Genomic DNA, 52,771 nt, shown 5'->3' on the forward strand with positions numbered 1-52,771 from the left:
CTTGTGCTAGCTGATCTTCAGCCAGTCAATCTGGATTGGCTTCGGTGATTACCCGGTGATTGCTATCACGGTTTCAGGCATCGGCGAATCGTATAAAACCTCAATTATAACAAATGGATAATTGCAATGCGTCACGAAGTCTGGTATTTCCGTTATCGACGGATTTAGCGCGCAAACGCTCCACCTGAATCGTCATCCCGGCGCAGGCCGGGATCTCATCGTTGCGGCCTGATGCACCGGCGAGATTCCGGCCTTTGCCGGAATGACGATTGGAGACGATCGCGATCTGGTATTTCCGCTATCGGCGGCGCTGATCGCTCCGGCCGCGCACAGATAAATGGGGCGGCCTCTTGTCGAGTGCCGCCCCAGTTTGTGGACCCGTCGGGGGAGAGGGAGAGGACGGTCCGGAGATTGGTCTCGGCCTCGCTTAGCGCGCGGCCAGCTGGCTGTCGGTTTCGACTTCGGCGACGCCGGCGATCTTCAGCGCGGCGCGGAACTGCTTGGCGGCGGCGCGTTCGTTGCCCGCTTCACACAGCTTCTTGCCGGTCGAAACAAAGCGCTTTGCGCTCGATTGCTTGGCGCCTTCGAGGCCGTTTGCCGCGACATGCGCCTGTTCGGCGAGGCCGGCGCAGCGATAATCGCCGCCCGACTGGGCATAGGCGGGGGTGGCCGACGCCATCAGGCCGGTAAAGGCGAGCGCCGACGCGGCGACAATGGCAAAGGCGGAGGGGAAATGACGGAAAGAGGAGAGCTGGTAGGACATGGGAGAGGTTCCTTTCGTTTCGTTGTGCAACCTTTATAGGCGCGCTTGCGCACTTAGATAATCCTCTATAATCTGCAAGTGCCTTGAAGCAGGATTTAACAATCCCCCATGGGGCGCTCGACGGGATCGAAGCTTTCCTGCGCGTCGCGGAAAGGCGGAGCTTTTCCGCCGCGGCCGCCGATCTCGGCGTCTCGCCCTCCGCGATCAGCCAGACGATCAAGGCGCTCGAGGCGCGCGTCGGCGCGCCGCTGTTCATGCGCACGACGCGCAGCGTGGGGCTCACCCAGGCGGGCGAAATGTTCTTCGAGCGCGCGGCGCCCGCCTATTCGGGGCTTGCCGATGCCTATGAGGCGGCGCGCAACCTCGGCAACCGGCCCGCGGGGCGATTGCGCATCAACCTGATGCGCGGGGCGGTGCAGCCCCTGTTCGAGCCGATCATCGCGGGCTTTTGCGAAACCTATCCCGAAATCGAGCTCGAAATCTATGCCGACGACGCGCTGTCGGACCTGAGTGCGGGCGGGTTCGACGCCGGGGTGCGGATGGGTGAGTCGCTCGACGCCGATGTTATCGCGGTGCGGCTGACCGGCCCCTTTCGCTTCGTCGTCGCGGGCGCGCCATCCTATTTTGCGCGCCATGGCCGTCCCGAAACGCCGGAGGCGCTGCGCGAGCATCGCTGCGTCCGTTTCCGTCTCGCGACCGGCGCGCTGCTGCCATGGACCTTTGAAAAGGGGAATCGCGAGTTCGACATCCCGGTCACCGGCCCGGTGATCGTCAACGACTGGAGCGCGGCGCTCGTCGCGCTGCGCACCGGCGTCGCGCTCGGCATGATGGCCGAACCGATGGCGACCGCGATGGTCGATGCGGGCGAGATCGAACTGGTGCTCACCGACCATGCCGCCTCGACCTCGGGCCTCTTCCTCTATTATCCCGGCCGCAAGCAGGTGATGCCCAAGCTGCGCGCCTTCATCGACTATGTGCGCGACAACCTCCCCGACGACATAACCCGCTGACCTTTCGCGGACGGCGGCCTTCGGCATAAATAAATCCCTTCACCGCCAGCAGAAAAATTGGGCTGGCGCGGCGCACTGAATCGCGGCAGCAGCATCTCAACCGAATGAGTTGGGAAGCTCCATGATCGATCTTGCTGCCATCGACCTCGCCGCGCTGCTTCCCTTCATCCTGATCGGCTTTGCCGCGCAGCTCGTCGATGGCGCGCTCGGCATGGCGTTCGGCGTCATCTGCAACACCTTGCTGGTCGCGGTGCTCGGCGTGCCGCCCGCGACCGCCTCGGCACGCATCCATGTCGTCGAGATTTTCACCACCGGCGCGTCGGGGCTCAGCCATATGGTTCACCGCAACATCGACTGGCCGCTCTTTCTCCGCCTGCTGATCCCCGGCGTGATCGGCGGAGTCGCCGGCGCCTATCTGCTTACATCGCTCGACGCCGACGTCGTAAAGCCGTTCGTGCTCGGCTATCTCGTGCTCATCGGCCTCTGGCTGCTGATCCGCGGCCTCCTCTATCCGCCGAAAATCGCGAAGCCGAAAGTCGTCGCGCCGCTCGCGATCGTCGGCGGCTTCCTCGACGCCGCGGGAGGCGGGGGCTGGGGGCCGGTGGTGACGTCGAACCTGCTCGTTCAGGGCGGCGAGCCGCGCAAGATCGTCGGCACGGTGAACAGCGTCGAGTTTTTCCTGGCGCTCGCGGTGTCGGCGGCCTTCGTCTGGCAGATCGGGCTCGATGATATTCTGGGTCCGACGCTGGGCCTTATCGTCGGCGGCGTCGTCGCGGCGCCGGTTGGCGCGATGATGGCCAAGCGTTTTTCGCCCAAAGTCATGCTGATGCTGGTCGGCGTCGTGCTGACCGCGACGAGCGCGTTCGGGCTGTACCGGGCGCTGGTCTGATCGAACGGCGGGTTGCGACCGGTGGTTGCCCTCAACTTTATCGTCATCCCGGCGCAGGCCGGGATCTCACCCTATCGGTTTACCGCACCGGCGAGATCCCGGCCTGCGCCGGGATGACGGATAAGGAAAAGGCAGGAATCCACCCCAAAACCGCCGCTTGTCAATTCGCCGGTTTGGTCTCGTCGATCTTGTCGACCCATTCGGGATAGAAGCTCGGCTCGCGCGCCGACCAGCCCGGCGCCGTCGCGGCGGCTTCGCTGATCGACTGGAGCAGCGTCTTGCGCTTGTCGGGGTGCAGGTGCGGCAGCGACGCCGCGGCGCAAAAGGCGCCGGGCAGCCACGGCCGCGCGTGCGCGCCGAGCAGGCGTTCATAGAGAAAACGATAGGCGGAAAAGCCCGGCAGCCGGTCCTGGCCGAGATCGAACGCCGACACCGCGACGAGCGGCGCCATAAAGCCTTCGAGGGCGTCGAGCCCGCTGTCGTCGGGAATATGCGTGCGAATCTCGTCGAGCCGCTGATACACTTTGGCCTGGACGCGGATCGCGGTTTCCTCGACCAGGTCGCGCGACCAGCGGGCGATCGCGTCCTCGCGGTCGAGCCCGATGTCGAGCGACCGGCGAATATAGCGCTGGGTTCCCGCGGGAAAGCCCGCAAACTCCTTGATTTCCGAAAGGGACAGGTCGCCTGCGGCCGGTCCGGATCGCGTCGCCATGGTCATGCTCCCGCTCGGCGCCCGGGGAGCCATCCCCCCGGAGGCCTGCATCCAACAGTCTGCCACCAAAATCGTTAGCGGCAGGTTAACCATCGTGTCGGCGCGCGTTCAGCCGGTGCTGAGGCGTTGCGCGGCGCCGCAACCGGGCCTAATCCTCGTGCCCGAAACCATAAGACACGAGAGCCGCCATGTCGCACGCACCGCAGCCGGTCCTTTCCGCCACCGGCCTTTTCACCCCCGCTGAACGCATCTCCAACGAAGACCTTGTCGCCAGTTTTAACAATTATGTTGCACTGCACAACAGGAAAAATGCTGCGGCGATTGCGGCGGGCGAAATGGCCGCGCTGACCGAATCGAGCGTCGAGTTCATCGAAAAGGCGAGCGGTATCGGGTCGCGCTACGTCGTTGACAAGGCGGGCATCCTCGACCCCGACCATATGGCGCCGCGTCTGCCCGAACGCAGCAATGAAGAGCTGTCGATCATGGCCGAAATCGGCGTCGCGGCGGCGAAGGACGCGCTCGCACGGGCGCGCCGCGATGCAGGCGACGTCGATGCCGTGCTCTGCGCGGCGTCGAACATGCAACGCGCCTATCCCGCGATGGCGATCGAGATCCAGGACGCGCTCGGCATTGACGGTTTCGGATTCGACATGAATGTCGCCTGCTCGTCGGCGACATTCGGCATCCAGACCGCCGCCGACTATATCCGCGCGGGTCACGCCGGAAGCGTGCTCGTCGTGAACCCCGAAATCTGTTCGGGGCATCTGAACTGGCGCGACCGTGACAGCCATTTCATCTTCGGCGACGTCGCGACCGCGATCCTCGTCGAGGACAAGGCGGTCGCGCCCGACGGCCATTGGGACATCCTCGGCACAAAGTTGAAGACGGTCTTTTCCAACAATATCCGCAACAATTTCGGCTTCCTCAACCGCACGCATGGGGGGATCGACCAGTCGGGGCCGAAAACCGACAAGCTCTTCGTCCAGGAAGGGCGCAAGGTGTTCAAGGAGGTCGTGCCGATGGTCGCCAATATGATCGTTGAAGAGATGGCGAAGCTGGGGCTGGAAGGCAGCGACATGCGCCGCCTTTGGCTGCATCAGGCGAACACCAACATGAACCGGCTGATCGCACAGCGCGTGCTGGGCCACGAAGCGAGCGACGATGAGAGCCCGACGGTGCTCGACACCTATGGCAATACGTCGAGCGCGGGGTCGATCATCGCCTTCCACCTGAACCATGACGATATGGTCGCGGGCGACACCGGGCTGATCTGTTCGTTCGGGGCGGGATATAGCGCGGGGACGGTATTCGTTCGGAAGACGTGAGTCCGCCGTCTTTTGCGCCGTCACCCTGAACTTGTTTCAGGGTCCATGGCCCGACCTTGCCCCAAACGCAGCGCCGAACGAGAGCCCGGGCCGTGGATGCTGAAACAAGTTCAGCATGACGAAAATAAAATGCGGTGGTTCTACGGCACAAAGGTCGTGAACAGATAGATGGCGAACAGCATCAGGTGGATCACCCCCTGCAACACCGTGGTTCGCCCGTTCGCCAATGTCTGTGACGCGACGATCAGCGAGAGGAACAACAGCACCGTCGACTTCGCGTCGAGGCCGAGGCCGATCGGCAGGTCGATCGCGATCGACAGGATCGCCACCGCGGGGATGGTCAGTCCGATCGTCGCGAGCGCCGAACCGAGCGCGAGGTTGAGGCTCGTCTGGAGCCGGTCGGCCTTCGCCGCGCGCACCGCCGCCAGCCCTTCGGGCGCGAGGATCAGCGCCGCGATCAGCACGCCGAGCACGGCGGGCGGCGCGCCCCAGTCGGCGAGCAGGGCGCCGATGACCGGCGACAACGCCTTGGCGAGCAGCACGACCGCGAACAGGCTGGCGAGCAGCAGGGCGCCCGATGCGGCGGTGCGCCGGGCGTTCGGCGGCGCGGCGTGCGCATCGGCCTCGTCCTGCGCTTCGCCGTCGGGGAGAAAATAGTCGCGGTGGCGCACCGTCTGGATGAGCGCGAAGGTGCCATAAAGCACCAGCGACACCGCCGCGACGAAACCGAGCTGCGTCGCCGAATAAAAGGGTCCGGGCACGCTCGACGTGAAATTGGGCAGCACCAGCGTGACGATGGTGAGCACGGTCAGCGTCGCGAGCGCGGCGCCGATGCCGGTGCGCTGGAACCGCTGTTCATGGTGGCGGATCGCACCGCTCAAAAGGCACAGCCCCATCAGCAGGTTCAATATCACCATCACCGCCGCGAACACCGTGTCGCGCGCGAGCGTCTGCGCCTTGTCGGGCTCGGCCTGCATCAGCGTCAGGATCAGCCCGACCTCGATCACCGTCACCGCCAGCGCCAGGATCAGCGTGCCGAACGGCTCGCCGACGCGGTGCGCGATCACCTCGGCATGATGCACCGCCGCGACGACCGCGCCCGCGAGGATGACGGCGACGAACCATGGGCTGAGCGGCATCGCCAGGCTCGCCAGCGCCGCGACGAAGCCGATGATCGGCAACAGATCGTTGGTGCGGTCGGCGAGGCGGAGCTTGGCGGTCATCGGGCTGTTATTGCAGCGGCCTTCAGTTGTGGCCACCCCCAACCTCGTTACCCCAACCCCCATCGGTCATCCCGGCGAAGGCCGTGATGACGATTATAATCGGGGTTTGCTCTGATGCGACCGCACCGGCAATCCGGCCGCCGCCAGCCGCGCGTGCGCCTCGGCCACCGTCGCTTCGCCGAAGTGAAAGATGCTCGCCGCGAGCACCGCGCTCGCGCCCCCTTCGACGACCCCGGCGACCAGATGGTCGAGGTTGCCGACGCCGCCGCTCGCGATCACCGGCACGCTCACGGCATCGGCGATCGCGCGGGTGAGCGCGAGGTCGTAGCCGTCCTTCGTTCCGTCGCGATCCATGCTGGTGACGAGCAGCTCGCCCGCGCCGAGCGTCGCAAGCCGGATGGCGTGTTCGAGCGCGTCGATCCCCGTGGGCCTGCGTCCGCCGTGGGTGAAGATTTCCCAGCGGCCGTCCGCCACCTTTCTTGCATCGATGCTGCCCACCGCGCACTGGCTGCCGAAACGGTCGGCGATGTCGGCGACCAACTCAGGCCGCGCCACCGCGGCGCTGTTCACCGCCACCTTGTCGGCGCCCGCGAGCAGCAGCGCGCGCGCGTCGTCGGCGCTGCGCACCCCGCCGCCGACGGTGAGCGGCATGAAGCAGACCTCGGCGGTGCGGGCGACCGTGTCGAGCAGGGTGCCGCGCCCCTGGTGGCTGGCACTGATGTCGAGGAAGCACAGCTCGTCGGCGCCCGCCGCGTCATAGGCGCGCGCGGCCTCGACCGGATCGCCCGCGTCGCGCAGATCGACGAAATTGACGCCCTTGACGACGCGCCCGTCGGCGACGTCGAGGCAGGGGATGACGCGGACGCGGACGGTCATTGCCCTTTCCGCCTTCTCCGTGCCCCGGCGAAAGCCGGGGTCCAGGGCGCCACAAAGCCGACGTGGCGCAGTGGCGCCCTGGACCCCGGCTTTCGCCGGGGTGCAAAGGGGGAGCACCAATCGCTCATCCCCGCCCCGCCGCAATCGCTTCGGCCAGATCGAGCCGCCCGTCGTACAGCGCGCGCCCCGTAATCACCCCCTCGATACCGTCGGCGACATGGGGCCGCAGCGCATGGATGTCCTCGATCCCCGCAACCCCGCCGCTCGCAATCACCGGTATATCGACCGCCTGCGCGAGCGCCACCGTCGCCTCGACATTGCAGCCTTTCAGCAGCCCGTCGCGCCCGACGTCGGTGAAGAGCAGCGCCGAAACCCCCGCATCCTCGAAGCGGCGCGCGAGATCCTCGACGCGGACGTCGGAGACATCGGCCCAGCCCTCGGTCGCGACCATGCCCTCGCGGGCGTCGACGCCGACGACGATCCGGCCGGGCAGGTCGCGCGCGGCCGACTTCACGAACTCGGGGTCTTTCAGCGCCGCCGTGCCGATAATCACCCGCGCGACCCCCAGCGCCAGCCAGCGATCGACGCCCGCGCGGTCGCGGATGCCGCCGCCGACCTGCACCTTGCCCGGAAAGGCCGCGATGATGCTCTCGACCGCCGCGCCGTTGACGCTCGCGCCCGCAAAGGCGCCGTCGAGGTCGACGACATGCAGATGCGTCGCGCCCGCATCGGCAAAGGCGCGCGCCTGCGCCGCCGGATCGTCGCCATAGACGGTCGCGCGGTCCATATCGCCCTCGGCGAGCCGCACCACCTGTCCGCCTTTCAGGTCGATCGCGGGGAAGATGGTCAGGGTCATCGAATATCCTCCCTGTCGCGCAGCGATGGGGAGGTGGCAGCGCGAAGCGCTGACGGAGGGGCTATGGCGCTACCGTCGCGGCCCCTCCACCACTCGCTGCGCGAGCGGTCCCCGTTCCCATGGCTTCGCCACAGGGAGGATTTGACGGTTACGGACGCCATGCGAGAAATCTCTCTAATGTCGCAAGGCCATAGGCCTGGCTTTTTTCGGGGTGGAACTGGACGCCGATCATATTGTCGCGGCCGACGGCGGCGGTGAAAGGTCCGCCATGGCTGCTCGTCGCGAGCACGTCGGCGGCATCGGCGAAATGATAGCCGTGGAGAAAATAGGCCTCGCCCGCCGCGATCACCGGATGCGCCGCCACTGGCACAATGTCGTTCCAGCCCATGTGCGGGATGCGTAAGGCAGGCGCGGGATCGAACGCGCGCACGGTGCCGCCAATCCAGCCGAGACCCTTGTGCGTGCCATGCTCCTCGCCCGCATCGGCGAGCAATTGCATCCCGACGCAAATACCGAGGAAGGGCGCGCCTTCACCCCGCACCCGCCGCTCCATCGCCGCGATCAACCCGGGAATCGCCGACAACCCGTTCATGCAGGCGGCGAACGCGCCGACGCCGGGCAGCACGATCCGGTCGGCGCTGGCCACGACATCGGGATCGGCGGTAACGGCAACATTCTCCGCGCCCGCCGCGACGAGCGCATTATGCACCGAGCGAAGATTGCCCGCGCCATAGTCGATCAGGGCAATGGCGGTCATCGGCTGGTCCTACAGGACGCCCTTGGTGCTGGGGATCGCATCGCCCTTGCGCGGGTCGATCTCGACCGCCTGGCGCAGCGCGCGCGCGAGCGCCTTGTACATGCTTTCGGCGATATGATGGTTGTTCTCGCCATAGAGCGTTTCGATGTGCAGCGTGATGCCCGCGGTCTGCGCAAAGCTGTGAAACCAGTGCGGAAACATCTCGGTGTCCATCTCGCCGAGGCGTGGCTGCGAGAAGCCCGATTTGTAGACGCAGTGCGGGCGCCCCGAAATGTCGAGCACGCAGCGCGTCAGTGTCTCGTCCATCGGCGCGTGCGCCTCGCCGTAGCGCGCGATGCCGCGCTTGTCGCCGAGCGCCTTGGCGACCGCTTCGCCGAGCGCGAGCGCCGAATCCTCGACCGTGTGATGCTGGTCGATATGAAGGTCGCCCTTCACCGCCATCGAAATGTCGATCAGCGAGTGGCGCGACAATTGTTCGACCATATGGTCGAGGAAACCGATGCCCGTGGACACCGAATAATCGCCCGTCCCGTCGAGATTGACGGTGATCGCGATATCCGTTTCCTTGGTTGTGCGCTGGACGGTGGCGGTTCGCATGACATGCCCCTTAGACGCTATTTTTCGCGTTGCAAGGCGACTCTGTCCGCCTCTATCCCCCCTCGACCCCCCTTGACCAGCGCGCCCGGCCCGTCCATCCCCCTCGGCCATGAGTGACGACGTCCGCGACAGCCTGATTCCCTATGACGAAATCGTGCAGGATGCGCTGCGCGCGGTGGTCGGCCGCGTGTTGTCGCAGGTCGAGGGGACCGACAGCCTGCCCGGTGAGCATCATTTCTATATCACCTTCAAGACGCAGGCGCCTGGTGTCGACATTCCCGCGCATCTGGTCGCCAAGTTCCCCGACGAAATGACGATCGTGCTCCAGAACCGCTTCTGGGATCTGACCGTTGCCGAGGATCATTTCAGCGTCGGCCTGTCGTTCAACCAGACGCCGTCGACCCTGATCGTCCCCTATGCCGCGATCACCGCCTTCGTCGATCCGTCGGTCGATTTCGGCCTGCAGTTCCAGGTCAGCGACGACGGCGCCGCCGAGCCCGAACCGCATGACGAAGCCGATAATGATCGCCCCGAAGTATCGACCGAGGACGGGTCGAACGTCGTGACGGTGGACTTCGGCAAGAAAAGATAGCGACGTGGCCAGGCTGTGGCCGCCGACGCGCTTCTGGCAATTTTGGGCCCTTGCGGGCATGGTCGTGCTGACCGCCGCCTTCTGGTGGGGGGTCCAAGGTTATGCGCTGTTTGAAAGCGGCGCGCCGCGCGGGCAGATCGCCGACGGGCTGCTGCGCTTCAGCCTGCTTATCCTGACGCCGGCGCTGCTGCTCGTCTGGCTCGCTGCGGCGTGGCTGCGCCGCCGCGTCGGCGATTTGGGATATTGGCAGATGCTCGGCCTCGTCGCGATGATCTGGGCAGGGGCGGTGCTGGTGACGAGGATGCTCGCGGCATGAGGAGAGCACGAACCGAAAGCGACAGTATCGGCGCGATCGAGGTGCCCGCCGATGCCTATTGGGGCGCGCAGACCGAGCGCAGCCGCCACAATTTTGCTTTTCCCGCGCACGAACGCATGCCGATGCCCATCGTCCACGCGCTCGCGCGGATCAAGGGCGCGGCGGCGCGGGTCAATCGCGCGCACGGGCTGGACCGAACGCTCGCCGACGCCATTGCCGCCGCCGCCGATGCGGTGGCGGCGGGCGAGCATGACGATCAGTTCCCCCTCGCGATCTGGCAGACGGGCAGCGGCACCCAGTCGAACATGAACGTGAACGAGGTGATCGCGGGGATCGCCAACGAGGCGCTCGCGGGCACGCGCGGCGGCAAGGCCCCCGTCCATCCCAACGACCATGTCAACATGGGGCAATCGTCGAACGACAGCTTTCCGACCGCACTGCATGTCGCGGTCGCGGTCGAAACCACCGCGCGGCTGCTGCCCGCGCTCACGCGGCTGACCGACGCGCTCGACGCCAAGGCGCGGGCGTGGGGGGACATTGTCAAGATCGGCCGCACGCACCTGCAGGACGCGACCCCCCTGACCCTGGGCCAGGAGTTTTCGGGCTATGCCGCGCAGCTCATCGCCTGCCGCGCGCGGATCGAGGGCGCGCTGGCGCACAATATCTGCAAGCTCGCGCAGGGGGGCACTGCGGTCGGCACCGGATTGAACGCCCCCGCGGGCTTCGACGCCGCAATGGCCGAGGAGCTGTCCAAGGCCACCGGCATCGCCTTCGAGCCCGCACGCAACAAGTTCGAGGCGCTGGCGTCGAACGATGGCCTTGTCTTTTTCTCCGGCGCGCTCAACACGCTCGCGGTCGCGCTCACCAAGATCGCGAACGACATCCGCCTTTTGGGATCGGGCCCGCGCGCGGGGCTCGGCGAGCTCGACCTGCCCGCGAACGAGCCCGGCAGCTCGATCATGCCGGGCAAGGTCAACCCGACGCAGTGCGAGATGCTGACGATGGTGGCCGCGCAGGTCATCGGCAACCATCAGGCGGTCACCGTCGGCGGGCTTCAGGGGCATCTCGAACTCAATGTCTTCAAGCCGCTGATCGGCGCCAATGTGCTGCGCTCGATCGAGCTGCTCGCGATCGGCATGGCGGGCTTTACCGAGCATTGTGTCGCCGGGCTTCAACCCAATCGTGCGCGCATCGACGAACTGATGAACCGCTCGCTGATGCTCGTCACCGCGCTCGCCCCCGAAATCGGCTATGACAAGGCGGCGAAGATCGCGAAACACGCGCATGAGTCGGGCAGCACGCTTCGCGCGGCCGCGCTGGAGCTTGGTTATGTCGATGCCGCAACCTTCGACCGCCTCGTCGATCCGCGCACGATGCTCGGCCCGGAACCGGGGGGCGCCTCCGGGGATTAGGACAGGGGAAGGAGAGATGAAGATGCTCAGTCGGATCATTGGCGGCATGGTGGGCCGGTCGATCGGCCGCAAGCATGGCAATCACCCCATCGCCGGAACGATCATCGGTGCAGGCACGCTGATGGCTGCGCGGCGCCTGTTCCCGCAGCGCTACGCGGTGCTCGCCGCGACCGTCGCGGGCGCCTATCTCACCAAGAAATGGGCCGAACGCGCCGAAGCGCGCCGCGCGGCCGAGGCGGCGCATGCCGCCGATCCCGAACTCGCGAATGCGGGTGTGGTCGATAGCTATGCCGGGACCGCGACCCTGCCGACCGACGGGCAGGCGATGGGCGATGCGCTGCCGCCTGCGATCCCGCTCGATCCCGATGGGAAACGCCCAGCGATTCACTGAAAGCCGTCAAAAGCCGTGGAGTGGCTTTTCGTCCGTCATCCCGGCGAAGGCCGGGATCCCGCCGTCCCGGCCTGACGCTCTGGAGAGATTCCGGCCTTCGCCGGAATGGCGTTTCAAGGGTTGGTGCGTTCATCCCCCCGCCTGCCATTGCTTCACCGCCTCGACGGGCGAGACCAGCATCAATATGTTGAGCGTCAGATTGTCGCGGATCGCCCACAGCGTGAACAGCTCGAACGCCAGCGCCAGCACCGCCGTCGCCCACCAGCGCATCCGGCTCGCGGCGAGGAAGCCCGCGACCATGAACAGCGTGTCGCTCACCGAATTGAGCACCGAATCGCCCGAATAGCCGAACGCCATCGTGACTTCGCGGTAGCGATCGATGATCATCGGCGAGTTTTCGGCAATCTCCCACGCGCCCTCGATCCCGATCGCGATGGCGAGGGGCACCCACAGAGGCCGCAGCGGCATCAGCCAGCGCAGCACGCCATAGAAGATGAAGCCATGGATGATGTGGCTGAAACTGTACCAGTCCGAAATCTGCTGGCTGTTCTGGTTCGACTGCACCGTGCCGTGCCACAGGCTGACCGTGCCGCACGGGCAGATCGGCGGGCGGCCCATGACGAGCAGCACCGCCGCCAGCAGTGCGACCAGCGCCGCTGCCGCCAGCCAGCCCGTTCGCGAAATCCCCCCGTCCATCACGCCCCCATGTCCGCCGCTTGCCGCTTGACCGGCGTGCCCTCTCGCGCAATTAGCGCGCATGGCAGATAGCGTCCACCTCAACCGCCGCGGCGTGTTGTTCGTCCTTTCCTCGCCGTCGGGCGCGGGCAAGACCACCATTTCGCGCATGATGCTGGAGGCGGACGGGGACATCGCCCTCTCGATCTCCGCGACGACGCGCCCGCCGCGGCCGGGTGAGGTCGACGGCGTCCATTATCATTTCGTCGATACCGAAACCTTCAAGAAAATGGCCGCCGACGGCGCGTTTCTCGAATGGGCGCATGTGTTCGGCCACCGTTACGGCACGCCGCGCGCGCCGGTCGAAGCGATGCTCGCGGCGGGCAAGGACGTGCTCTTCGACATCGACTGGCAGGGCGCGCAGCAGCTTTATCAGGAAGCCGGTCCCGACGTGGTGCGCGTCTTCGTGCTGCCACCGACGATGGAGGAACTCGAACGGCGCCTGCGCGCGCGCAAGACCGACAGCGACGAAGTGATCGCCGCGCGCATGGCGCGCGCCGCGAACGAGATCAGCCACTGGGACGGCTATGACTATGTGCTCATCAACGACCATGTCGATGACTGCTACGGCGAAGTCATGGCAATCCTCCGCGCCGAACGGTTGAAGCGGCGGCGGCAGATCGGGCTGATCGGCTTTGCGCGCGACCTGATCCGGTCGGTGCCCGACGCGGACACGAAGCTGTAAATAGCCTACGCCATTGCGAGCGTAGCGAAGCAATCTCCAGCTATCGACTTTGCAACAAGGCCGATGGCTGGAGATTGCCGCGTCGCCCCGGATCAAGTCCGGGGCTCCTCGCAATGACGAAATTCAGACGGGCCTCGCCATCGTCGCTTCCAGCTCCGCCACCATCGCCGCGCGCAGCGGCTTCGCCTGCCCGTCGGTGCGACACACCACCACCGTGTCGCAGGTCGCGATGCAGCGGCCGTTCTGGAACATCGCCTGCACGATCGTCCAGCTCGAGGTGCCGATCCGCCCGATGCCGGTCGCGATCTCTACCGGATCGGGGAAATGGCCCTCGGCCAGATAGTTGATCTCGACCGCCGCCACCATCGTCCGCTCGTTCGCGGGGCGCTCGCCCAGCGGGCGCACCTGCCGGTTGAGCAGCACGCGGCCGCTTTCAAACAGCGCGGCAAAGGCCACATTGTTGAGGTGGCCGTTGATGTCCATATCCTGAAAGCGCGTCTGGAACTCGGCGCAGACGGGGTAGCTGGCGGGGTTCAGCCGCCAGCTTTCCGGTTTGGCCATATCAGCGCGGCCCCATGCGGATGCCGCCGTCGAGGCGGACGTCCTCGCCGTTGAAATAGCCATTCTCGATCATGCAGAGCGCCAGATGGGCATATTCGTCCGGCACGCCGAGCCGCTTCGGGTTGAGCACCGAGGCGCCCAGCGCGTCGCGGACATTCTGCGGCGCGCCCGCGAGTAGCGGGGTGTCGAAAATACCCGGCAGGATCGTGTTGACGCGGATATTCTCGCTCGCCAGGTCGCGCGCAATGGGGAGCGTCATGCCGACGACGCCGCCCTTCGATGCGGAGTAAGCCGCCTGGCCGATCTGGCCGTCTTCGGCCGCGACGCTCGCGGTGTTGACGATCGCGCCGCGCTCGCCGTCGGCCATCGGGTCGAGCGTCAGCATCCCCGCCGCCGACTTGGCGATGCAGCGGAAGGTGCCGACGAGGTTGATCTGGATGATCCAGTTGAACGCATCGAGCGGGAAATGCTTGATGCTGCCGTCTTCCTTGCTGCGGCTCGCGGTCTTGATCGCATTGCCGGTGCCCGCGCAATTGACGAGGATACGCTCCTGTCCGATCGCCGCGCGCGCCTTTTCAAAGGCGGCGTCGACGCTGGCGTCGTCGGTGACATTGCATTCGCAGAACACGCCGCCAAGTTCCTCGGCGATCGCTTTGCCCTTTTCTTCCTGCAAATCGAAGATCGCGACTTTCACGCCTTTGGCCGCGAGCGCGCGCGCGGTCGCGGCGCCAAGGCCCGATGCTCCGCCGGTGACGACGGCGGATATAGTGGAATCGAGTTTCATTGAGACATCCTTTCCATAAATAAGCGAGTGTTCCGGCGAACGCCGGAACCCAGGGCGTCAAGGCGCGACGCGGGCGCCATCCCGCCCTGGGCTCCTGCTTTCGCAGGAGCACGCCATAAAATTAGAGCCGCTCGACGATGGTGACATTGGCCTGCCCGCCGCCTTCGCACATCGTTTGCAGGCCATATTTGCCGCCCGTCGCGTCGAGCACGCCGAGCAGGGTCGCCATCAGCTTGGTGCCGCTGGCGCCGAGCGGGTGGCCGAGCGCGATCGCGCCGCCATGCTGGTTCAGACGCGCGTGATCGGCGCCGAGATATTTCATCCACGCAAGCGGCACCGGCGCGAACGCCTCGTTGACTTCATAGGCGTCGATGTCGTCGATGTTCATGCCGGCGCGCTTCAGTGCCTTTTCGGTCGCAAAGAGGGGTTCCTCGAGCATGATGACCGGGTCGCCCGCGGTCACCGAGACGTGGTGGATGCGCGCGCGCGGGGTCAAGCCGTGGTCTTTGAGCGCCTGTTCGGACACGATCAGCACCGCTGATGCGCCGTCGCAGATCTGGCTCGACGTCGCGGCGGTGATCGACCCGCCTTCCTGGAGCAGCTTGACCCCGGCGATCCCCTCCAGCGTCGCGTCGAAACGGATGCCCTCGTCGATCTTGTGCCATTCGCGGCCTTCGGGGGTATCGATCTCGACCGGCACGATCTCGCGCTCAAACCGGCCCGCTTCGGTCGCCGCCCTGGCGCGGCGGTGGCTTTCAAGCGCATAGGCGTCGAGGTCGTCCTTGGTGAAGCCATGCTTCTTGACGATCATTTCGGCGCCCATGAACTGGCTGAACATGATGCCGGGATATTTTTCGTCGAGCCGGGGCGATTTATAATTGCCCATGCCTTCCTTCATATAGAGCATCGCGGTCGAGCCCATCGGCACGCGCGTCATGCTCTCGATACCGCTGGCAAGGACGATGTCCTGCGTCCCCGACATCACCGCCTGCGCCGCGAACATCATCGCCTGCTGCGACGATCCGCACTGGCGGTCGATCGTCACCGCCGGAATCGAGTCGGGCAGGTTCGAGGCGAGGACGGCGTTGCGGCCCAAATCCATCGTCTGCTGCCCGCCCTGCGACACGCAGCCGGTGATGACGTCGTCGATCTTCGACGTGTCGAAATCATTGCGGTCGGCGATCGCATCGAACACCGCGGCGCCAAGATCGACCGGGTGGACGCCGGCAAGCTTGCCGCCGCGCTTGCCGCCGGCGGTGCGGACGGCGTCTACGATATAGGCTGTGGTCATTTGGGAGTTCCTTTCTTAGTCCCCCTCCCGCCGGCGGGAGGGGTTAGGGGTGGGCGCGAGCGGAGCGAGCATCCAAGGGTGAGTAGCCCACCCCGCTGCGACTAGGGAGCAAGCTCCCAAGTCTCGCTGCCCCTCCCGCTTGCGGGCGGGGAAATTACAGCTTCCGCCCGATCAATTCCTTCATGATCTCGTTGGTGCCGCCAAAGATGCGCGTCACGCGCGCCGCGCGCCAGGCGCGGGCGATCGGATATTCGTTCATATATCCCGCGCCGCCGAACAGCTGGAGGCATTTGTCCATCACCTCCCATTGCAGTTCGGTGTGCCACAGCTTTGCTGCGGCCCCCTCTTCGGGGGTCAGTTCCTTTTTCAGATGTCGCGCGAGCGCCCAGTCGAGATGCGCCCAGCCGACCTGCAATTTCGCCTTCAAATCGGCGAGCACGAAGCGGCTGTTCTGGAAATCGAGGATCGGCTTGCCGAACGCCTTGCGCTCGCGCGTATATTCGACCGTGTCGTCAAAGGCGCGCTGCGCCGATGCCTGCGCGCTGACCGCAATCGACAACCGTTCCTGCGGCAGTTCGCTCATCAGATAGATGAACCCCTGTCCCTCTTCGCCCAGGCAATTGGTGATCGGCACGCGCACGTCGTTGAAGAACAGCTCCGACGTGTCGGCCTCGTCCTGCCCGATCTTGTCGAGGTTGCGCCCGCGCTCAAACCCTTCGCGGTCGGCCTCGACGAGCACGATCGACACGCCCTTCCACGCGGGCTGGGCGTCGGGATCAGTCTTGACGCAGACCAGGATCAGGTCGGCGTTCTGGCCGTTGGTGATATAGGTTTTCGACCCGTTGATGACATAATGATTGCCATCCTTCTTTGCGGTCGTGCGCATCCCTTGCAGGTCGCTGCCGGTGCCCGGTTCGGTCATCGCGATCGCGGTGATCACCTCGCCCGACACCATCTTGGGCAGCCAGTGCTTCTTCTGCTCCTCGCTGCCATAGCGGACGATATAGTTGGTGACGATGTCCGACTGGAGCGAGAAGCCCGTCGTTACGCGGCCATAATAGGCGCTTTCCTCGTCGACGATCGCATTATAGCCGAAGTCGAGGCCGAGGCCGCCATATTCCTCGGGCACCGTCGGGCAGAGGAGGCCAAGCTCGCCCGCCTTGGGCCACAGGCTCTTGGGCACGATGCCATCCTCGGCCCATTGCGCCTGGTTGGGCGCGACTTCCTTTTCGAGGAACTGGCGCACCGTCGCGCGGAACGCTTCATGGTCTTCGGTATAGGCGGTGCGCGAGAGGCTATCGAGCGACATCTGGTTCCTTTCCCTTGGGCGCGGCCGAACGAAGCCGGGGAGTCGGCCGCATCTTTGATCGTCAAGAGACCTTACGTTTACGTCCACGTCAAGTAGAAATGCCGCTACGGCATGAAACTCTTTGCAGACCCTTCATCATCCGCAGGCGTCATTGCGAGCGGAGCGAAGCAATCTCCAGCTTGCGTAGCTCCCGGACGATGGCTGGAGATTGCTTCGTCGCTGCGCTCCTCGCAATGACGTCGGGGTTTCTTTATCTTAACGGGACAAGAGCCGACCAAGTCCGGCGTGGCGGGCGTGGAGCGGCGCGATCGCTGTGCCGCGATCTGCCGCATCGCGCTGAATAGCTTTGCAATCGCTGGGCACCCTCGCCCTCCCGCGCTATGACCCGGCCATGGTCCAACTCCTCCTCGACGCCCGCGCGCTGCTCGGCGAATCGCCCGTCTGGCACGCGCGCGAAGCGCGCCTTTATTGGGTCGATATCGAGGGCCGCAAAATCCACCGCACCGACCCGGCGACGGGAATCGACGAGGTGATGGAACTCGCCGAACAGGTCGGCTGCATCGCGCCGCGCGCAGAGGGCGGCCTTGTCGCCGCGCTCGAAAATGGCTGCGCGCTCATCGACGATTGGGGCACGGCGCCGAGGCCCTTCGGCCCCGCGGTGCTGGCCGACAAGCCGCACCAGCGCTTCAACGACGGCCGCGTCGATGCGGCAGGCCGCCTCTGGGTCGGCAGCCTGACGAGCGACAAGCCGAAGCGCGATGCGACGCTCTATCGCCTCGATCCCGACGGAACGCTGACCACGCTGTTTGACGGATTGATGACCAGCAACGGCGCGGCGTTCAGCCCCGACGGCCATATCTTTTATCATGCCGATACGCCGACGCACTGCATCCACGCCTATGACGTCGACCCTGCGACCGGCGCGCTGGGCGGCAAGCGGCTGTTACACCGATTTGCCGAGGGTCAGGGTCGCCCCGACGGCGCCGCGGTCGATGCCGAAGGTTGTTATTGGTCGGCGCTGTGGGACGGCTGGCGCGTCGTGCGCCTGTCGCCCGCGGGCGAATTGCTGCACACGGTCGAACTGCCGGTCCAGCGCCCGACGATGATCGCTTTTGGCGGAGCGGACCTCAAGACCGCCTTCGTCACCAGCGCGGGCAAGAATCTGACCGATGCGGAGCGCAAGGCCCAGCCGCACGCGGGGGGCGTCTTTACGTTCGCCGTAGAGGTGCCGGGGCTGGCGCAGGAAATGTTTGCCGCGTGACATATCCTCCCCATCGCAAGTCGATGGGGAGGATCGAAAAATCCCTGTTGCTGACCCGAAACTTGCGCATCGCTGTCATATCTGGTTAATCCACCTCGCGACATGGTTTCGTCCGAAACCTTTTCCACCGGGAGATTCCGAATATGCCGCAGAGCGCGCCCCGCCTTGCCCGCAAGCTGTCGATCATGCTTGCATCCACCGCGATGATCATGGGTTATAGCCAGATGAGCACCGCCATCGCCGCCGAACCCGCCGCCGCCAAAACCGTCCCCGCGGGCCAGAACCCGCTGCTGCAACCCTGGACCGGCCCCTATCAGGGGGTGCCGCCGTGGGACAAGCTCGACCCCGAACTTTTCCCCGACGCCTTTCAAAAGGCGATGGCCGAAGTGAAGGCCGAGGTGCAGGCGGTGATCGACAACCCCGCCGAACCGACCTTCGAAAACACTCACGTCCCGATGATGCTCGCGGGCGAGACGATGGAGCGCGTCTTCGCGATGTGGGGCGTGCAGACGTCGAACAAATCGAACGACCGTGTCGAGGAGATCGACGCCGAATGGAGCCCGAAGCTCACCACTTTCTACACCGAGCTGTTTCTGGAGCCGAAGCTCTTCGCGCGTTACAAGGCGGTGTATGACAAGCGCCATACGAGCGGGCTCGACGCGCAGCAGATCCGCATCGTCGAGCGCAGCTATGACGAAATGGTCCGCGACGGCGCCAACCTGTCGCCCGCCGACAAGGAAAAGCTGGTCGCGATCAATGCGAAGCTCGAAGGGCTCTTCTCGGCTTTCTCCTCGAAACTGCTCGGCGATGAGAAGCTCTATACCTTTGTCACCGACAAGGCCGAACTCGACGGGCTCGATCCGGCTTTCGTGGCGTCGCTCGCCGCCGCCGCGGAGGCCAATGGCCACGCCGGTCACTGGGCGATCAAGAACACGCGCTCGTCGGCGCAGCCGGTGCTGCAGAATGCGACCAACCGCAAATTGCGCGAAAAGGTCTGGCGCGCCTTCGTCGGCCGCGGCGACAATGGCGACGCCAACGACACCAACGCAACGATCGCCGAAATCCTGAAGCTGCGCCAGGAGCGCGCCGAGCTGCTCGGTTTCCCGACCCACGCGCATTACCGCATGGCCGACACCATGGCGAAGACGCCCGAAAATGCGATGGGCCTGATGATGAAGGTGTGGCCCGCCGCCGTCGCGCGCGTGAAAGAAGAGGTCGCCGACATGCAGGCGATCGCCGACGCCGAGGCGAAGGCGGGCAAGGGCCCGAAAATCACCATCGAGCCGTGGGATTACCGCTATTATGCGGAAAAGGTCCGCAAGGCGAAATATGACCTCGATGAAAGCGAGGTGAAGCCCTATCTCCAGCTCGACAAGCTGGTCGACGGCATGTTCTGGGCCGCGGGGCAGCTTTACGACCTCGGCTTCCGCGAGAATACGGGGCAGATTCCCGTTTTCGACCCCAAGGTCCGCACCTTCGAGGTCTATAACCTCAAGACAGGCGAAAATGTCGGCGTCTTCTATCTCGACAATTTCGCGCGCGACGGAAAGCGGTCGGGCGCGTGGATGACGACCTATCGCAGCCAGCAGTCGCTGGGCGGCGAGCGCAATGTGCTCGCGTCGAACAACAATAATTTTACCGAAGGCGCACAGGGCGAACCGACGCTCATCAGCATCGACGATGCGTCGACGCTGTTCCACGAATTCGGCCACGGCATCCATTATCTGCTCCAGCAGGTCAAATATCCGGCGCTTGCCGGGGTGCCGCGCGACTTCGTCGAATATCCGAGCCAGGTGAACGAGAATTGGCTGATGACCCCCGAAGTGCTGTCGAAATATGCGACGCACTATCGGACGGGCGAACCGATGCCGCAGGCGCTGGTCGACAAGATCCTCGCGAGCCAGAAGTTCAACCAGGGGTTCGAGACGGTCGAATATCTGGCGAGCGCGATCGTCGACATGAAGCTGCACAACCGCAAGACGCCGCCGACCGACGTCGACAGGTTCGAACGCGAGACGCTGGCCGAAATCGGGATGCCGAAGGAAATCGTCATGCGGCACCGCCTGCCGCAGTTCGGCCATCTGTTCAGCTCGGACGCCTATTCGGCGGGCTATTACTCCTATCTCTGGTCCGAAACGATGGACGCCGACACCTGGGCGGCGTTCACCGAAGCCGGGGGGCCGTGGGATCGGACGGTGGCCGACAGGTTCCGCACCATCCTGCTGATGACCGGCAACGAAACCGACCGCGCCGACGCCTATCGCGCCTTCCGCGGCCGCGATCCCGACGTCAAGGCGCTGCTCGAAAAACGCGGTTTCCCGACCGAATAAAGGGCAACGCAAAGGGGGGTCGTCAGGATCCCCCTTGTTTATGCTGCCGCCGCCCTGGAGTCGGCGGCAGCAGCGCCGTCAATGCACGCTCGATCATCTCGGCGGCCGCGTCGGCGCCAAAACTGGTCGCGTCGAGCGACAGTTCGAGCCACAGGCCGTCGACCATCGCGGTCAGCAGGATTGCCAGCCGTTCGGCATCGGCCGCCCCGCACGCAGCGAGCAGATCGGCCAGCCGCGCGCGATAGCCCGCATAACTGTCCGCATGGATCGCGGCCATGCGCGCGTCGCTCCGCGCCAAAGCCCAGAAAGCGGTCCACGCGCCGAGCAGTTCGGGATCGGTCACCGGCGCGCGGAAGCTGGCAGTGAGATAGGCCGAGAGCCGCGCGCGCGGATCGGCGCCCGCACCCTCGACTGCGGCGGCGAAAATCGCGTCCATCCGGTCGCTCGTCGCCTGATAGGTCGCGGCGACCAGATCGTCGATGCCCGCGAAATAGTGCCGCAGCAGCCCCGGCGAGACCCCGGCCCGCGCACAGATCGCGCGCACATTCGTCCCCGCCAGCCCATGTTCGGCCAGGCACGCCGCGGTCGCGTCGATCAGGGCCGCGCGGCGGGCGTCGGCGCTTTCGCGCGTAAAGGCTTGGCGAGCGGGCTGCATCTTGTTATACGTTTGTATAACAAGGAACGCACCATGGCAACTGCACCGCTTCACGATTCGCGCACCGACCCGCTCGACGGCTGGTCGCTCCCGGCGTGGACCTATAGCGACCCTGATTTCTACGCCGCCGAAATGAAACGGATTTTCCGCCCCAGCTGGCAAATCGTCTGTCACAACAGCGACATCCCGAATGTCGGCGACTGGCACAGCATCGATTATTGCGGCGAAAGCATCATCCTTGTGCGCGGCACCGATAGCATCGTGCGCGCCTTCACCAACGTCTGCCGCCACCGCGGATCACGGCTGGTCGATGGCGCCGCGGGCTGCGCGAAGAAACTCGTCTGCCCCTATCACGCCTGGACCTACGAGCTCGACGGCCGACTGACCGGTGTGCCCGATTCGGCGAGCTATCCAACGCTCGACAAGGGCAAGGCGGGGCTGGTGGCGGTCGAGGTCGAACAATGGCGGGGCTTCTGGTTCGTGCGGCTTGCCGATGACGGCGGCCCGTCGGTGGCGTCGATGATGGCGCCCTATGAAGCGATGGTCGAACCCTATCGGTTCGAGGAACTTGGCGCGCTCGGCCGCGTCACGCTGCGCCCGCGCGAGGTCAACTGGAAAAATGTCGGCGACAATTATTCGGACGGCCTCCACATCCCCGTCGCGCATCCGGGCCTGACCCGGCTTTTCGGCAAAAGCTATGGCGTCGAGGCCAAGGACAATGTCGATCGCATGTGGGGCGACCTGATCGACCGACCCTCGGCGAACTGGTCCGAACGCTTGTATCAGCGGCTGCTGCCGCCGATCCCGCACCTTCCCGCAGACAGGCAGCGCCACTGGCTCTATTTCAAGCTCTGGCCCAACGTCGCCTTCGACATCTATCCCGACCAGGTCGATTTCATGCAGTGGCTGCCGACCGGCCCGACAAGCTGCCTGATCCGCGAGATCAGCTATGTCCTGCCCGATGAGCGCCGCGAGATGAAGGCTGCGCGCTACCTCAACTGGCGCATCAACCGCCAGGTCAATGCCGAGGACACCGCGCTCATCACCCGCGTCCAGCAGGGGATGCAGTCGCAAAGCTTCTCGATGGGCCCGCTCAGCGACAAGGAAGTCTGCCTCCGGCATTTCTGTTCGCGGATGCGCGACATCATTCCCGAGGCACGCCTCGAACATGCGCCGCCAGCGGGGTGGAGCAAAAACTGACTTTTGATTCCCGTTCGTGTCGAGCGAAGTCGAGACACCGTGCGGGGCTGGGGGGCGTATCGACTAGGCTCGACGCGAACGGATGGGGTTTTCATGACGAAGCAATATGACGCGATCATCATCGGCGCAGGCCACAACGGCCTGGTCTGCGCCTTCTATCTCGCCAGGGCGGGGCTGAAGGTGCGCATCGTCGAGGCGCGCGATGTCGTCGGCGGCGCCGCGGTGACCGAGGAGTTCGCGCCGGGATTCCGCAACTCGGTCGCAAGCTACACGGTCAGCCTGCTCCAGCCCAAGGTCATCGCCGACATGCGCCTTGCCGATCATGGCTATCGCGTGATCGAGCGGCCGATCAGCAATTTCCTGCCGCAAGAGGATGGCGGATACCTCAAGCTCGGCGGCGGGCTGGAACGCACACAGGCCGAGTTCCGCAAGTTCAGCGCGCGCGATGCCGAAATGCTGCCGGCCTATTATGACGCGCTCGAAAATGTAGCCGAGCTGCTCCGCGACCTGGCGCTTCGCGTCCCGCCGAACGTCGGCGAGGGGCTGCGCACCTTGCTCGACGGTGCGCGGCAGGGGCGGCGCTTCGCGACCCTCAGCCTCGAACAGCAGCGCGACGTGCTCGACCTGTTCACCAAATCGGCAAGCGCGATGCTGGGCAGCTGGTTCGAAAGCGAGGCGGTCAAGGCCGCCTTCGGCTTCGACGCGGTGGTCGGCAATTATGCCAGCCCCGACACGCCGGGCAGCGCCTATGTCCTCCTCCACCACGTCTTTGGCGAGGTGAACGGCAAGAAGGGCGCGTGGGGTCACAGCGTCGGCGGCATGGGCAAGATCACCGAGATCATGGCGAAGGTCTGCCGCGATTTGGGCGTCGAGATCAGCCTCGAAAGTCCCGTCGCCAAGGTGCTCGTCGACGGGGGGAAAGCAGTCGGCGTCAAGCTTGTCGGCGGCGAGGAAATCGCCGCGGCGCGCGTGATCGCCAATGTCGGGCCAAAGCTGCTCTACGAACGCATGATGGACGCCGCCGACCTGCCGCAAGACTTCCAGCGCCGGATCAGGGGGTTCAAGGCAGGCAGCGGGACGTTCCGCATGAATGTCGCGCTGTCCGAACTGCCGCGCTTTACCTGCCTCCCCGAACCGGGCGAGCATCATCAGTCGGGCATCATCCTTGCCCCGACGCTCGATTATATGGACCGCGCCTTCCTCGACGCAAAGCAATATGGCTGGTCGAAGGCGCCGATCGTCGAAATGCTCATCCCCTCGACCGTCGACGACAGCCTCGCGCCCGAAGGCTGCCATGTCGCAAGCCTCTTCTGCCAGCAGTTCGCGCCCGAATTGCCGGACGGACGCGATTGGGACGATGAGGAGGAAGCCGCGGCCGACTGTATCATCGACACCGTCGAAAAACACGCACCGGGCTTCCGCGCGAGCATCATTGGCCAGACGCGCCTGTCGCCCAAGGGGCTCGAACGCAAGTTCGGCCTTGTCGGCGGCGACATCATGCACGGCAATATGAGCCTCGACCAGCTCTGGGCCGCGCGTCCGGTGCTCGGCAACGGCGGCTATCGCGGGCCGGTGAAGGGGCTGTATATGTGCGGCGCGGGCACGCACCCCGGCGGCGGCGTCACCGGCGCGCCGGGGCATAATGCGGCGCAGGTGATTCTACGCGACCGGGGGCTCTTCGCGCCCCGCTGGCGTTAGGGCCGGCGCCGACAGCATGGTCCACGCATAGAGCGGCAGCCCCGCCGCCATCAGGATGAGGCTCATCGCGCTGACGCCGATGCCCGCGCCCCACAGCGTCCAGACGGCATAGGCGAGGCCGATCAGCGCGACCGGGATCGCGACGCGCAGCCGCAGCGCCGCGGCGGCGCAGGCGAGATAGAGCCACAAGGTCACCGAGGTCGAGAGCACCGCCATGAAGGTGAACATCTCCGACGTCGACTTGCTGTTGTTGAGGATGACGCAGGCGGTGGCGATCGCGCTCGACAGCAGCAGCGCGGCGGCGGGCGTGCCGTGGCGATTCTCGCGGCCGAACCAGGCGGGAAGCAGCCCCTGCCGCGCGAGCGTCGCGGGCAGTTCGGCCTGGATCAGCGTCCAGCCGTTCAGCGTGCCGAGCGCACTGACCGCGGCGAAGGCGGCGATAAGCGCCGCGGGTCCGGCGCCCCACCAGGTTTCGACGAACAGCGAGAAGGGCGCTGCCGAGCGGGCAACCTCGTCTGCGGGCAGCATCAGCGCGATCGCCGAACAGACGATCAGATAGAGGATGCCGGTAGCGAGCGTGCCGATGATCGTCGCGCGGGGGATGGTGAGGGCGGGCTTATCCACCTTGTCGGCGGCGACGCTCGCCGATTCAAAGCCGAGCAGCGCCCACAAAGTCAGGATCGCCGACCCGCTCACCGCCGCGAGCGACAGCCCGTCGGCGGGGAAGGGGGTGAGCGCCACCGGCTCGCTACGGCCGAAGGCGATGGGGATCAGGACGATGACGGTGACGAGCGGGATCAGCTTGATGAGCAGGGTCGCGAGCTGAAACCGCCCCGCCGCGCGCGCGCCGCGCCAGTTGATCGCGGTGACGATCCAGATCAGCGCGATCGTCGACAGCGCCATATGCCGCCCCAGCGCGGGCACGAACAGGCTGAGAAAGCTCACCGCCGCGACCGCCAGCGTCACATTCGCGGTCCACACCGACACCCAATAGGCCCAGCCGATCATGAAACTGGGGATGCGGCCAAAGGCGCGCTCGACAAAGCCGGTTGGTCCCCCTGCGTCGGGGTGGGCGATCGTCAGCCGCGCGAGCACGAAAGCCAGCGCGAGCGCGCCGCCGATCGTGATCGCCCAGCCCGCGACGCCGTTCCAGCCAAAGGGCGCGAGGCTCGCGGGGAGCAGGAACACCCCGGAGCCGATCATATTGCCCATGACGAGCGCAATCGCCATCGAAAGGCCGAGCTTGCGGCGCGGCCTTTCGACGCGATTTTCGGGCGCGGTCACCCGGTCAGAAGTCCTTGCTGACCTTGATCCCGATCAGCCGCGGCCGGATGACATTGTCGTAAAAGACGCCGCCCGTGCTGCTGACCCCCTCGGGGTCGCCGCATATCGATTCGCCGCACTGGACCGCGCTGTTGATAACGCCGTTGCTGTTGAACAAATTGGTCGCAAAAGCCTCGGCGCTCCACCCCTCGCCCTTGACCCCGACGCTGAGGTCGGCGGTCGTATAGGCTTTGAAATTGCCGACGATGCCGTTCTCGAACGGCCGCAGGTCCGACCGCCGCTTGCCGACATGGTTGACCGCGAACTGGACGTGCGCGTCCATATCGCCGACCGGCCATTCGTAGCGCGCCACCGCATTGCCCTTGAATTTGGCGGTGACGGGCAGGCGGGAACCGCGGGGCGCAAGCGTTTGGTTCTCCTCGTTCGTCTGATCGATCGCGCCGCTTCCGTCGAGATCGACATCGACCGTACAGTCGAAATCGGGGTTGGCGATGCGGCAGAAATCGCGGCGGATCGTCGCGTCATTGTAACTGCCGCCAAGGCTGAGCGTGAAACCGCCCTGGCGGAAGTTCAAGTCCGCCTCGATCCCGCGAATGCGCGCGATGCCCGCATTGCGGATTTCGGTGAGGCCGTTGGCGCCGAGGAAGGAGAGCTGGATATTGTTCCAGTCCTCCTGATAGACGGCGCCGTTGAAGCGGACGGGGCCAAAGCTCGTTTTCCACCCGAACTCGTAATTGTCGAGCGTGTCGGGGCCATAGGGCGGCAAGGTGCCGCGACGGTTGATGCCGCCGGGGCGGAAACCGCGCGACCAGGTGGCGTAAACCAGCACGTCGTCGGTGACCTTGTAGGTCAGGTTGAGCTTGTGGATGAAATCGGTGTCGCTCGTGCTCTTGTCGAGATTGGTGCACGGCGTTCCCGAAATGATCGGCCCGGTGAAGCAGGCGGCTTCGCCGGTGCGGCTCGAATAGCCGGCCGAATAGCCGAAGAAACCGACCAGGCTGTTGTCGAACTTGTACACGCGCCCGCCACCGGTCAGCGTCAGCTTGTCGGTGATGTCGAAGCTGACTTCGCCGAACGCCGCATAGTCGCGGTCGATACGCAGCTGTTTGGTCAGCCAGATATTGCTGTCGGTGCCTGTGACGGTGATCGAATCGGCGATATCGTCGATGATGTAATTCTGTTCGATATTGTGCGATTGGCGCTGCCAGAACAGCCCGCCGATAAAGCGGATGCGCGCGTCGGCGGGGGAGGCGATGCGGACTTCGGCAAAGCTGCGCTTATAGCGATCGACCCCCTGAATATATTGGTTCGGGCTGACGAGATCGCCATTGTTGTCATAGAAATAGACGCCGTATCCATAGAGCGCGTCATAGAAATAGGCATAGTCCGAATAGTCGCTTTCGACCGTTGTTTTGCGCCGCAAATGCCCGCCCGTCGCGGTCAGATCCCAGCTGCCGATCTTGCCCTCGATCGTCAGCGCCGCCTGGATCCATTTGTCCTTGCTATATTCGGGGTTGTACTGGACCGTCTGCAGCTTGCGCGTCACCGCTGTCGAGCGTTCCTGGGCAAAGCTGCCATTGGCTTCCTGCACCTGTCCCATCAGCGTCGGGCGGATCGTCCAGTCGTCGTCGAGGTCGATGCCGAGCGCGAGGCGCGCGCCATAGGTGTCGACGTCATTATAATCCTTTTCGACGAGCGCCGCATTGTCCTGCGTGATGCCGCTGCTCGGATAGGTTCGGCTGCCCGCGATATTGTCGATATAGCCCGCATCGTGGCGATACCAGCCGACGAGGCGCAGCGCGGCGCGCTCGCCGAGCGGGGCGTTGACGAAACCTTCGGCGACGCCGCCGATTCCGCCGCGCGTGACGCTGTTGAGTTCGAGCCCCACCGAACCATAGGTGCCGCTGGTGTCGGGCTGGTTGGTGACCAGCTTGATCGTGCCCGCCATCGAGCTGGCGCCATAAAGCGTGCCCTGCGGCCCCGCGAGCGCCTCGACGCGCGCGAGATCATAGGCGTGGATGTCGAGCGCGCCCTGGATCGTTGTGATCGGCATTTCGTCCAGATAGGTGCCGACGGTCGGCAGCGACGCCGAATGGTTGGCATTCTCGCCCGACGCGACACCGCGGAAATAGACCTGGCTGAACCCCGGCGCGAGCGTCTGGATCGTCACCGAAGGCAGGAATTTGACGACGTCCTGAAACTCCTTGACCTGCAACTCGCCCAGCCGCTCGTTGCCGATCGCGGTGATCGCCAGCGGCACGTCCTGCAGATTTTCCTCGCGCTTCGACGCGGTGACGACGATGTCATTGTCGTCCTCCACCGTCGCCTGCTGCGCCAGCGCCGTGCCCGACGTGGCGAGGATCGTGCCGCCCAGCAGCATCGCGCTGCTCCGCGCCAGCATTTTCGACATATTCCGCATGAGACCCCCCTCGATGACATCGCTATGACAGGAGAATGACGCAGCGCAGTACAAGCGCAAGCCTAGTTCGTCGGTGCGCCCGGCCATTGGTCGAAAATGTCGCCGGATGTTGCCCAAAGGCAACGTTTCGTGCGGAAGGCGGGGGGAGAGTGGAGTTGAGCGCGGAAAAAATCAGACCTTTACCCAGTCGTCATCCCGGCGAAGGCCGGGATCTCACCCTATCGGTTTACCGCACCGGCGAGATCCCGGCCTTCGCCGGGATGACGAATATGGTTCGGGCGGGAATCCATCCATCTCCGCCACCGACGCCTATATCAAGCCCGTCGGAACCGCCGGATAGGCCGCCAGCACCGGCCCGAGAGCATCAGTCAGCGGTTCCAGCCACTCGGCATAAGGACGCCACTGATCGACGCCGTCGCGGTTGATCGGGCGCCGCACCTGTTCGCTCGATGCCGTCCGCACCGCGCGCGCATTGGCGTGGAAGTCCATGCAGCCCTCCTCGAACGGCTGGCCCAGGAAAGCGAGCATCGCACGCACTTCGGCCTCGGGATCGGCGAGCAGCGCTTCGTGGATCACGCGGTGGACGCGCCCCGGCTGCACCGTGTCGAGATGCGCCATCAACCGCACATAGTCGCGGTAATAGGCGCCCATGTCGGACAGGCGATAGCTGAACGCCTGTCCCTTCGCGAAATGCTGGCGAAAGTTCGACCAGCAGCAATCGAGCGGGTGGCGCCGCGCGTCGATGATCCTTGCATTGGGCAGGATCAGCCGGATGAGCGGGGCATAGAGCCAGTTGTTCGGCAGCTTGTCGATATAGAGCGGCCTGGCGGTCTTGCGCTGCACCGCGGTGCGGCGCAGGAAGGCGGCGCCCATTTCGGCGAGCTTGCCGGGCGATGCCTCGGCCAGCGCCGCGACCCAGTGGCGACCCTCGCCCTTCGCCTCGCGGCCAAGGCCGAGCGCGATCGCGGGGATGTCGGGCAGCTCCATCGTCCCCTCGATCGCCGAATGGCTCGCCAAAATCTGTTCGATCAATGTCGATCCCGCGCGCGGCATCCCCAGGATGAACACCGGATCGCCGCTGGGGTCGCCCTGTCCGGCGCGGTCGGCAAAGAAAGCGGCGGTGCAGGTCGCGATCGCCGCGTCGACGATCGCCGTCGTTTCGGCGGCGTCATATCCGAGCTGGCCCGCGCGGATCGCATTGCCCGCGGCATAATGGCGAAACGCCGCTGCATGGTCGCCCGCATCGTCATACGCCTTGCCGAGCGCGAAGTGCAGGTGCAGCCGATCGTCGTCGCGCTCCGCCCCGGCCGGATCGGCGGCGGCGAGCGCCGCCTCCATCGCCTGCCGGTCTGCTTCGCCAAAACGGATCGTCTTGAGATTGGCGAGGCTCCACCAGATTTCGCCCAGTCCCGGCTCGGCGTCGAGGCCGCGGCGATAGGCGGCGATGCTGTCGTCCTGCCGCCCCACGGTCTTGAGCATATGGCCATAGCTCATCCACAGCCTGGCGTGGCCGGGGAAGCGCTCGACCAGCTCGGCATAGAGCGCGATCGCTTCGTCATAACCGCCGATCCGGCCGAGCGCGGCGGCCTTGAGGTTCGCGTGCGCGGGATTGTCGGGGTCGCCCGCCAGCACCGCGTCGAGCGTTTCGACCGCCTCGGCATAGCGGTTCTGCTTGTAGAGCACGGTGGCCAGATTGGCGCGCGCCGCGCCGAACGCGGGCGCCAGTTCGAGCGCGCGCGTCAGCAGCTTTTCGGCGTCGCCATAGCGGCCGATCCGTCCCGCGACCTCGGCGAGCATCCGGATCGCCGCGACGTCGGTCGGGTCTTCTTTCAGCCGCGCGCGCAGCGCCGCCTCGGCGTCGGGAAGGCGGTTTTCGGCGAGCGCCAGCGCTGCGGCGATCATCGCCTCGTCATGCACCGCCGCGCCAACCGCCGCGAGCGCGGCGTCGGCGGCTTCGTCCGCGCGGCCGAGCCGACGCAGCGCCTCGGCCGCGATGCGGTGCGCCGCCGCCGATGTCGGAACCACCGCGACGATCGCGCGCGCCTGTTCGAGCGCCGCGCCGGGCTGGCCGTTCAGCAGTCGGCGGGCGTTGGCGAGCGCCTCATCGTGGGTGATCGTCGCCAATGCCGCGCCTCAGCCCGCCGCCCGCGCTTTGCCGATCGCCTGTCGCAGCACGTCATAACCGACCTGCCCCTGCAGCAGCTGGTCCCCGACGATCCATGTCGGCGTGGCGTTGAGCTGAAGCTGCGACGCGATCGCCATATTGCTGTCGATCTCGCGCTGGAACAGCGCCTCGTTCGCGGTCGCATCGGCGCTGCCGTCGGTGACGACGCCCGCACGCGCCGCCGCCGCCGCAATCGCCTCGGGATCGAGCGAGCTTGCCGCGAACATCGCATGGTGAAAGGCGTCATATTTGCCCTGTCGCGCCGCGGCGAGCGCCATGATCGCGGCGTCGCGGCTCTGCGGCGCGATGATCGGCAGTTCGCGGAACACGACCTTCAGGCGCTTGTCCTCGCGGATCAGCCGGTCGACGTCGGGCACGCTCGCGCGGCAGAAGCCGCAGGCATAGTCGGTAAAGACCACCAGCGTCACGTCGCCGTCGGCATTGCCCGCCCACGCCCCGGCGTAGGGCTTTTCGAGCGCCGGGCGCACCGCGTCGATGGCCTTGGCGATCTCGCGCCCGCGCTGCGCTTCCAGCGCTTCGGGGATGATCTGCGGGTTCGCCTTGATATAGTCGGCGACGACGGTTTCGACCTCGCTCTTGCTGAGCCCGCCGCCCATGCGCCCGCCGAGCCAGAAAGCCGTCGCGAGCAGCAGGACGCCGCCCCCGGCCAGCGCCCACCGGCGCATCGAACCGCTCTCCATACCCGTCCCCTTCAACGCCGACAGCCGCCCCGCCGACACGGTCGTTTCGCCCGCTGGTCTCGTCTCCGACGCCTTGATCAGCGGCGAGCGGTCATCGCCGTCCAGCGTGCTTGCTGTCGCCTTTGGTACGGGTTTCGCGATCACGGGAATTGCGGCATCGCCCGCAAAGAGCGGCAGGTCGGGTGCGGCGGGCGCCTTTGCTTCGGCCGCGGTCGCTTCGCGCGCGAGCAATTGTTCGAGCCCCGAGGGCGGCGGCGGCTCCGCGCGCGGTGCGGGGCGCAGCTTTTCGCTGCCCGCTTTGGCGATGTCCGCCACCCCGGCCTTTGCCTTGTCGGCGACCTCGCCCACCCCGCGTCCTGCTTTGCTCGACAGCTTCCGCGCCCTGTCGCCGAGCGCCATTTTCGCCCATGCGTCGCCGCTCGCCTTCGTCGCCGCACGGCCGACGCGTGCCGATCCGCGCCCCGCCGCCCGCGCGGCGCGCATGGCGGCGGCGGCCGTCCTGCGTGCAAACGCGTCGGCGCGCCGCGGGATTTCCATGGCTTCGACCCGCGCCGGAATATCGGCGCGCTCGCCGACACGAATCGTCCAGTCGGCAAAGGCTTCGGCGCCGCGTCGAATCCGCATCCAAAGCTTTGTCGCGCGCGTCCTGATCGCTTCGGGCTGCGCCAGCGGCGCGCGGCGCGGCGTCTCGGGTTTGTCATAGCGCGTCAGATCGATACCGAGCGGCGGTTCGTCCTTGGGCTTGGCAAGCCCCTCGCCGGGCAGCGGCGCGCTCGCGTCCGGCGTCGGCGCGGGGTCGCGCAGCCAGGGCTGATAATAATCGTCTTTTCTGTCCGTCACTTGTTGCCCTTGCGCATCGGTTGGGCGATGCGGTCCCCCGCTGGTTCGCGCGAGTCTAACGCCGTTTCCGCTCGCGTTCCACCTCGGCGCGAGCGACCAGCGAAATATCCTGTGCGCGGATCCAGTCGGGCGATCCCTGGGGCAGACCCTGCATCGCCAGTTCGGCATTACGCAGCGCCAGCGCCGGCTGTCTACCCTCGAGGTTATAGCGTTCGGCCGAGGCGAGCGCGGCGCGCGCCTGATCGCCCTTGTTCGCATAGACGATGCCCAGCTGATACCAGGCAAAGGGGTTCTGATTGTCGAGCGCGACCGCGGTTTTCAGAACCTTTTCCGCCTCGGCATAATGGGCGGGGTCCTCGGTCGCGATCAACGCATGGCCGAGCGTCGCGGCGATCAGCGGTTGCGCGCGCGACCTGGCCACCGCCTTGCGCAGCGCAGGAATCGCCTCGTCGGGGCGCCCCGATTCGAGCAGGATCTGGCCTTCGAGTTCGAGGAAATAGGGATCGTCGGGATCGGTGGCGAGCAATTTCTCGACCTCGGCCAGCGCCTTTTGCGGATAGGCGCTCTTGTGCCAGGCATAGGCGCGCGCATAGCGTGCCGGGATGCTGCCGTCGCTTTCGGGGAACTTGCGCAGCGTCCGTTCGGGTTCGGCCATATAACCCGACAGCTTGGCCTTGACGCGCTGGAACCGCTTTTCGATCGCGGGGTCGGCCGGCTTGTCCCAGGCCGGGTCGATGACATAGACTTCGCGCAGCGTCTGGATGCGGTCGCCCGACATCGGATGCGTCCGGCCATAGGCCTGATCGTCGTCCTGCTTGATGCCATAGCGAAACTCCAGATTCTGGAGCTTCTTGAAAAAGGCCAGGCTGCCGCGCCCGCTGATCCCCGCCTTCGACAGATATTGCGCGCCCGCCGCGTCGGCGGTCGATTCCTGCACGCGGCTGAAGGCGAGGAACTTGCCGAGCGCGGCCTGCTGCCCCGCCATCATGATACCCATGCCGGCCTCGCCGCCGCCCGCCGCGATCGCCGCGGCGCCGAGCAGCAGGCTGAGCAGCGAAATGCTCGTCGCGGCGCTCGCGCCGTCGTTGATGCGGATCGCGTGGCCGCCCATCACATGCCCCAGTTCGTGCGCGAGTACGCCCTGCACCTCTTCGGCGCTGTCGGCGGCCTCGATCAGTCCGCTGAAGACATAAATGTCCTGGCTTCCCGCGACGAAGGCGTTGATACTGCGGTCGCCGAGCAGGTGGACGCGGACCTGCCCCGGTTGCAGCCCCGCCGCGACGAGGAGTGGGTCCATCATGTCCTGGAACAGCGCCTCGGTCTCGGCATCGCGCAGGATCGACTGAGCGGCCGCGGGGCGCGCCGCGACGGCGATCATCGCGAGCAGCGTGAGCAGGATATGGAAAAGGGAGCGCAAGCCATGCGCCCCGGACGCGGACTGCGGCGGGAAAGCGGTCATCGCCGCCCTTCTTGCGCCGCGCGCCTGAACCTCGAGTGAAGCCATGGGGGCTTATTGGGGGGCAGCGCGCGCGGGCGCAAGCGCGTCGTGCGATTTCCGCGATGGGCCGCTGTACCGGGATGTTGTGACAATCCCTGCACCCCCGCGAAGGCAGGGCCCATCACCGGCCGGTCCAAAATCGAACCATCGGGAGATGGGGCCCCGCCTTCGCGGGGGCACACGGAAACTCAATCAGTGCAGCGCATCAATTGCCAAATGTGCGCTGCCACCAGCCACGGCGCGGCTCGCCGTCCGCTGTTTCGCTGGCCTCGCCCGCGTCAGCCGCAACCGGTTCCGCCTCGCTTGCGGTCGCCGGCTCGCTGCTCGCTTCGGCGGCAACGGCCTTTTTCGCCCGGCTCGCGCGCTTTTTGGGCGCGGGCTTGGTCGGTTCGGCTGCGGGCGCGGCGGCGACGGCTTCGGCGGATTCCGGCGCGGCTTCGGCAACAACCGCCCCCGCTTCGGCGGCCTCGACCGCAGCCTTGGACTTGCGCGGCGCGCGCTTGCGCTTCGGCTTTTCCCCGGCGGCCGGCGGTGCTTCTTCGGCAACGGGTTCGGCGGCCTCGACCGCCTCTACCGGCGCGGCCTCAGCCGCGACGACCGCCTCTTCGCTGGCGTCGGCCGTATCGGCCTTCTTGCGACCGCGTCCCCCACGGCGGCGACGCGGTTTGGCTTCGGCCTCCCCGGCGTCCACTGCGGGAGCCGCTTCGGCGACTTCGGCGGCTTCGGCCGGTGCGGTTTCGCTCGCGTCCGAATCGACAGCTTCGGCGGTGTCGCCATCCTCGCCGCTTTCACCGCCGATCTCATTGCCTTCCTCGTCGCGGCGGCCGCGACGGCCCCGGCGGCGGCGGCGGCGGCGCTTGCGGCCCTCTCCATCGCCTGGGCCTTCTTCGCGATCACGCGAACGCGGACGCTCTTCGGCCGCTTCCTCTTCGTCTTCATCCTCCTCTTCGGGGATGTCGTCCTCTTCATCCTCGATCGGTTCGATCGGGGCGAAGCTGCGGCGCTGGGTCGGCGGCGGACCGCCGACCTCGATCGCCATGCGCGCGCCCTCGGTTTCGCCGTCGGGCAGGATTTCGACGCTGACGCCGTAAAGCTCTTCGATTTCGTGCAGCTCGCGGCGCTTTTCGTTGAGGAGATAGAAGGTCGCCTCCTGGCTTGCGCGCAGCGTGATCTTGCTGCCCTTGCCGCGCGCGGCTTCTTCCTCGATCAGGCGCAGCGCGCTGAGTCCCGCCGACGACGCGGTGCGCACGAGCCCGGTGCCTTCGCAATGCGGGCACGGCCGCGTCGAGGCTTCGAGCACGCCGGTGCGCAGCCGCTGGCGGCTCATTTCCATCAGGCCAAAGCCCGAAATGCGGCCGACCTGGATCCGCGCGCGATCGTTCTTCAGCGCCTCCTTCATCGCGCGCTCGACCTTGCGGACGTTCGAGCCATGATCCATGTCGATGAAGTCGATGACGATCAGCCCGGCCATGTCGCGCAGGCGCAGCTGGCGCGCGATCTCGGCTGCCGCTTCCAGGTTGGTGTTGAGCGCGGTCTGCTCGATATTATGCTCGCGCGTCGAGCGGCCCGAGTTGATGTCGATCGACACCAGGGCCTCGGTCGGGTTGATCACCAGATAGCCGCCCGACTTCAGCTGCACGACCGGGTTGAGCATCCCGGCAAGCTGGTCCTCGACGCCATAGCGCTGATAGAGCGAGACCGGATCGGCATATTGTTTCACGCGCCGCGCGTGGCTCGGCATCAACAGCTTCATGAACTGCTTGGCCGCCTTGTACCCGTCGTCGCCCTCGACGAGCACTTCCTCGATGTCCTTGTGATAGATGTCGCGGATCGCGCGCTTGATGAGGTCGCTGTCCGAATGGATCAGCGCGGGCGCGCTCGACGCCAGCGTCTTTTCGCGAATCTCGTCCCACAGGCGGGCGAGATAGTCGAAGTCGCGCTTGATCTCGGTCTTGGTGCGGCTCATCCCCGCGGTGCGGACGATGCAACCCATCGTCGGTGGCAGGTTCATCTCGTCGATCATCGCCTTCAGCTTGCGGCGATCGGCGCCGTTCGAAATCTTGCGGCTGATCCCGCCGCCGTGCATCGTGTTGGGCATCAGCACGCAATAGCGGCCGGCGAGCGAAAGATAGGTAGTGAGCGCCGCGCCCTTGTTGCCGCGTTCTTCCTTGACGACCTGCACCAGCATCACCTGGCGGCGGCGGATGACGTCCTGGATCTTGTAGCGGCGGCGGAGCGACATGCGGCTTTCGCCGTCCTCGTCGTCGCCGCGGCGGCCGCGCCCGCGGCTCCGGCCGCCCTTGCGTCCGCTCGGCCCGCGGCGCTTGCGATCGCCGCGGCCATCCTTGTCCTCTTCGGCGCCCTCGTCACCCTCGCCATCGCCATTGTCGCCGTCGTCCTCGCTTTCGCCGATCGTTTCGGGCGCGGGAGCGTCGCCATTTTCGTCGTCATGCTCCTCGACGTCGGCGACATCGCCCTCCAGCTCGTCAAGATCGTCCTCGGCACGCTGCGCCGCGGCGGCGGCATGTTCGGCCTCTTCGCGGAGCAGCGCTTCGCGGTCTTCTTTCGGAATCTGGTAATAATCGGGGTGGATTTCGCTGAACGCCAGGAAACCGTGGCGATTGCCGCCATATTCGACGAACGCCGCCTGCAGCGACGGTTCGACGCGGGTGACCTTGGCCAGATAGATATTGCCCTTGAGCTGCTTGTGCTCGGCGGACTCGAAATCAAACTCCTCGATGCGGTTTCCCTTGGTGACGGCGACCCGGGTTTCTTCCCGGTGCCGCGCGTCGATCAACATGCGCGTGGTCATTGGTAACACTCCAAGCGCGCCGCGGCGCGCCATCAAAAAATCCCGCAGGCCCCCCTGGTGGAGGGCCGCGGCGGATAAGGGTGAAAGGAAAAAAATCGTTATTGCCGAAGGCGGCTTGCGTCCGGTCCTGGACGCGCATGCGGTCCTCCCGTCCGGCGAGCGGGGCAAAAGCGCCCGCGTCGGGATGGAAAGAGGGCATGGCAAGCCTCATGCGGCATCAACCTGTTACGGGGTGAGCGGGCGGGCAGGGCGGGCGATGAAGCGAACGCCCCGACTGTCCGGTCAACCGGGTGGACTGGCGGCAGGCGTGTCCGTTCCCGCATGTCCGGCGCCAAGGCGGCCATGTTCCGCGAGTTTCGCGGACCAGGCCTTCCCCTCAAAAGGCCGGACGGCACCGGAAAGAACGCCGTCAGTGATGGGGTGCTAGCATCGGCGCGCGCCGACGGCAACCACAACCGCCCCCAAAGATGGGATCGCCGTCCACCGTTGCAACAATGTCATGCGCGGCCGATGCCGCCTTGTGCCAAAAAAAAAGCGGTCACCGGATCGTCTTTAACACAGGATTCAGGCTTGTGAGCCGCCGAAATCGCGACCTTTTCGATTAAGCACTGGACCAACCGCCACGCCGGACGGCATAGACGCGCCATGAGCGTGTTCGCCCTTGTCGGCTTGATCATGACGCCGCCGATGACGGGTGCGGGTGTCGATCGTCCGCGAACCGAGTTTGGCGCCGTGGTTGCGTTTCGCGCGCAGCGGCCGACCCGGCGCTACAGCGTCACCGTGCCGATCGGCAAGCCGAAGCCTGCGGTGCCGCTGCCGCGGATCCAAGGGCCGGCTGACGAACGCCTGCCGCTGGTGGTGATCGACGCGGGGCATGGCGGGCACGATCCGGGCGCGATTTCGCCGCACAATAGTCGCCGCGAAAAGGACGTCACCCTGGCGATCGCGCGCGCGATCCGCGACGAGCTCGTCGCCTCGCGCCGCGTCCGCGTTGCCTTGACCCGCGACGATGACCGTTTCCTGGTGCTTGAGGAACGCTATGGCATCGCCCGGCGGCTGAAGGCCGACCTGTTCATTTCGGTCCACGCCGACGCCGCCGAGAACCGCGAGGCGCACGGCGCGTCGGTCTATACCCTGTCCGAAGTCGCCTCCGACCGCGAGGCGGCGCGGCTCGCGGCGCGCGAGAACAAGGCGAATATCCTCAACGGGGTCGATCTCGGCGCACATGGCGATGCCGTGTCGTCGATCCTCATCGACCTGACGCAGCGCGAAACGATGAACGCCTCGGCCGAGTTCGCCCGGCTGCTCCAGCGCGAGGCGTCGGACGAGGTGCCGTTCCGCACCACCGCGCACCGCTTCGCCTCCTTTGTCGTCCTGAAAGCGCCCGATACGCCGTCGGTGCTTTTCGAGACGGGTTTTCTCTCGAACAAGGACGACGCCGCATTCCTCGCCTCGGCATCGGGGCGCAGGAAGGTCGCGCGCGGCGTGCGCGAAGCGGTGCAGATCCATTTCGCGCGGCAGATTGCGGAAAGCGGGCGCTGATCGTCCGCAATCGTGGAGCTGGCCGAGCGGCGGCTTTGGGGTGGATTCCGGCCGATCCTCCCCCTCCCCGTTCCGGGGAGGAGCGCCGCGTCCGCAGCCGGTCGAAAGCCGGCGTCTGGCGAAATAAATATAGTCTTGACTAACATTTTTCCGGACGACAGTTTCATCCCTACCGAGGGAGGACGGCATGGCGTGGAGCAACTGGTCGGGCAGCGTCACCGCGCGCGCAGCGATCGCGCGCCCGCAAAGCGAGGATGAACTCGCGGCGCTGATCCGCGATGCGCACCGGCTGCGCGTCGTCGGGGCGGGGCACAGTTTCATGCCGCTGTGCGAATCGGACGAGCTGATCGTCAGCCTCGATGCCATGCCGGGCGAGCTTAGCGTCGCGCCCGACCGTCGCAGCGCGCGCATCCCTGCTGGCTGGAGCATCCGGCGGCTGACCGCGGCGCTTTGGGACCATGGCCTCGCGCTCGCCAATCAGGGCGACGTCAATCCGCAATCGCTCGCGGGCGCGATGGCGACGGGCACGCACGGCACCGGCGCCGACCTCGGCTCGCTGTCGAGCTTTGCGCGCGGTTTCCGCTTCGTCGATGCCGCGGGCGAGGCGCATTGGTGCGACGCCCAAACCAACGCCGATCTCTATCAGGCGCAGCGCCTGTCGCTCGGCCTGTTCGGCGTCGTTACCGAAATTGACGTCGCGGTCGTCCCGGCCTTTCACCTTGCCGAACGCATCGAAAAACGCCGCTGGGCCGAGGTGCGCGAAAGCTATGACGAGCTCGAACGTCAGCACCGCCACGTCGAATTCTGGTTCTTTCCGCACAGCGACCAGGTGATCCTGAAAACGCTCGACCCGTGCGACCCATGCGATCCGCCGCCGACGACGACCGACATGGAGGAGGCGACCTTCCGCCGCATCCTCAATGTGTCGGCGCGCCTGCCCTTCCTCACCCCCATGCTTCAGCGGCTGATGATGAAAAGCCCCATTTCGGGCCGCCGCCGCGGCCCGGCGCACGCCGTTTTTCCGTCCGACCGCACGATCCGTTTCGAGGAGATGGAATATGAAATGCCGCGCGCCACCGGGCTGGAGACGCTGGATGAGGTCGTCGGCTGGATTCGTAAAAAGCGCCTGCCCGTCGCCTTTCCCTTTGAATATCGTGTCGTCGCCGACGACGACATCTGGATGAGCCCGATGAATGCGGGGCCGGTGGCCGCCATTTCGATGCACCAATATGCGAAGATGCCGTGGCAAAATCTGTTCGCCGAGGCCGAGGCGATTTTTCGCGGCCATGGCGGCCGCCCGCACTGGGCCAAACGCCACAGCCTGACCCGCGCCGATGTCGCCGCCCTTTATCCGATGGCGCCGCGCTATATTGCGGTCCGCCGCGCCGCCGACCCGGCGGGCAAGTTTCTGAACCCCCATCTCGAAAGCCTCTTCGCATGACCAGCGACCGCATCCTCCACGACGCGCTGATCGGGCGGCAGGGAAGCCGCGCCGACCTCAACACCCCGGTGCTGATCCTCGACCGCGATGCGCTCGACCGCAACATCGCCCGCATGGCGGCGCTCACCAAGGCGGCGGGCGTCGCGCTCCGCCCCCACGCCAAGACGCACAAGAGCGTCGACATCGCGCGGCGCCAGCTCGACGCGGGCGCGGTCGGCGTCTGCTGCGCCAAGATCGGCGAGGCAGAGGTGCTGGCGGACAGCGGCATCACCGGCATCCTCATCACCTCGCCCGTCGCCGCGCCCGCCGCGATCCTGCGCCTCGCCGCGCTGGCGGCGCGCGCCGAGGGGCTGATGGCGGTTGTCGATCATCCCGCGGTTGCGCAGCGTCTGGACGCGGCGCTCGCGGCCGACGGCGCGCAGCTCGACGTCATCATCGACATCGATCCCGGCATCGCGCGCACCGGGGTCGCCTCGGCCGAAGCCGCGGTCGCGCTGGCGCGGACGATCGAGGCGCTGCCGACGCTGACCTATCGCGGCGTGCAATATTACTGCGGGTCGCAGCAGCATATCGAAAGCTATGCCGAACGCCGCGCCGCGATCGTCGAGCGGACGGACTATTTGCAGGGGGTCATCGCCGCGCTGGCGGATGCCGGTTTCGCGCCGCCGATCGTCACCGGGTCGGGCACCGGCACGCACCGCATCGACCTCGACCTCGGCGTCTTCACCGAGCTTCAGGCGGGCAGCTATGTCTTCATGGACAAGCAATATCTCGATTGCGAGCTGGCCGAGGGCGAGGCCGCGCCGTTCGAGATCGCGCTCGCGGTCGATGCGCGCGTCGTCAGCGCCAACCACAGCGGCCTCGTCACGATCGACGCGGGCTTCAAGTCGCTCTCGACCGACGGCGGCGTTGCGGTCGTGCGGCGCGGTGCGCCCGAATCCGCCTTTTTTGCCTTCATGGGCGACGAACATGCGGCGCTGATCGCCCCCGGCATCGGCGAGGCGCTGCTCCCCGGCGATCCGGTCAGCCTGACGGTTCCGCACTGCGACCCGACCGTCAATCTCTACGACCATTATCATGTCGTCGCGGGCGACACGCTGGTCGACATCTGGCCGGTCAGCGCGCGCGGCTGCGCCCGATGACCGCGATGACCGCGACGCCGCGGCCCGCCCCCAAACAGGCGCGCGCGCAGCAGACGCGCGACCGCCTGCTCGACGTCGCGGGAGGCTTGCTCGCCGAGGTCGGGCTGGAGCGGATTTCGACCAATTTGATCGCCGCGCGCGCGGGGGTCAGCCCGCCCGCGCTCTATCGCTATTTCGCCGACAAATATGCGGTGCTGGAGGCGCTGGGGCACCGGCTGATGGACCGGCAGAATGTGGTGCTCGATCGCTGGATCGGCCGTCACGCGCCCGCTGGGATCGCGGCGATGGCGGACCATATCGGCGACCTGCTCGCCGCGAATGCCGCGATAACGCGCGCCGAGCCGGGGGCCGCATGGATATTGCGCGCGCTCCATGCCTCGCCGCAGCTCATCCATGTGCGGCTCGAATCGCACCGCGCGGTGACCGACCGCCTCGCCGCCGCCTGCGCGCCGTATCTGCCGCACCTCGATCCGGCGATCCTCTGGGCGCGGCTGCGCCTCGCGGTCGAGATCGGCTTTGCCGCCGACGAAATGCTCCATGAGGAGGATCATATTGCCGCCGATCGGTTGTTCGCCGATGTCGCGGCGATGCTGCGCACCGCGCTCCTCGATCTCGATACCCCGCACCCTGCCGCAAGCACGCTTCCCTTTCGGCGATCCACGCTTTAGAGGCGGGGGCCTATGGCCGCCGACCGTTCGACCGATTTCCGCCTGCGCCTGCGCCGCGACAGCAACGCCGTCATCGCCTGGGTTCGCGAAATGTGGACGCGGCGCTGGTTCCGCTGGCTCGGCTATCTCGCGGCCGCGGGCCTGTTGGCGATCGCGCTTATCTGGGCGATCTTCGCGCGCGACCTTCCCTCGGTCGACCAGCTGCGCACCTATGAGCCGCCGCTGCCGACGATGGTGCGCGACGGCGAGGGCAAGCCGGTCCACAGCTATGCGCGCGAACGCCGCGTCCAGCTCGACTATAGCGAATATCCGCCGTTGCTCGTGCGCGCCTTCCTCGCGGCGGAGGACAAGACCTTCTTCAGCCATGGCGGGATCGATTATCCGGGCATCGTATCGGCGATCATCACCAACCTGTCGAACAGCGGGCGCCCGGTCGGCGCTTCGACGATCACCCAGCAGGTCGCGAAGAATCTGCTGCTTACCAACGAGCTCAGCTATCGCCGCAAGATTCGCGAGGCGATCCTTGCGATGCGGATCGAGGATGCGCTGACCAAGGAGCAGATTCTCGAACTTTATCTCAACGAAATCCCGCTCGGTCGGCGCAGCTTCGGCGTCCAGGCGGCGAGCCGCGCCTATTTCGACAAGGATGTCGACGAACTGGCGCTGCACGAAATGGCGTTCCTCGCCATCCTGCCCAAGGCGCCCGAACGCTATGGCCGCGCGCGGTTCGAGCGCGACGCGATCGCCCGGCGCAACTTCGTGCTCGGCGCGATGGAGGATAATGGCTGGATCACCGCGGCGCAGCGCGACGCCGCGCGCGCCATGCCGCTCGGCCTCACGACCAGCGGCAACCGCGCCGTGGCGCAGGTCGGCGGCTATTATATGGAAGAGGTGCGACGCCAGCTGATCGCCGAGTTCGGCGAAACCGCCGAAGACGGGCCGCACAGCGTCTATGCCGGCGGCCTGTGGGTGCGCACGCCCTATGACGGCAAGATGCAGGTCGCGGCGACGCGCGCGCTGCGCAAGGGCCTGCAACGCTATGACGCGGGCAAGGGCTGGTCGGGGCCGATCGCGAGGATCGAGGCCGACGAGCAGTGGCAGAGCCGCCTCGCGTCGAGCTTCATCGGCATCGACTATGACAATTGGCGCGTCGCGGCGGTGCTCTCGAAGAGTGGGGGCGCGGCGCGTATCGGCTTTGCCGATGGCGACACCGGCACGCTCCCCGCGAGCGCCGCGACGATGGGTTATCGCCGCACGGGCGGCAGCGCCTTTTCGGCGCTGCGTCCGGGCGATCTGATCGTCGTCAAATCGACCGGCGGCAACAACTATGCCTTGCGCAACATCCCCGAAGTGTCGGGCGGCATGGTCGTTGAAAGTCCGCATTCGGGGCGCATCTATGCGATGCAGGGCGGCTTCGACGTCCGCCTGTCACCTTTCAACCGCGCAACGCAGGCGGAGCGCCAGCCGGGTTCGACGATCAAGCCCTTCGTTTACGCCGCGGCGCTCGACAATGGCATGACCCCGGCGACGATGATCGTCGACGGGCCCTTCTGTGTCTATCAGGGCGCGCGTTTCGGCAACAAATGTTTCCGCAACTTCGGGGGCGCCGGCGGGTCGGGCGAACATACGATGCGCTGGGGGCTTGAACAGTCGCGCAACCTGATGACGGTGCGGGCGGCGAGCCAGATCGGCATGGAGCCTGTCGTCGAAATGATCGCCCGGATGGGCATCGGCCAGCACGAACCCTATCTCTCGACCGCGCTCGGCGCCGGATCGACGACGGTGGAAAAGATGACCAATGCCTATGCCATGCTTGCGAACCACGGTCGCGAGCTCAAACCGCGCGTCATCGACTATGCGCAGGACCGCCGCGGAAAGGTCATCTTTCCCCGGAACTGGAAACCGTGCGACGGTTGCAACATGAAGGATTGGGATGGCCGTCCGATGCCGCGTTTCGCGCGCTCGGGGCGGCAACTGATGGATCCGATGACCGCCTATCAGGTCGTCCACATGCTTGAAGGTGTCGTCCAGCGCGGCACGGCAGTGCGGCTGCGCGACCTCGATGTGCCGCTGTTCGGCAAGACGGGCACGACCTCTGGCCCGAACGACGTCTGGTTCGTCGGCGGCACGCCCGACGTCGTCGCGGGCATGTATATTGGTTTCGACCAGCCGCGCAGCATGGGCGGCTATGCCCAGGGCAGCAGCTATGCGGCGCCGATTTTCAAGGACTTCGCGCTCGAAGCGCTTGCCGATCGCCAGCCGATTCCCTTTGCCGCGCCCAAGGGGATACGGATGGTCCGCATCGACCGTCGGTCGGGACGCCGCGTCTATGGCAGCTGGCCGGGGACCGATCCGCTCGCGGCAATCATCTGGGAAGCGTTCAAGCCCGAAAGCGAGCCCCGGCGCACGATCCGCGAAGATGAAATCAAGCCGCCCAAGACCCCGCAGCGACAGGACGCGCCCGTCGAGCAGCGGCCCGCGCGCCGCAGCGACAGCGAGTTCCTGGAGGATCGCGGCGGCATCATCTGACGCTGCGCGCCTTCTTTCGACCTGCCTTTTCTTGACGGCCGCAAAGCCCTAAGGCCGGGGTCGACATTTTTCAGGAGCCAAGAACATGCGCGCCGAAGCGCAGGATCATATCGACAAGATTACCGCCGCCCTCGCGCTGCTGCGCCGCTTTCTCGACTGGGATCGCGCGGTGCGCCGTCTCGACGAACTCAATGCCAAGGTCGAAGACCCGACGCTGTGGGATAATCCCAAGGCGGCGCAGGAGGTCATGCGTGAACGCCGCCGCCTCGATGAGGCGATTACCGCGACGCGCGCGATCGAGCGCGAATGCGCCGACACCGCCGAACTGATCGAACTGGCCGAGATGGAGGGCGACGAGGCGATGGTCGATGAGGCCGTCGCCAGCCTCGCCGCGCTCGCCGCGCGCGCCGAGGAGGACAAGGTAAAGGCGCTGCTCGCGGGCGAGGCCGACGGCAACGACTGCTATATCGAAGTGCATGCAGGCGCGGGGGGCACCGAAAGCCAGGACTGGGCCGAAATGCTCCAGCGTATGTATATGCGCTGGGCCGAAAAGCGCGGGCTGAAGGTTGAGCTGATCGAATATCAGGCGGGTGAACAGGCGGGCATCAAATCGGCGACGATGCTCGTGAAGGGCGAAAATGCCTATGGCTATGCCAAGACCGAAAGCGGCGTCCACCGCCTCGTCCGCATCTCGCCCTACGACAGCTCGGCGCGCCGCCACACCAGCTTTTCGAGCGTCTGGGTCTATCCGGTGATCGACGACAATATCGAGATAGAGATCAACGAGAGCGACCTCAAGATCGACACCTATCGCGCTTCGGGCGCGGGCGGGCAGCATGTCAACACGACCGATTCGGCGGTGCGCATCACGCACATCCCGACGGGTATCGTCGTCGCCAGCCAGAACGACCGTTCGCAGCACAAGAATCGCGCGACCGCGATGGGGATGCTGAAAGCGCGGATGTACGAGGCCGAGCTGCAAAAGCGCGAGGCCGCGGCGTCGGGCGAATATCAGGCGAAGACCGAGATCGGCTGGGGCCACCAGATACGCTCCTATGTGCTGCAACCCTATCAGCTGGTGAAGGATCTCAGAACCGGTGTCACCTCGACCGCGCCCGGCGACGTGCTCGACGGCGCGCTCGATCCCTTCATGGCGGCGGCGCTGTCGCAGAAGGTGACGGGCGAAAAGGTCGACGTCGAGGATATCGACTGATGCGGCGCGGCGCCCTCGCTGCGCTGGCGCTGCTGCCGCTGCTCGGCGGCTGCGACGGCCCGTGGAGCGAGGACAGCAGCCGCATCGAAACCGCGCGCGACTTTCCGCCCGCCGACCGCCCCGTCGCGCCGACCGTCTCGACCAAATGGTCGACCGAGGAAGCGCGCGACCGCGTCAACGAGGCCGAGGATGTCATGGACTCGGCCGACGTCCGCCCCGGCATGACCGTCGCCGACATCGGCGCGGGCGACGGCTATTATACCGTGCGCCTCGCGCAGCGCGTCGGCGCCGCGGGGCGCGTGCTGGCGCAGGACATCATCCCGGAGGTGATCGAGCGGCTCGCCGATCGCGTCGCGCGCGAACGGCTCGACAATGTCTCGCTCAAACTCGGCGCGGTCGATGATCCGCGCCTGCCGGCGGCCAGCTTCGACCGCGTGTTCATGGTCCATATGTATCACGAGATCGGCGAACCCTATGCCTTCCTCTGGCGGCTGCGCCCCGCGCTGCGCGAGGGCGGACATGTGATCGTCGTCGACGGCGACCGTCCGATCGCGCAGCATGGCACACCCTTCCGCCTGCTCGTCTGCGAGTTCGAGGCGGTGGGCTACAAGCTCGTCTCCTATGACGACAAGCAGCATGCCGGCGGCTATCTCGCGCGCTTCGTCCCCGAAGGCGAGCGCCCCGCGCCCGATGCGATCCAGGTCTGCGACAATCCGTGAGCGATCAATAAACGATCAGCCGGTCCTCTGCCGCGAGCGCGGCGAGAAAGCTGACGACCCCGCCCGCCCTGATTCCGCCGACGATGCGGTCTGCGGTCAGGTCGGCGAGCGCAAGCCCCGATTGGCACACGATGATCTCGACCCCGCTCGCCAGCGCCTCGTCGATCAGTTCGCCCAGCCCCGGCAGCCCCGCGGCGCGGCGCGCGCCGTCGCCCGCAAAGCCCGCGGGCGCACGCAGCATCGCGGCGGCGTCGCTCTGCAGGAACAGGCGCGCGTTTTGCCCCAGCGCGGCGGCGGCGATCGCGGTCTCCAGCGCCGCGCAAAAGCGCCGCCCCTCGGCCGCCGCGACGATGATGTTCAGTCCCGGCATATCGGGCACTCCGGCTCCTTCGCGACCGCCACCTCGCGCCAGCGCCGGTCGAGCATGTCGATGATCGCCAGCCGCCCGGCGAGCGGCGTCCCCCAGCCCGCCAGCGCGCGCACCACTTCCAGCGCCGCCATCGTCCCCACCATCCCCGCGAGCGCGCCCATCACGCCCTGCTCGGCGCAGTTGATTCCCGGCCGGTCGGGATCGTCGCCGACCAGGCAGGCATAGCAGGGACTCGCGGCGCGCCACCCCTCGTAAAGCGCGACCTGCCCCTCGAACGCGCCGATGGCCGCCGAGAGCAGGGGGATTTGCAGCGCCACCGACGCACGGTTGACCGCCAGTCGCGTAGCGAAATTGTCGCAGCCGTCGAGGATCAGGCTCGCGCCCGCCAGCAGCGCCGCGGCGTTGACCGCGTCCAGCCGTTCGGCGGCCGCAATGGCCTCGACATGGGGATTGATCCGCCGCGCCGCATCGGCCGCGACCGCCGCCTTCGATGCGCCGATGTCGGCGTCGGTGAACAGGGGTTGGCGCTGCAGGTTCGACAGCTCGACGACATCATGGTCGATGATCGTCAGCCGCCCGACCCCTGCGGCGGCCAGATAGGTGATCGCGGGACAACCGATCCCGCCCGCGCCGACGATCGCGACATGGCTCCCCTTCAGCTTCGCCTGTCCCGCGCCGCCGAACGCGGGCAGGACGATCTGGCGGGCGTAACGGTCGAGTTCGGCGTCGGACAACAAGCCTATTCGCCCGGCCGCCGCATCCTGATCGCGGAGAGCGAGGCGAGTTTTGCCCGCGTGCCGGTCCCTTCTTCCTCTTCCTCGGTGCCGCCACTCGCAACGCCCGTCGATCCGAACCCGCCCGCGCCGCGCGCGGTGTCGTCCAGCCTGTCGACCTCGGCAAAGGCCGCGCGCTGAACGGGCGCGGGCACGAGCTGCGCGATGCGGTCGCCGCGCCTGATCTCGAAAGGCTCGTCGCTCAGGTTGGCGAGGATCACCTTCACTTCGCCGCGATAGTCGCTGTCGATGGTCCCCGGCGTGTTGAGGCAGGTGATGCCATGCTTGAGCGCCAGCCCCGAGCGCGGCCGCACCTGCACCTCATATCCCGGCGGGATCGCCATCGCGAACCCCGTCGCGACCGCGTGGCGCGTGCCGGGGCGGATCGTCAGCGTTTCGGCCGCGACGACATCCATCCCCGCCGCGCCGCCCGACGCATAGGCGGGCAGGGGCAGGCCGCCGCCGTTCGGCAGGCGCTGGATCGCGATTTCAATCGCGGTCGAGTGGGGCGCGTTGTTCGAGCTCATCGGCGATCTTTTCCATCAATTTGCGGGCGACGGCGGCTTTGGGCAGCCGGTCCCAGCTGTCTACCCCGTCTTTGCTAACGATATGCACCCGATTGCTTTCGCCGCCCATGGGGTCGGCCGACACATCGTTGGCGACGATCCAGTCGCACCCCTTGCGTGCCAGCTTTGCCTCGGCGTGCGCGATGACATCGTTGGTTTCGGCGGCAAAGCCGATCAGCAGCGGCGGGCGTTCGGGCGACTTCGCGACGCTTGCCAATATGTCGGGATTTTCGGCGAGCGCGAGCGGCGGCACGGCGCCGCTGCCGTCCTTCTTGATCTTTTGTTCCGCGGGGTCGGCCGCCCGCCAGTCGGCGACGGCAGCAACCATGATCGCGGCGTCGACGGGCAGGCCCTGCCGCACTTCGTCGGCCATTTCGCGCGCCGTCTCGACGTCGACGCGGATCACCCCCGGGGGCGTCGGCAGCGGCACCGGCCCGGCGATCAGCAGCACCTCGGCCCCCGCATTGGCGGCGGCGGCGGCGATCGCAAAGCCCTGCTTGCCGCTCGACCGGTTGGCGATATAGCGCACGGGGTCGATCGGCTCGTGCGTCGGCCCCGCAGTCACGAGGATGCGGCGGCCGTGGAGCGGGCGGTGGTTCGCGGGCGCGAAATCGGGTTGCCCCGACAGGATCGACGGCGCGGGCGCGTTCGCCAGCGCCGCCTCGATCGCCGCGAAAATGGCGTCGGGTTCGGGCAGGCGGCCGGGGCCATATTCGCCGCACGCCATCTCGCCCTCGTCGGGCTCCATCACCGTCACCCCGTCGCCGCGCAGCGTGGCGACATTGCGCTGCGTCGCGGGGTGCAGCCACATCCGCACATTCATCGCGGGCGCGGCGAGCACCGGCTTGTCGGTCGCGAGCAGCAACGTCGTCGCCAGATCGTCGGCGATACCGCCCGCCATTTTGGCGAGCAGATCGGCGGTTGCGGGCGCGACGACGACCAGGTCGGCCTCGCGGCTCAGCTGGATATGCCCCATCTCGACCTCGTCCTTCAGGTCGAACAGGTCAGTGTAAACCTTGTATTCGGACAGCGCGGCGAGAGTCAACGGCGTGACGAATTGTGCGCCCGCTCGCGTGAGGACGCAGCGAACGACATAGCCCGCCTTGCGAAGCACGCGGACAAGCTCGATGCTTTTATATGCGGCAATGCCGCCGCCGACGATGAGCAGGATGCGGGGCTGGGTCATCAGGTCAGAACCCCGTGGTCAGCATGTCGAGCGCGCCCATGATCGCATAATGCTCCGCTTCAAGATTGGCGACCGGGCGTTGCAGACGCTCGAACGGAATCGCAAAGATCAGATGCGTCGCCATTACCAATGTTTGGCCGTTGACCGTCAAGAGCGGGTTTAGCCGCGGGATTGGTTCGACTTTCGCGGTCGGCATCAGCGGCACGACGACGCGCGACGCCAGATGATCGAGCACGTCGGCCTGGCAATCGAGAAGCAGCCCGCGACCGGGAGCACCGGGGTAGACGTCGTATCGCGCCATTCAGAGCTGCCGATACTCGTCATAGGGCATTCCGTTTTCCCGAATATAGTCGTTCCAGCTTTCGATCGCGGCACGGTTTTCCTTTTTCCAGACCAACTCGCGAGCCTTCTTCACCTCGGCTGCCAACCCCGACTGGCAGGCCTCGCTGACGTTGATGCCCAGCTTTCGCGCTTCCTCGACCAGCTCGGCGTTCAGCGACACATTGGTCGGCTTTTTGGGGCCTTCAAATCGCGCCGGACGGTTCATCCCCATTCTCCTTGCGCATAACATATGCGCATTGGATTTCCGATTCAACCCAGCCAGTTCAGCGCCGCGGCACCCGCCGCCGCGCCGACCAGCGCGGTCAGCGCGTAACGCCACCAGACGCGCCGCTCGCCGCGCTCCCACATCAAGGGAATGTCGGGCAGCGGCGGCGCGGGCGGCGCGGCGCCCTTGCGCGGCAATTGTTCGTCGAGGCGGCGGATGATGTCGGGGATCAGCGCCAGCGTCCGGCCCTGCTCGCGCAGCCCGTCGGCGAGCGCGGCTTCGGGGCCCAGCTCGTCGCGGATCCATTCCTTCACGAACGGTCCCGACACGTCCCACATGTTGATTTTGGGATTCAGCATCGTCGCGACGCCCTCGACCATCACCATCGTTTTCTGGAGCAAGAGAAGGTGCGGCTGCGTCTGCATGTCGAAATCGCGCGTGATCGCGAACAGCCCGTCGAGCATCTGCCCGACGCTGAGCTCGCTCACCGGCTTGCCGCGCATCGGCTCGCCGACCGCGCGCAGCGCCGTCGCGAACTCCTCGACATTGTGGTAATCGGGCACATATTGCGCCTCGAAATGAATCTCGGCGACGCGGCGGTAATTGCCCGTCGTCAGCCCATAGAGGATTTCGGCCAGCCAGTAGCGCGCCTGCCGGTTGATTCGCCCCATGATGCCGAAATCGACGGCGGCGATCGTCCCGTCGGCCTTTACGAACAAATTGCCCTGGTGCATGTCGGCGTGGAAAAAGCCTTCCGCAATCGCCTGCCGCAGAAAGGCGTGGACCAGGTTTGCCGCCAGCTTCTCCATGTCGTGCCCGGCGGCGACCAGCGCGTCGCGGTGCGAAATCTTGATGCCGTCGATCCAGCTCATCGTCATCACGCGGCTGTTGGTGCGGTCCCAGTCGATCGCGGGCACTTCATATTCGGGCACCGCCGCCATCGCGTCGGACAATTCCGAAGCCGAGGCCGCCTCGCGCCGCAGGTCGAGTTCGCGCAAGGTCCAGCGGCGGAAATTGGCGATCACCTGCCGCGGGCGCAGCCGCGACGCCTCGCCGCCGAAGGCTTCGAGATGCGCAGCCGCCCATTCATAGGTTTCGATGTCGCGCGCGAACTGTTTGTCGATGCCGGGGCGGCGGATCTTGACCGCGACGCGGCGCCCGTCGGTGGTGACCGCGCGGTGGACCTGCGCGATCGACGCCGATCCGACGGGATCGGGGTCGAAATCGCTAAAGAGGCTTTCGAGCGGCGCCTCGAAGGTCGCCTCGATCTCCTGCCGGATGCGCGCAAAGCCGACGGGGGGCAGCGCGTCCTGCAGGGTGAGCAGGTTGCGCGCGGCGTCCTCGCCGACCAGGTCGGGCCGCGTCGCCAGCGTCTGGCCCAGCTTCACCGCGGCGGGGCCGATCGCCTGAAAGGCGGCGGCATAGTCGGGAGTTTTCGGCTGGATCGTGCCGAGCCGCGCGATCCGGCACAGCCGCTTGACGCCGGGCGGGGTCGCCGGTGCCGTCTCGATCCCGCGCAGCGCGCCGTGGCGCGCGAGGATACGGCCCCATTTCAGCAGACGGGCAATATGGGTGACAGGACGGGTCATCCTGTCTCCCCTCCCGCTTGCGGGAGGGGCTGGGGGTGGGCAGCGACGGCGCGGATGGTCCGCCCCGCTGCGCCCCGGATCAAGTCGGGGGCTCGCTGCCCCTCCCGCACGCGGGAGGGGATAAATAGCGGAGTCACCCTCACGCCTTCCACCCGCTGTGAATCGCGACCAGCCCGCCCAGGATCGGTTCGACCCTGACCGCAGTGAAACCCGCCTCACCGATGATCCGGGCAAACTCGGGCATTGGCGGAAAGCGGCGGATCGATTCGATCAGGTAACGATAGCTGTCCTCGTCGCCCGCGATCAGCTTGCCGAGCTTCGGCACCAGATGGTGCGAATAGGCGTCATAGGCCCGTGCGAACCCCGGCCACTCGTTTGTCGAAAACTCCAGGCAGAAAAAGCGTCCGCCAAAGCGCAGCACGCGGTGCGCTTCGCTGAGCGCCGCAGGGATGTCGGTGACGTTGCGGATGCCGAAAGCGATCGTATAGGCGTCGAAAAAGCGGTCGGGAAAGGTCAGCTTTTCGGCATTTTGTTCGGACCAGACCAGGCTGTCGATGCCGCGCGCCGCCGCGCGCTCCATCCCGACGCCCAGCATATCGGGGTTGATGTCGGCCACCGTGATGCTCGCGCCCGACGGTTCCATGCGGAACGCGATGTCGCCCGTGCCGCCCGCCATGTCGAGGATCGCCTCGCCCGCGCGCGGCTTGACGCGGCGCACGAAGCGGTCCTTCCACAAACGGTGCATCCCGCCCGACATCGCGTCGTTCATGATGTCATATTTGCGCGCGACGCGGCTGAACACCTCGCCGACCATCGCGGTCTTCGCGCCCGCGGGAACCTGCTCATAGCCAAAGCTGACGGTATCGGGAGTGGCCATCGTTTGCGCGCCTTTCGCGGGGGAGATCATCGGTTGCGTCGGCCTTTAGCCGGGCCTTGCCGCGCGCGCAAATGGCGCGTAGCCCGATGCGCGATATGCCCGAACTTCCTGAAGTCGAAACCACCGTGCGCGGCCTCGCGCCCTTTCTCGAGGGGCAAAGGCTGGCGGCCGTCACCACCTTTCGCCCCGACCTGCGCCGCCCCTTTCCCGCCGACCTCGCGCAGCGCCTCACCGGCGCCACCGTGACCGCTCTGTCGCGCCGCGCCAAATATGGCATCGTTTCGACCGACCGCGACGATCATATGATCTTTCACCTCGGCATGTCGGGGCGCTGGCGGACCGAGGGGGGCGAGCCGGGCAGGCACGACCATCTGCTTCTCGAAACCGCGGCGGGGCACCGGCTCTTTCTCCACGACCCGCGGCGCTTCGGCTCGGTCGATCTGGTCGCGGGCGATCCGCTGGCGGCGTTCGCGGCGTTCGTGATGCTCGGCCCCGAACCGCTGTCGGACGCGTTCGACGCCGCCCATCTGGTGCGCGCCTTCGCGGGGCGACGCGCGCCCGTGAAGGCGATGCTGCTCGACCAGACTATCGTCGCGGGGCTCGGCAACATCTATGTTTGCGAGGCGCTCAACATGGCGCGCATCTCGCCGCTGAAGCCCGCCGCCGACGTGCCTAAAGCCAGAATCGGCGCGCTCGTGCCCGCGATCAAGACGGTGCTCGCCGCCGCGATCGCCGCGGGCGGTTCGACGCTGCGCGATTTTTTGAGCCCCGAGGGCGACCTTGGCTATTTCGCAAAGGATTGGCGCGTCTATGGCCGCGAGGGCGATCGTTGCGAATGCGGCGGCGCGATCGTGCGCGTCGTGCAGTCGGGGCGCTCGACCTTTTACTGCCGCAAATGCCAGCGTTGAGCCCGGATATTGCCGCAAGGCATTGACCAAATCGCCTGTCATCGCTATGCGCGCACCCTTCGAGCAGGGTCCGGTCGTCCGGAACCGGCCACATCCGGACATTGATTCGCTGCTCCGCGCGCGATTCGGCTGCTCCGATGCGGCTGCGCTCCGACCATGTTGACCGTTTGAGATTAGAGGATTTTATGGCCAATACGCCGCAGGCAAAGAAGCGCATCCGCCGCAACCAGGCGCGCGCCGTCGTGAACAAGAATCGCGTTTCGCGCATCCGCACGCTCGTCAAGAAGGTCGAAGCCGCCGTCGCCACGGGCGACAAGGACGCCGCCGCGACCGCGCTGAAGGCGGCGCAGCCCGAAATGGCGCGCGGCGTTGCCAAGGGCGTCCTCCACAAGAACACGGTCGCACGCAAATATGCGCGCCTGACCAAGAGCGTGAACGCGATCGCCTGATCTCACTTGTCCCGAAAGGGAACAAAAAGGACTCGTCGGCTTCTTGCCTGCGGGTCCTTTTTTGCGTGCTTTATTGTGACGTCGCGATGGCAATAGTGTTGCAGCGCGGTAAGTGGCGGATTTTCGGCGATTCGTTGGAATTGCCTCCGCATGCGTCATGTAAGCATATGAAATTAATGAAAAAAAACGCTCATTAACGCGATTCCGCGAGCGGGGGCGAGTCAAGATTTTTATTTCAGTATTTTTACATGAGCGCCCCTTGATCGACTCGGCGCGCCTTGCCTAGACAGGTGCGTCGTCGGCCTT

The 52,771-nt window shown here is 66.3% G+C and carries 46 protein-coding genes and 2 pseudogenes; 21 read left to right on the forward strand and 27 right to left on the reverse strand.

Translation table 11 applies throughout. The features are described from left to right. Positions 1 to 427: 427 nt before the first annotated feature. Complete coding sequence (locus tag SPYCA_RS17600) at positions 428 to 763, reverse strand: hypothetical protein (protein WP_120222010.1); 336 nt, start codon at positions 761 to 763, stop codon at positions 428 to 430. A gap of 83 nt (positions 764 to 846) precedes the next feature. On the opposite strand from SPYCA_RS17600, the gene SPYCA_RS17605 reads away from it, so the two are divergent. Together SPYCA_RS17605 and SPYCA_RS17610 are read left to right on the forward strand one after the other, a co-directional pair. After that, a complete protein-coding gene (locus tag SPYCA_RS17605; protein ID WP_120222011.1) occupies positions 847 to 1,773 on the forward strand; it encodes a LysR family transcriptional regulator in 927 nt (308 codons plus the stop codon). A gap of 121 nt (positions 1,774 to 1,894) precedes the next feature. Continuing rightward, on the forward strand, positions 1,895 to 2,662 hold the full coding sequence (locus SPYCA_RS17610) for a sulfite exporter TauE/SafE family protein (RefSeq protein ID WP_120222012.1): 768 nt from the start codon (positions 1,895 to 1,897) through the stop codon (positions 2,660 to 2,662). Positions 2,663 to 2,822: 160 nt separating this feature from the next. Here the strand turns inward: SPYCA_RS17610 and SPYCA_RS17615 are convergent, their stop codons facing one another. Then, positions 2,823 to 3,374 (reverse strand): hypothetical protein, encoded by a 552-nt coding sequence (locus tag SPYCA_RS17615; RefSeq protein WP_120222013.1) that lies wholly within the window; start codon positions 3,372 to 3,374, stop codon positions 2,823 to 2,825. A gap of 188 nt (positions 3,375 to 3,562) precedes the next feature. Between SPYCA_RS17615 and SPYCA_RS17620 the strand changes: the two genes are divergently transcribed. After that, positions 3,563 to 4,699: a beta-ketoacyl-ACP synthase III gene (locus tag SPYCA_RS17620; protein WP_120222014.1), complete on the forward strand. Its 1,137-nt coding sequence runs from the start codon at positions 3,563 to 3,565 to the stop codon at positions 4,697 to 4,699. A 140-nt stretch (positions 4,700 to 4,839) separates the two neighbouring features. Here SPYCA_RS17620 and SPYCA_RS17625 read toward each other — a convergent pair whose 3' ends face one another. From SPYCA_RS17625 to hisB, 5 genes are all read right to left on the reverse strand, one after another. Next, the gene (locus SPYCA_RS17625) at positions 4,840 to 5,922 is read right to left on the reverse strand and encodes a calcium:proton antiporter (protein ID WP_120222015.1); all 1,083 of its coding nucleotides are present in this window, start codon (positions 5,920 to 5,922) and stop codon (positions 4,840 to 4,842) included. Between the two features lie 93 nt (positions 5,923 to 6,015). Then, positions 6,016 to 6,798 (reverse strand): imidazole glycerol phosphate synthase subunit HisF, encoded by a 783-nt coding sequence (hisF, locus tag SPYCA_RS17630; protein ID WP_120222016.1) that lies wholly within the window; start codon positions 6,796 to 6,798, stop codon positions 6,016 to 6,018. A 124-nt stretch (positions 6,799 to 6,922) separates the two neighbouring features. Next, positions 6,923 to 7,654: a 1-(5-phosphoribosyl)-5-[(5-phosphoribosylamino)methylideneamino]imidazole-4-carboxamide isomerase gene (hisA, locus tag SPYCA_RS17635; protein ID WP_120222017.1), complete on the reverse strand. Its 732-nt coding sequence runs from the start codon at positions 7,652 to 7,654 to the stop codon at positions 6,923 to 6,925. 148 nt (positions 7,655 to 7,802) lie between these two features. Then, complete coding sequence (gene hisH / locus SPYCA_RS17640) at positions 7,803 to 8,411, reverse strand: imidazole glycerol phosphate synthase subunit HisH (protein ID WP_120222018.1); 609 nt, start codon at positions 8,409 to 8,411, stop codon at positions 7,803 to 7,805. Positions 8,412 to 8,420: 9 nt separating this feature from the next. Further along, entirely contained in the window at positions 8,421 to 9,008 is a 588-nt protein-coding gene (hisB, locus tag SPYCA_RS17645) for an imidazoleglycerol-phosphate dehydratase HisB (protein WP_120222019.1), read from the reverse strand. Positions 9,009 to 9,117: 109 nt separating this feature from the next. Here hisB and SPYCA_RS17650 point away from each other — a divergent pair, with 109 nt between their 5' ends. The 4 genes from SPYCA_RS17650 to SPYCA_RS17665 are packed head-to-tail and all read left to right on the forward strand — an operon-like array spanning position 9,118 to position 11,719. Beyond that, complete coding sequence (locus SPYCA_RS17650) at positions 9,118 to 9,600, forward strand: SspB family protein (RefSeq protein WP_120222020.1); 483 nt, start codon at positions 9,118 to 9,120, stop codon at positions 9,598 to 9,600. A gap of 4 nt (positions 9,601 to 9,604) precedes the next feature. Next, positions 9,605 to 9,916, forward strand: a complete 312-nt coding sequence (locus SPYCA_RS17655) for a hypothetical protein (protein WP_120222021.1) — start codon at positions 9,605 to 9,607, stop codon at positions 9,914 to 9,916. Further along, on the forward strand, positions 9,913 to 11,328 hold the full coding sequence (gene fumC, locus SPYCA_RS17660) for a class II fumarate hydratase (protein ID WP_120222022.1): 1,416 nt from the start codon (positions 9,913 to 9,915) through the stop codon (positions 11,326 to 11,328). Before SPYCA_RS17655 ends, fumC begins: the two co-directional genes overlap by 4 nt. Positions 11,329 to 11,350: 22 nt before the next feature. After that, a complete protein-coding gene (locus tag SPYCA_RS17665; protein ID WP_120222424.1) occupies positions 11,351 to 11,719 on the forward strand; it encodes a hypothetical protein in 369 nt (122 codons plus the stop codon). A 129-nt stretch (positions 11,720 to 11,848) separates the two neighbouring features. Here SPYCA_RS17665 and SPYCA_RS17670 read toward each other — a convergent pair whose 3' ends face one another. After that, on the reverse strand, positions 11,849 to 12,415 hold the full coding sequence (locus SPYCA_RS17670; RefSeq protein WP_120222023.1) for a DUF2585 domain-containing protein: 567 nt from the start codon (positions 12,413 to 12,415) through the stop codon (positions 11,849 to 11,851). A 61-nt stretch (positions 12,416 to 12,476) separates the two neighbouring features. Between SPYCA_RS17670 and gmk the strand changes: the two genes are divergently transcribed. Then, positions 12,477 to 13,139 carry a guanylate kinase gene (gene gmk / locus SPYCA_RS17675; protein ID WP_120222024.1) on the forward strand — a complete coding sequence of 221 codons (663 nt, stop codon included), beginning with the start codon at positions 12,477 to 12,479 and terminating at the stop codon, positions 13,137 to 13,139. Between the two features lie 123 nt (positions 13,140 to 13,262). Here the strand turns inward: gmk and SPYCA_RS17680 are convergent, their stop codons facing one another. From SPYCA_RS17680 to SPYCA_RS17695, 4 genes are all read right to left on the reverse strand, one after another. Then, positions 13,263 to 13,700: an acyl-CoA thioesterase gene (locus tag SPYCA_RS17680; protein ID WP_120222025.1), complete on the reverse strand. Its 438-nt coding sequence runs from the start codon at positions 13,698 to 13,700 to the stop codon at positions 13,263 to 13,265. A gap of 1 nt (position 13,701) precedes the next feature. Next, complete coding sequence (locus SPYCA_RS17685; protein ID WP_120222026.1) at positions 13,702 to 14,484, reverse strand: SDR family NAD(P)-dependent oxidoreductase; 783 nt, start codon at positions 14,482 to 14,484, stop codon at positions 13,702 to 13,704. Positions 14,485 to 14,605: 121 nt separating this feature from the next. Further along, positions 14,606 to 15,775, reverse strand: a complete 1,170-nt coding sequence (locus SPYCA_RS17690) for an acetyl-CoA C-acetyltransferase (RefSeq protein WP_120222027.1) — start codon at positions 15,773 to 15,775, stop codon at positions 14,606 to 14,608. Between the two features lie 154 nt (positions 15,776 to 15,929). Next, positions 15,930 to 17,084 (reverse strand): acyl-CoA dehydrogenase family protein, encoded by a 1,155-nt coding sequence (locus SPYCA_RS17695; RefSeq protein ID WP_120222028.1) that lies wholly within the window; start codon positions 17,082 to 17,084, stop codon positions 15,930 to 15,932. A gap of 391 nt (positions 17,085 to 17,475) precedes the next feature. Here SPYCA_RS17695 and SPYCA_RS17700 point away from each other — a divergent pair, with 391 nt between their 5' ends. Further along, entirely contained in the window at positions 17,476 to 18,345 is an 870-nt protein-coding gene (locus SPYCA_RS17700) for an SMP-30/gluconolactonase/LRE family protein (RefSeq protein WP_120222425.1), read from the forward strand. A gap of 143 nt (positions 18,346 to 18,488) precedes the next feature. Next, complete coding sequence (locus tag SPYCA_RS17705; protein ID WP_120222029.1) at positions 18,489 to 20,675, forward strand: M3 family metallopeptidase; 2,187 nt, start codon at positions 18,489 to 18,491, stop codon at positions 20,673 to 20,675. Positions 20,676 to 20,697: 22 nt separating this feature from the next. Here SPYCA_RS17705 and SPYCA_RS17710 read toward each other — a convergent pair whose 3' ends face one another. Beyond that, a complete protein-coding gene (locus SPYCA_RS17710; RefSeq protein ID WP_120222030.1) occupies positions 20,698 to 21,330 on the reverse strand; it encodes a TetR/AcrR family transcriptional regulator in 633 nt (210 codons plus the stop codon). A 33-nt stretch (positions 21,331 to 21,363) separates the two neighbouring features. Here SPYCA_RS17710 and SPYCA_RS17715 point away from each other — a divergent pair, with 33 nt between their 5' ends. Further along, complete coding sequence (locus tag SPYCA_RS17715) at positions 21,364 to 22,530, forward strand: aromatic ring-hydroxylating oxygenase subunit alpha (protein WP_120222031.1); 1,167 nt, start codon at positions 21,364 to 21,366, stop codon at positions 22,528 to 22,530. Positions 22,531 to 22,623: 93 nt separating this feature from the next. Continuing rightward, the gene (locus SPYCA_RS17720) at positions 22,624 to 24,228 is read left to right on the forward strand and encodes a phytoene desaturase family protein (protein ID WP_120222032.1); all 1,605 of its coding nucleotides are present in this window, start codon (positions 22,624 to 22,626) and stop codon (positions 24,226 to 24,228) included. On the opposite strand, the gene SPYCA_RS17725 is transcribed toward SPYCA_RS17720, so the two are convergent. The 6 genes from SPYCA_RS17725 to SPYCA_RS17750 form a co-directional block, all read right to left on the reverse strand. Next, positions 24,190 to 25,512, reverse strand: coding sequence for an amino acid permease (locus tag SPYCA_RS17725; protein ID WP_120222033.1), 1,323 nt, complete (start codon positions 25,510 to 25,512; stop codon positions 24,190 to 24,192). The genes SPYCA_RS17720 and SPYCA_RS17725 overlap by 39 nt on opposite strands. A gap of 4 nt (positions 25,513 to 25,516) precedes the next feature. Beyond that, complete coding sequence (locus tag SPYCA_RS17730; protein ID WP_120222034.1) at positions 25,517 to 27,931, reverse strand: TonB-dependent receptor; 2,415 nt, start codon at positions 27,929 to 27,931, stop codon at positions 25,517 to 25,519. A gap of 309 nt (positions 27,932 to 28,240) precedes the next feature. Beyond that, the gene (locus tag SPYCA_RS17735; protein ID WP_120222035.1) at positions 28,241 to 30,055 is read right to left on the reverse strand and encodes a tetratricopeptide repeat-containing sulfotransferase family protein; all 1,815 of its coding nucleotides are present in this window, start codon (positions 30,053 to 30,055) and stop codon (positions 28,241 to 28,243) included. 9 nt (positions 30,056 to 30,064) lie between these two features. After that, positions 30,065 to 31,636 (reverse strand): DsbA family protein, encoded by a 1,572-nt coding sequence (locus SPYCA_RS17740; protein ID WP_120222036.1) that lies wholly within the window; start codon positions 31,634 to 31,636, stop codon positions 30,065 to 30,067. Positions 31,637 to 31,691: 55 nt separating this feature from the next. Next, complete coding sequence (locus SPYCA_RS17745; protein WP_172595124.1) at positions 31,692 to 33,095, reverse strand: M48 family metalloprotease; 1,404 nt, start codon at positions 33,093 to 33,095, stop codon at positions 31,692 to 31,694. Positions 33,096 to 33,339: 244 nt separating this feature from the next. Next, positions 33,340 to 35,946 carry an Rne/Rng family ribonuclease gene (locus tag SPYCA_RS17750; RefSeq protein WP_172595125.1) on the reverse strand — a complete coding sequence of 869 codons (2,607 nt, stop codon included), beginning with the start codon at positions 35,944 to 35,946 and terminating at the stop codon, positions 33,340 to 33,342. 768 nt (positions 35,947 to 36,714) lie between these two features. Between SPYCA_RS17750 and SPYCA_RS17755 the strand changes: the two are divergent. The 7 genes and pseudogenes from SPYCA_RS17755 to SPYCA_RS17785 form a co-directional block, all read left to right on the forward strand. Beyond that, positions 36,715 to 37,488: pseudogene (locus SPYCA_RS17755) on the forward strand (N-acetylmuramoyl-L-alanine amidase family protein); the annotation flags it as partial. Positions 37,489 to 37,675: 187 nt separating this feature from the next. Next, entirely contained in the window at positions 37,676 to 38,929 is a 1,254-nt protein-coding gene (locus tag SPYCA_RS17760; protein ID WP_120222039.1) for a D-arabinono-1,4-lactone oxidase, read from the forward strand. Continuing rightward, positions 38,926 to 40,071, forward strand: a complete 1,146-nt coding sequence (locus tag SPYCA_RS17765) for a DSD1 family PLP-dependent enzyme (RefSeq protein ID WP_120222040.1) — start codon at positions 38,926 to 38,928, stop codon at positions 40,069 to 40,071. Before SPYCA_RS17760 ends, SPYCA_RS17765 begins: the two co-directional genes overlap by 4 nt. Next, positions 40,068 to 40,739, forward strand: a complete 672-nt coding sequence (locus SPYCA_RS17770; RefSeq protein WP_232003405.1) for a TetR/AcrR family transcriptional regulator — start codon at positions 40,068 to 40,070, stop codon at positions 40,737 to 40,739. The genes SPYCA_RS17765 and SPYCA_RS17770 overlap by 4 nt, the downstream gene beginning before the upstream one ends. Positions 40,740 to 40,751: 12 nt before the next feature. After that, complete coding sequence (locus tag SPYCA_RS17775) at positions 40,752 to 43,268, forward strand: penicillin-binding protein 1A (RefSeq protein WP_120222042.1); 2,517 nt, start codon at positions 40,752 to 40,754, stop codon at positions 43,266 to 43,268. A gap of 85 nt (positions 43,269 to 43,353) precedes the next feature. Beyond that, complete coding sequence (prfB, locus tag SPYCA_RS17780; RefSeq protein ID WP_120222043.1) at positions 43,354 to 44,481, forward strand: peptide chain release factor 2; 1,128 nt, start codon at positions 43,354 to 43,356, stop codon at positions 44,479 to 44,481. Next, the gene (locus tag SPYCA_RS17785; protein ID WP_120222044.1) at positions 44,481 to 45,200 is read left to right on the forward strand and encodes a class I SAM-dependent methyltransferase; all 720 of its coding nucleotides are present in this window, start codon (positions 44,481 to 44,483) and stop codon (positions 45,198 to 45,200) included. The genes prfB and SPYCA_RS17785 overlap by 1 nt, the downstream gene beginning before the upstream one ends. 4 nt (positions 45,201 to 45,204) lie before the next feature. Here the strand turns inward: SPYCA_RS17785 and SPYCA_RS17790 are convergent, their stop codons facing one another. The 8 genes and pseudogenes from SPYCA_RS17790 to SPYCA_RS17825 all read right to left on the reverse strand — a co-directional run bounded on the left by SPYCA_RS17790 (position 45,205) and on the right by SPYCA_RS17825 (position 51,108). Continuing rightward, positions 45,205 to 45,570: a DsrE family protein gene (locus tag SPYCA_RS17790; protein ID WP_120222045.1), complete on the reverse strand. Its 366-nt coding sequence runs from the start codon at positions 45,568 to 45,570 to the stop codon at positions 45,205 to 45,207. Further along, on the reverse strand, positions 45,558 to 46,307 hold the full coding sequence (locus tag SPYCA_RS17795; RefSeq protein WP_172595126.1) for a HesA/MoeB/ThiF family protein: 750 nt from the start codon (positions 46,305 to 46,307) through the stop codon (positions 45,558 to 45,560). Before SPYCA_RS17795 ends, SPYCA_RS17790 begins: the two co-directional genes overlap by 13 nt. Positions 46,308 to 46,408: 101 nt before the next feature. Beyond that, positions 46,409 to 46,870: pseudogene (gene dut, locus SPYCA_RS17800) on the reverse strand (dUTP diphosphatase); the annotation flags it as partial. After that, entirely contained in the window at positions 46,833 to 48,095 is a 1,263-nt protein-coding gene (gene coaBC / locus SPYCA_RS17805) for a bifunctional phosphopantothenoylcysteine decarboxylase/phosphopantothenate--cysteine ligase CoaBC (RefSeq protein ID WP_120222048.1), read from the reverse strand. The pseudogene dut and the gene coaBC, both read right to left, overlap by 38 nt. 4 nt (positions 48,096 to 48,099) lie before the next feature. Continuing rightward, positions 48,100 to 48,396 (reverse strand): CcdB family protein, encoded by a 297-nt coding sequence (locus SPYCA_RS17810; protein WP_120222050.1) that lies wholly within the window; start codon positions 48,394 to 48,396, stop codon positions 48,100 to 48,102. Then, positions 48,397 to 48,642, reverse strand: a complete 246-nt coding sequence (locus tag SPYCA_RS17815) for a type II toxin-antitoxin system CcdA family antitoxin (protein ID WP_120222051.1) — start codon at positions 48,640 to 48,642, stop codon at positions 48,397 to 48,399. Between the two features lie 44 nt (positions 48,643 to 48,686). Then, on the reverse strand, positions 48,687 to 50,231 hold the full coding sequence (gene ubiB / locus SPYCA_RS17820) for a 2-polyprenylphenol 6-hydroxylase (RefSeq protein ID WP_120222052.1): 1,545 nt from the start codon (positions 50,229 to 50,231) through the stop codon (positions 48,687 to 48,689). 139 nt (positions 50,232 to 50,370) lie between these two features. Further along, complete coding sequence (locus tag SPYCA_RS17825; RefSeq protein WP_120222053.1) at positions 50,371 to 51,108, reverse strand: class I SAM-dependent methyltransferase; 738 nt, start codon at positions 51,106 to 51,108, stop codon at positions 50,371 to 50,373. A 95-nt stretch (positions 51,109 to 51,203) separates the two neighbouring features. Between SPYCA_RS17825 and mutM the strand changes: the two genes are divergently transcribed. Next, on the forward strand, positions 51,204 to 52,016 hold the full coding sequence (gene mutM, locus SPYCA_RS17830) for a bifunctional DNA-formamidopyrimidine glycosylase/DNA-(apurinic or apyrimidinic site) lyase (RefSeq protein ID WP_120222427.1): 813 nt from the start codon (positions 51,204 to 51,206) through the stop codon (positions 52,014 to 52,016). 185 nt (positions 52,017 to 52,201) lie between these two features. Then, entirely contained in the window at positions 52,202 to 52,465 is a 264-nt protein-coding gene (rpsT, locus tag SPYCA_RS17835) for a 30S ribosomal protein S20 (protein ID WP_120222054.1), read from the forward strand. The last annotated feature ends 306 nt before the right edge of the window (positions 52,466 to 52,771 follow it).

The organism is Sphingopyxis sp. FD7 (genome assembly GCF_003609835.1).
In the GTDB taxonomy this organism is placed as follows: domain Bacteria; phylum Pseudomonadota; class Alphaproteobacteria; order Sphingomonadales; family Sphingomonadaceae; genus Sphingopyxis.

Excerpts from the sequence above, each read along its gene's own strand:
- SPYCA_RS17825 (WP_120222053.1), bottom strand. The coding sequence starts at position 51,108 with ATGGCCACTCCCGATACCGTCAGCTTTGGCTATGAGCAGGTTCCCGCG.
- SPYCA_RS17685 (WP_120222026.1), bottom strand. The coding sequence starts at position 14,484 with ATGAAACTCGATTCCACTATATCCGCCGTCGTCACCGGCGGAGCATCG.
- SPYCA_RS17625 (WP_120222015.1), bottom strand. The coding sequence starts at position 5,922 with ATGACCGCCAAGCTCCGCCTCGCCGACCGCACCAACGATCTGTTGCCG.
- SPYCA_RS17700 (WP_120222425.1), top strand. The coding sequence starts at position 17,476 with ATGGTCCAACTCCTCCTCGACGCCCGCGCGCTGCTCGGCGAATCGCCC.
- hisB (WP_120222019.1), bottom strand. The coding sequence starts at position 9,008 with ATGCGAACCGCCACCGTCCAGCGCACAACCAAGGAAACGGATATCGCG.
- SPYCA_RS17665 (WP_120222424.1), top strand. The coding sequence starts at position 11,351 with ATGCTCAGTCGGATCATTGGCGGCATGGTGGGCCGGTCGATCGGCCGC.
- coaBC (WP_120222048.1), bottom strand. The coding sequence starts at position 48,095 with ATGACCCAGCCCCGCATCCTGCTCATCGTCGGCGGCGGCATTGCCGCA.
- SPYCA_RS17615 (WP_120222013.1), bottom strand. The coding sequence starts at position 3,374 with ATGGCGACGCGATCCGGACCGGCCGCAGGCGACCTGTCCCTTTCGGAA.
- SPYCA_RS17600 (WP_120222010.1), bottom strand. The coding sequence starts at position 763 with ATGTCCTACCAGCTCTCCTCTTTCCGTCATTTCCCCTCCGCCTTTGCC.
- SPYCA_RS17695 (WP_120222028.1), bottom strand. The coding sequence starts at position 17,084 with ATGTCGCTCGATAGCCTCTCGCGCACCGCCTATACCGAAGACCATGAA.
- SPYCA_RS17670 (WP_120222023.1), bottom strand. The coding sequence starts at position 12,415 with ATGGACGGGGGGATTTCGCGAACGGGCTGGCTGGCGGCAGCGGCGCTG.
- SPYCA_RS17610 (WP_120222012.1), top strand. The coding sequence starts at position 1,895 with ATGATCGATCTTGCTGCCATCGACCTCGCCGCGCTGCTTCCCTTCATC.
- SPYCA_RS17750 (WP_172595125.1), bottom strand. The coding sequence starts at position 35,946 with ATGACCACGCGCATGTTGATCGACGCGCGGCACCGGGAAGAAACCCGG.
- hisA (WP_120222017.1), bottom strand. The coding sequence starts at position 7,654 with ATGACCCTGACCATCTTCCCCGCGATCGACCTGAAAGGCGGACAGGTG.
- ubiB (WP_120222052.1), bottom strand. The coding sequence starts at position 50,231 with ATGACCCGTCCTGTCACCCATATTGCCCGTCTGCTGAAATGGGGCCGT.
- SPYCA_RS17765 (WP_120222040.1), top strand. The coding sequence starts at position 38,926 with ATGACCAGCGACCGCATCCTCCACGACGCGCTGATCGGGCGGCAGGGA.
- prfB (WP_120222043.1), top strand. The coding sequence starts at position 43,354 with ATGCGCGCCGAAGCGCAGGATCATATCGACAAGATTACCGCCGCCCTC.
- SPYCA_RS17680 (WP_120222025.1), bottom strand. The coding sequence starts at position 13,700 with ATGGCCAAACCGGAAAGCTGGCGGCTGAACCCCGCCAGCTACCCCGTC.
- SPYCA_RS17785 (WP_120222044.1), top strand. The coding sequence starts at position 44,481 with ATGCGGCGCGGCGCCCTCGCTGCGCTGGCGCTGCTGCCGCTGCTCGGC.
- SPYCA_RS17620 (WP_120222014.1), top strand. The coding sequence starts at position 3,563 with ATGTCGCACGCACCGCAGCCGGTCCTTTCCGCCACCGGCCTTTTCACC.
- SPYCA_RS17760 (WP_120222039.1), top strand. The coding sequence starts at position 37,676 with ATGGCGTGGAGCAACTGGTCGGGCAGCGTCACCGCGCGCGCAGCGATC.
- gmk (WP_120222024.1), top strand. The coding sequence starts at position 12,477 with ATGGCAGATAGCGTCCACCTCAACCGCCGCGGCGTGTTGTTCGTCCTT.
- SPYCA_RS17710 (WP_120222030.1), bottom strand. The coding sequence starts at position 21,330 with ATGCAGCCCGCTCGCCAAGCCTTTACGCGCGAAAGCGCCGACGCCCGC.
- SPYCA_RS17730 (WP_120222034.1), bottom strand. The coding sequence starts at position 27,931 with ATGCGGAATATGTCGAAAATGCTGGCGCGGAGCAGCGCGATGCTGCTG.
- SPYCA_RS17715 (WP_120222031.1), top strand. The coding sequence starts at position 21,364 with ATGGCAACTGCACCGCTTCACGATTCGCGCACCGACCCGCTCGACGGC.
- SPYCA_RS17650 (WP_120222020.1), top strand. The coding sequence starts at position 9,118 with ATGAGTGACGACGTCCGCGACAGCCTGATTCCCTATGACGAAATCGTG.
- SPYCA_RS17770 (WP_232003405.1), top strand. The coding sequence starts at position 40,068 with ATGACCGCGATGACCGCGACGCCGCGGCCCGCCCCCAAACAGGCGCGC.
- SPYCA_RS17690 (WP_120222027.1), bottom strand. The coding sequence starts at position 15,775 with ATGACCACAGCCTATATCGTAGACGCCGTCCGCACCGCCGGCGGCAAG.
- SPYCA_RS17745 (WP_172595124.1), bottom strand. The coding sequence starts at position 33,095 with ATGACCGCTTTCCCGCCGCAGTCCGCGTCCGGGGCGCATGGCTTGCGC.
- SPYCA_RS17815 (WP_120222051.1), bottom strand. The coding sequence starts at position 48,642 with ATGAACCGTCCGGCGCGATTTGAAGGCCCCAAAAAGCCGACCAATGTG.
- hisH (WP_120222018.1), bottom strand. The coding sequence starts at position 8,411 with ATGACCGCCATTGCCCTGATCGACTATGGCGCGGGCAATCTTCGCTCG.
- rpsT (WP_120222054.1), top strand. The coding sequence starts at position 52,202 with ATGGCCAATACGCCGCAGGCAAAGAAGCGCATCCGCCGCAACCAGGCG.
- SPYCA_RS17775 (WP_120222042.1), top strand. The coding sequence starts at position 40,752 with ATGGCCGCCGACCGTTCGACCGATTTCCGCCTGCGCCTGCGCCGCGAC.
- SPYCA_RS17790 (WP_120222045.1), bottom strand. The coding sequence starts at position 45,570 with ATGCCGGGACTGAACATCATCGTCGCGGCGGCCGAGGGGCGGCGCTTT.
- SPYCA_RS17705 (WP_120222029.1), top strand. The coding sequence starts at position 18,489 with ATGCCGCAGAGCGCGCCCCGCCTTGCCCGCAAGCTGTCGATCATGCTT.
- SPYCA_RS17810 (WP_120222050.1), bottom strand. The coding sequence starts at position 48,396 with ATGGCGCGATACGACGTCTACCCCGGTGCTCCCGGTCGCGGGCTGCTT.
- mutM (WP_120222427.1), top strand. The coding sequence starts at position 51,204 with ATGCCCGAACTTCCTGAAGTCGAAACCACCGTGCGCGGCCTCGCGCCC.
- hisF (WP_120222016.1), bottom strand. The coding sequence starts at position 6,798 with ATGACCGTCCGCGTCCGCGTCATCCCCTGCCTCGACGTCGCCGACGGG.
- fumC (WP_120222022.1), top strand. The coding sequence starts at position 9,913 with ATGAGGAGAGCACGAACCGAAAGCGACAGTATCGGCGCGATCGAGGTG.
- SPYCA_RS17720 (WP_120222032.1), top strand. The coding sequence starts at position 22,624 with ATGACGAAGCAATATGACGCGATCATCATCGGCGCAGGCCACAACGGC.